The organism is Erythrobacter sp. MTPC3, from assembly GCF_042854385.1.
Taxonomy (GTDB): domain Bacteria; phylum Pseudomonadota; class Alphaproteobacteria; order Sphingomonadales; family Sphingomonadaceae; genus Erythrobacter.
Genome location: NZ_BTGP01000008.1, coordinates 1 through 56092 on the forward strand (window position 1 = coordinate 1; position 56092 = coordinate 56092).

Consider the following 56092-nt stretch of genomic DNA (forward strand, 5'->3'; position numbering starts at 1 on the left):
CAGAGTCTGGGGCTGAACCTCGCAAATATCTTCAACACCATATCCAGTGCACTGAGCCTATAGGGTCGGAGCCGCCACGCGCCGTTCCGCGTTCGCTTCGCAAACGCTTCATTCGTCACGTGGCGTCGTCAGACGGGTTCCGCTTTGCGGACCCGCTGGCCGGAGTTACAGCCTCTCGCTTCTAGCTTGTCGTTTGCTAGCGCAAACGCCTGCGCTAGGCGCGGGGCTTTACTCCTCCCCCATCCGCAGCGCAGCAATAAACGCCTCCTGCGGGATGCTCACATTGCCGTATTCGCGCATTTTCGCTTTCCCCTTTTTCTGCTTTTCCAGCAGTTTCTTCTTCCGGGAAATATCGCCGCCGTAACATTTCGCGGTCACGTCCTTGCGCATGGCGGCAATCGTCTCGCGGGCGATGATTTTGCCGCCGATGGCGGCTTGCACGGGGATTTTGAACAGGTGGCGCGGGATCAGGTCTTTCAGCCGTTCGCACATGCCGCGTCCGCGCTCTTCGGCGACGCTGGCGTGGACGATCAGCGACAGGGCATCGACCGGCTCGTTATTTACAAGGATGTTCATCTTCACCAGATCGCCTTCGCGCAGGCCGATCTGTTCGTAGTCGAAGCTGGCATAGCCGCGGCTGATGCTTTTCAGGCGGTCATAGAAATCGAACACCACTTCGTTCAGCGGCAGCTCGTACGTCACCTGCGCGCGGCCGCCGACATAGGTGAGGTCGGTCTGCACCCCGCGCCGGTCCTGACACAGTTTCAGGATCGCGCCGAGATATTCGTCCGGGGTGTAAATCACCGCTTTGATCCACGGTTCCTCAATCGCGTCGATGCGGTTGATATCCGGCCAGTCGGCGGGGTTGTGGATCATGATCTCCTTCGCATCCTCGGTCTTCGACTTGCTGAGTTGCAGGCGGTAGACGACAGATGGCGCGGTGGTGATCAGGTCGAGGTCGTATTCGCGGCTGAGGCGTTCCTGAATGATCTCAAGGTGCAGCAGGCCAAGGAACCCTGCCCGAAAGCCAAAGCCCAATGCGGCAGAGCTTTCCATCTCGAAAGAGAACGATGCGTCGTTGAGGCGCAGCTTCCCGATGCTTTCGCGCAGCTTTTCAAAATCGGCAGCGTCCACGGGGAACAGGCCGCAGAACACGACCGGTTGCACTTCCTTGTACCCGGCCAGCGCCTCTGTCGCGCCGTTCTTTACCGTGGTGATGGTGTCACCGACGCGGGCCTGCTCAACCTCTTTGATCTGGGCGGTGATAAACCCGATCTCGCCGGGGCCAAGCTCTGACAGGTCGACGCGTTTCGGGGTGAAGCAGCCCACCCGGTCAACCAGGTGCTGTGTGCCGCCCTGCATGAATTTGATGTTTTGCCCCTTGCCCAGCACGCCTTCGATCACGCGGACAAGGATAACCACGCCGAGATACGGGTCGTACCAGCTATCCACCAGGCTGGCTTTCAGCGGTTTGTCCCGCTCACCTTTGGGCGGGGGAATGCGGGCGACGACAGCCTCCAGCACGTCTTCGATGCCGATGCCGGTTTTGGCTGATGTCATCACGGCGTCGGATGCGTCGAGGCCGATAACCTCTTCGATCTCTTCGCGCACGCGTTCGGGCTCGGCGGCGGGCAGATCGACCTTGTTGATGACGCAGACGATTTCGTGGTCATGCTCAATCGACTGGTAAACGTTGGCGAGCGTTTGCGCCTCAACGCCCTGCGCCGCGTCAACGACGAGCAGCGCGCCTTCACACGCGGCGAGGCTGCGGGAGACTTCGTAGGCGAAATCGACGTGGCCGGGGGTGTCCATCAGGTTGAGCTGGTAGGTCTCGCCATCCTTCGCCTTGTAATTAAGGCGGACGGTCTGGGCCTTGATCGTGATACCGCGTTCACGCTCGATATCCATGCTGTCGAGCACCTGCGCGGACATCTCACGCGCGGTCAGCCCGCCGGTGAACTGGATCAGCCGGTCGGCGAGTGTCGATTTGCCGTGATCGATGTGGGCAATTATGCTGAAATTGCGAATTTTGGAAAGGTCAGTCATGCATCCGCGCATTTAGCGAGCCGTGCGCGGTATGTCATTCGCGAAAATCGCAACAGTCGTTTTGAACATGCGCTCATCGCATGTCAGGCAGGTTCGTTCATTGCCTCTGGCGCGTAGCCAAATTGCGGGACGCTGGCTCCGCCGCCAAGCAGGCCGCCTTCCATCGCCTTGTAACTCCCCGGTGCCAGCGCTGCCAGCGGGGCGCCTGCCGATGCGAGCGCATAGGGCGAGACGCGGGAACGGGTGCATAGCCCGCCGGAACCATCGTCGATCAGCGATTGTTCGAATTCCAGCCCCTGCGTATCCAGGTTGCTGCGGATAACCGTTGCCACGGCAAGCTGCCCACCGCCCAGATCGACCACGAATTGGGTGCCTTTCGGCACATCGGCCAGCCCCTGTATAAGAGCGCCCGATTTCGACAGGTTGCGCAGGGTCACCTCGTAAGAATGGTCGTCATGGATGACGTGGATCTTGCGATAGACCGTCCGCCGCCGCGCGCGTTTCAGACGGTCACAGCTGGGATCGATTTGCCAATTATCACCCAGCAATTCGGATTCGACCGTTTCGCGTGTGACAGGATCGGAGAATATCGGCCCTTCAACCTGTTTCACTCCGCAATCGAGCAGCGATGCAAGCAATGCGTTGGACTCGATACCGTTCGCAATCGTCGCCATGTCGAGCGCATCGGACAGTGCGACAATTGCCCGGATCAGGCCAAGTTCGCGGCTGTCATGGCGATCAGCCTCGGCAATGAGTTTCTCATCGATCTTGATCGAATCAAAAGGCGCGCGGCGCAGATAGGACAGCGAGGAATAGCCGCTGCCGAATTCGTCCAGTGTCAGGCGCACGCCCATCTTGAAAAGCTGCGCAAGTGTGCGGTCGACCACTGTGGTATCACCGAAAAACACCGCTTCGCTGATTTCCAGCTCTAGCCTGCTTGCAGGCATCTCCGCGTTTTTCAAAGCCTCTTTCACGTCATCGACAAAGTCAGAGGAACTGAACAACGGAACTGGCACGTTCACGGCAACGCGGATTGATTCAGGCCAGAATGCCGCATGGCTGCACGCCTGCGAAATTGCCCAGCGACCGACCTCGTTCACCTGGCTCGACCCGTCGAGGATGGCGGCGAACTCTTCCTCGTCTATTTCGCCTCGCTGTTCGTGGTTCCAGCAGATGTGCGCCTCAAGCGTCTGAACACACCGTGTTTGCGCATCCACGATCGGCTCGTACTTTAAGAATAGCTGTTTGCCTTCAACTGCCGCGCCCAAATCGGCTTCGAGACGGCGGCGGAATATCGCTTCATTCTGAAGATCGCCCGAATAAAACCGGTACTGCCCGCGCCCGCCTTTTTTGGCCGCATAGAGCGCAAGGTCGGCAGAACGGACCACCTCCTCGCGCGTCACGCCGTCATGCGGCGCAATCGCAATTCCGACCGAACAGCCGATGACACAGCGCCCTTCATCCAGCGAATAAGGCTGTTTCAGCATCGTGATGATCTTCATCGCGATCTCGCCCAGATCACCGCGATCGTCGAGATCCGGGATCATGATCTGGAATTCATCACCGCCCAGCCGGCCAATTTCAGAATCACGATCGACCGAGCGTTTAAGCCGGATCGCCACCTGTTTCAGCAGTTCATCGCCAGCGGCGTGGCCCAGCGTGTCATTTACCTGTTTGAACTTGTCGAGATCCAACATCATCACAGCGCAATTGCGCTTCGCCGCTTTGAAGGCAGTAAGGGTAGTCTCAATTTGGTGCGCCATACGGTGGCGGTTTGAAAGACCGGTCAGGGAATCATACTTTGCGAGCCGTGCGGTTTCTGCCTCGCGGTAATATTCCTCGGTGATGTCAGCGCCGGTCCCGCGGAAGCCCTGAAATCGGCCTTTCTGATCAAAGACCGGCTGCCCGGACAGTCGCAGCACCGTGCCTTGTGGGCGTTTGGATGCGTGAACGGCAACGCCGGAGAACGCTTTGTGCGCGCTGATCATAAGCGAAAGCGAAGTCGTGCGCCCCTGCCCTTCGATAGGCGTGAATACTGCCGGAATCTGATGGCCCAAAAGCTCTTCGAGGGAAACTTCAAGGCGGTCGGCAATTGCGCGGCTCAGGTAAGTCAGGTTGCCCTCCGCATCGCAGGCCCAAAACCAGCCGAGGCCGGATTGCTCAAGATCATCGAGCATCGCCAGCTTTTCGCCGTCGGACAACGCGGATGTGGCCCCACTACGGCGCACGCCGAGTAGACTTCCGCTCTTCGATGACAAGAGACCCTTTAGGGACACCTGTTCACTTCCTTCCGCAAATTGCCATCCAAACTTTTTGGACCTGTCCGAGACGTAAACCCGGTTGGTTATTATTTCGCTAATTCAGAGGCTAAATTTGTGAATTCGCCCCGTGATTTGTTCGGCTGCGATTATGGCATTCGGGAGGAAAAATCGTTATGCCGGTGACCAGCTTTTCCACCTAACCGCGTATTTGCGTTCAATCGACAGACAAAGTGGCCAGATCGACTTCAAGAAACGCCTTTTTAGCCTTGCTCATCCCGCCCGTAATCGCGGCCACGTCTTCATCTTTGAGTGCCTGGAGCTTTCTGCCCACAGCTTCGATCTGATACGGCGAGACGCGGTGCCGGGTGCACAATCCATCCGCGCCGTCGCTGATCAAGGGTGTTTCAAACTCCAGTCCCTGACTGATCCCTTCGGAACGGCGCACGGATGCAACAGCCAATTGTCCGCCGCCCAGATCAAGCACGACTTCGGTGCCGACTGGTACCTCGAGCAAACCTTCGATCTTTGCCCCGGTTTTTGACAGGTTGCGCAGGAACACCTGATACCGGCTGTCATCATGGATCAGCCCGATTTTGCGAAATTCGGTCCGCCGGTCCGATCGGTATTTCTCAGGTCCAAGTGGCTCGAACACCAGCTCGCCGCTATCCATCCTCTCGGTGATGAAACTGGCCGGCTGGGCACGCGAGAACAGCGCACCCTGAATATGCGAGGCACCCTGTGCGGTGATGGCTTTCAGCTCGTCTTTCGTCTCAACGCCTTCGGCGACGGTCTGCATGTTCAGCGCGCTCGCCAAGCTGACGACGGCCGCCACGATTGCGCCGTTATTGTTGCCCTCTTCGCTGCATCCGCGCACAAAGCTCTGGTCGATTTTGATCTTGTCGAACGGTGCATCGCGCAGATAGCTGAGCGAAGAATACCCTGTGCCGAAATCATCCAGCGCCAACCTTACGCCGACCTGTTTAAGCTCGCGAAAGATGCGCAAAGCCCGTTCCATGTCGCCGACGAACACGCTTTCGGTGATTTCCAGTTCGATACGCGAAGGCTGCACGCCCGATTTTTTGAGCGCGCGTTTGACGATTTCGATCAGGTTGTCCGATGCGAATTGCACAGCGGAGACGTTGATTGCTGCACCGATTCCTTCTGGCCAGCGGGTGACCTGATTGCAGACCTCGAAAATCGCCCATTCGCCAAGCTCGCGAATGATTCCCACTTCTTCGGCGACCGGAATGAAATCTGCAGGCGACACCATTCCGCGCTCAGGGTGCTTCCAGCGCATCAATGCTTCGACGCAAACTACTTTGTGTCCATCCGCAGTGACAATCGGCTGGTAATGCATTTCCAGCTCTTCCTTGATCAAGGCGTCACGCAAATCTTCCTCGATCTGATGGCGGTGGCTGGCCTGATCGCGCAAATCGCTTGAGTAGAAACGGAAACGGCCACGTCCGCCGCCTTTTGCTGCGTACAGAGCAAGGTCGGCTGCTTTTACCAGCTCTTCGCTCTCAATCCCGTCGAACGGGGCGATCGCCATACCGACTGAACACCCGATCACGGCGCGCATACCGTTGATCGAATAGGGCTGCGACAGCATCTGGATCGCGCGCTCGGCGATACCGCTCAGGTCTTGCCGGTCTTCGATATCAGGCAGGATGACCTGGAATTCGTCTCCGCCGATACGGCCTATTTCACCGCAATCACCGATAATCCGTTTGAGCCGGGCTGCGACCTGTTTGAGCAGTTCATCACCGGCAGGATGGCCCATCGTGTCATTGACCTGTTTGAACCGGTCAAGATCGAGCAGCATGATCGCGCAGCTGCGTTTCGCAGCCTTGAACGATATTAGCATTGATGAGAGTTTACGACTGATACGGTGCCGGTTCGAAAGCCCGGTGAGCGAATCGTAGCGAGAAAGCTTTTCCGCGTCGCGCTGACTGGCAATGCTCGCGGTTACGTCACGGGCGATCCCGTGATAGCCGCTGAATTGCTCTGTTTCTCCGATGCGCGGAGAGCCGGATATTTCCCACCAATATGTCCGGTCGCCGTTCTCGATCTTGACGACTGTCGGCCGCAGGGAATTGCGCGCGGCGAGCTGGAATTTCAGGGTCCGCTGAGGAGAGACGCCTTCGTAATCGTCGTCTTTGAAAAAGTCAGATAGCTGTTTGCCGATAAGATCTTCTTTTTCCGGCATCACACGCTCGATGGCCGGTTCAGACAAATAAATCAGGCGTCCGGCGCCGTCACTCGCCCAGAACCAGCCCAGGTCGGATTTTTCCAGACTATCAAGCAACGCTGCGCGCCGCGCAACGTCAGATGACTGGATCGGGGCGAGCGGCGTTTCTTCACCGCCAGCCTTCGCAATTTTCGTCGCCCCACCCGAAAAGCGCTTCAACAACCGGCCCATTAAGTTTCCTTAGTCTTTTTTGTTCTTTCTACACCGCCTTTGCCAGCAACTGATTGAGGAATGGCTAATAGGGATTAACCCTTAGCCGGGCCTGCCGGAAACCGATGCGCGCGCTTGAAACTTTTTAGGGCAACGGGCATGTGAATGCCGACAAGCGCAAAAAATGCGCTAAGCAAAAGGGGATGAGATGTCAGAAGGCACCGTGAAGCTTGAGAATGAGGCGGCTCAATCGACCACTGCGTTGGGCCCGCTTATCGGAGTGGCGCGGGAGGATTTCGTCAGCGCGATCGCTTTGCTGCTCCGCGAAACGGCCTCTGACCCCAACAGGCTGATGCGCCACGCCCGCTCCATGAGCGAGGACATGGTCAAGATCATGACTGGCAAGAGCGAACTGGCGCCTGATCCCAAGGACAAACGGTTCAAAGATCCGGCGTGGCAATACAACCCGTTTTTCCGTGCCGGTGCGCAGTATTATCTCGCGGTCCAGAAAGGGATGCGAAACTGGCTGGAAGATTTGGAGCTTGACGATCTGGAGCGCAACCGCGCCAATTTCATCGCCAATATCATTCTCGACGGACTGGCACCGACCAACACGCTCGCCGGCAATCCCATCGCGCAAAAACAGGTCATCAATTCAGGCGGCCTGTCGCTGATCAAAGGGCTGCAAAACGCCTATAACGACATCGTCCATAACAAAGGCATGGTCAGCCAGGTCGACAAGCGCCCATTCAAACTTGGCGAGAATATCGCCACGTCCAAAGGCTCCGTCATCCACCGCACCGAAATGTATGAGTTGGTGCAATACGAGCCGACGACGGACGAAGTGTACGAAGTCCCGCAGCTCACGATCCCGCCGCAGATCAACAAGATGTATATCAACGATCTGTCGCCGGAAAAATCGATCATCAAATGGCAGGTCGATAACGGGATGCAGACTTTCGTCATTTCGTGGCGCAATCCATCGAAGGAACAGGGCCACTGGGACATGGCGGATTACATCGCCAGCTGCGAAGAGGCGCTGGACGTCGTCTCGCAGGTCAGCGGTTCCAAAAAGGTCAATGTTTCGGCGGGCTGTTCAGGCGGGCAGACAGCATCGGTGCTGGCATCGAAACTGGCGGCAACCGGCAATGACATCTTAGGCACGCTTACCCTGATGGTGTGCGTTCTTCACCCCAAACAGACCGATATCGAAGCGGGCTCGCTTGTCAGCGAAAACGGGATGAAGATCGCCCGTCAACGTGCTGATAAAGCGGGGATTATCAAGGCGGACGATCTGGCCCGCGGATTTGCATGGCTGCGTCCGAATGACCTCATTTGGAATTACGTCATCAACAATTACCTGCTCGGCATGGACCCGCCCGCCTTCGACGTTCTTTACTGGAACGCGGATGCGACCAATCTGTCGGCCAGCCTGATGGGCGATTTCCTGACGCTTTTTGAAACGCTCGCCTTCACCAAGAAGGGTGAGGTCGAGATGGCTGATCACATGGTCGATTTGTCGAAAGTGACGGCCGATCTGTTCATCCTTGGCGGTGTGACCGACCACATTACACCGTGGAAAGCGACCTATCGCTCCACCAATCTGTTCGGATCAAAAGACGTGACCTATGTGCTGAGCCAGTCGGGGCATATGCAGGCGATCCTGAACCCGCCCGGCAATCCCAAGGCGAAGTATTTCATTCAGAAGAAAAAGGGCAAACTTCCGCCCACAGCTGACGAATGGCTTCAGGGGACTGAGGAAGTCGCCGGCAGCTGGTGGCCGTATTGGATGGAATGGATCCAGAAACGTTCGGGCGACAAACAACCCGCGTCAAAAAAGCTGGGAAGCACCAAATACAAACCGCTCGATCCTGCGCCCGGACTCTACGTGGTTGAAGAAGTCTGATACAGGCTGCGGCGTAACAAACGCTTTACAGCTTATGGGAGGCAGCACCGTAAGGGATCTACGATGCTGCCTCCCACCCGTATCAAGTGCGGGTCGAAAGGACCGAATTCTTTGTCTGACGTGATGAAAAACGCCGAAGTTTCCATGCAGCAGGTGGGCGGTCGGACGCTACGGACTGCGACGTGGCGGCTGGATAAACCGTCCGATCACCCGCCCGTTTTGTTCTTCAACGGCATCGGTGCAAATATCGAAGCCGTTGCGCCGCTGGCCGATGCCTTGCCTGAGCGCGGCTTCATCATGTTCGACATGCCGGGAGTAGGCGAATCGCCTGACCCGGTGGTGCCGTATACGCCCTTCACCATCAGTTGGACCGCAGCGCAATTGCTGGACAAGCTAGGGGTAGACGAGGTTGATGTGATGGGGATCAGCTGGGGCGGAGGAATCGCGCAGCATTTCACCATGCAGCATCCGGGCCGCACGCGCAGGCTTGTCCTGATTGCGACCAGTGCCGGTATGCTGATGATGCCCGGCAGTCCAAAGGCTCTCACGAAAATGGCCAATCCGCGCCGCTATGTCGATGCGGATTACATGATCAAGAATTTCGAGACGCTCTACGGCGAAGGTCTGGGCAAATCGAGCGGCAAGAAAGGGCATATGTCCCTGCTGAAACCGCCCTCCCCGCGCGGATACATGTATCAGCTTCTGTGTATGCTTGGCTGGACCAGCGCCCCTGCGCTGCCGTTTCTGCTCCGCAAGAAAACGCTCATCATGATGGGTGATGACGATGCAATTGTGCCGCTGGCCAATGGCAAGTTCCTGTCGATGCTTATCCCGGACAGCGAAATGATCGTGATGGAAGGCGGCGGACACCTGTTCCTGCTGAGCCATAAAGAGCAGAGCGTCGCCGCCATCCGGGAATTTCTGGACTCGCCGCACACCTCTGCAGAAGCGGGCGAAGCAAAAGCTGCCTAATCCCTTATTGGGATAAAGCGGGAATGTCGTGATCGGTCACGATGCTATCGCTGAGTAAGTTGGCATCCTGCTTGAGGTAATTGGTGGTCGTATTCACAGCCACAGCGCCGGTTTCCGGCAGCGCCGCAACCGTGTCCCCGCCCAAAACGTTCTTCATCCACGCCGCATTATCAGTACCCGGCTTCGCCTTCTAAATACCGTTCATAAACGGTACCATCCGCTCGATCGGCAAGGATCGCCGCGATTCCGCCAGATTGATCCGTTTCGATGGCGATTTCCAGCGCGGCAGCCGCCAGCATCTGTTTGAATATTTCCGCATCCTGCACAGTTTCACATTACGCGCGCAGATACCGGTCCCGCACAAACCCGCCGGTCCAGCTCTGGACACTCTCCATCGAATGTGAAACCTTTGCAGGTGGAGAAGGAGAAAGACGCGATGGCACAGTTTGACCTCATCATCAGGGGCGGCACGATCGTCGACGGCACCGGAGCGCCGCGCTTTACCGGCGATGTCGCGGTGAAGGACGGGCTGATCGCGCAGGTTGGCGATGTGCGCGGCGATGCGGCAGAAGAAATTGACGCCGCGGGCAAGATTGTCGCGCCGGGCTTTGTCGATATTCACACCCATTATGACGGCCAGGCCACGTGGGACCAGGAAATGGCGCCGTCTAGCTGGCACGGCGTCACGACGGTCGTAATGGGTAATTGCGGTGTCGGATTCGCTCCGGCGAGACCTGACCGCCACGAATGGCTCATCAGCCTGATGGAGGGGGTGGAGGATATTCCCGGTACCGCCCTTGCCGAAGGGATCACGTGGGATTGGGAGACATTCCCCGAATATCTCGACGCGCTGGAAAAACTGCCGCGCGCGGTCGATGTCGGTACGCATGTGCCACACGGCGCAGTGCGCGCTTACGTGCTCGAAGACCGCGAACAGCCCGGCGCAGTCCCCACCGACGATGATATCGAGAAAATGTGCGCCATCGTCGAAGAAGGCGTGCGCGCAGGCGCGCTTGGCTTTTCCACGTCTCGCACGGTGCTGCACAAATCGGTGGACGGCGAACTGGTGCCTGGCACCACGGCCACGCCAGAGGAACTGGTGGCAATCGGGAAGGCAATGGGACGCGCCAAAAACGCAGGCGGCCACGCGGTGTTCGAAATGGCCAGCGATCTAAAGCGTGAGTGGAACGAGTTTGAGTGGATGGGAAGACTCAGCCGCGAAGCGGGCATCCCTGTCACTTTCGCCGCGCTTGAATCCATTGCGAAGGAAATGCCGCTTAAAGAGCAGATAGAGACCATGCGCGCTCAGAACGACAACGGCGCCAATATCGTTGCGCAGATCGCGCTGCGCGGGAATGGCATCATCATGGCGTGGCAGGGGACGGTGAACCCGTTTGCCTTTCGCCCGAGCTGGCAGACAATCGCGGACCTTCCGTGGGAACAGCAAAAGTCAAAACTGCTCGACCCTGCGTTCAAGACGCAGCTTTTGTCGGAGGCCAACGATTATTCGGAAGCGCCGATGGATATTATAGGCGTTATCATGGTCATCACTCAGGGTTGGGCGCTGCAATATGAAATGGACCCCGATTTCGATTACGAGCCGGATGAGACCGCGAGCGTGAATACCCGTGCGAGAGCCGCCGGGATTGATCCGCAGGAATACGCCTATGATATGCTGTGCAGGGATGATGCGACCGGCTTCATCTACCTTCCGATCCTGAATTATGCAGACGGCAATCTGGATTTCCTTCACCCTCTTCAGCACGCCCACGATACGGTCAATTCCCTGTCCGATGGCGGCGCGCATTGCGGGACGATTTGCGATGCGGCCTCGCCCACATTCATGCTGGAACACTGGGTAAAATCGCGCAGTCGCGGTGACCGGATTACGCTGGAGAACGCGATCCGCCGCCAATGCCGCGACACCGCTGTGCTGTATGGATTGGAAGATCGCGGTGTGATCGCACGCGGCTATCTCGCGGATATCAACGTCATCGATATGGACGCGATCAAGCTGGGCCGCCCGTGGATGGCTTTCGACTTGCCCGCAGGGGGCAAGCGTCTGCTGCAAAAGGCGGACGGTTATGTGTGCACGATCAAGAATGGCACCGTCACGTTCCGCGGCGGCACATGGACCGGTGCAGCGCCGGGTGGGCTAATCAGAGGACCGCAGCGCGCTGAACTGGCCGAAGCGGCGGAATAACGCCAGCTTCGGCCAAAATCCTTACGGTTCGATCACGATTCCCTTCGACGGATCGACGGCCCCGCTCAACATTTCGAGATAGGTGTCGCGCGCTGCTTCCAATCCTGAATGCTTGACGATTTCCACGGTGCCTGCAGCATCGCCTAAGAATTCGTGCCATGCCTTGCCCATCAGTTTGCCGCCTTCGGCTGGGCCGTGTTCCTTGAAGAAACCAACCGCGTGATCAGGCGCAAAGAACAATGTGGGTTTGGGTCCGGGCAGGCCGCGATCATCGGTCATGCCGCCGCTGCCGCGTTCCTCAATGTGAGTGGCCCCGACAAGGCATGAATATTTCAGCATGTCCTCGTAATGTTCATGCAGCTTCGCAAGAAGGCCCGCATTGCCCGCAAAATCGACCGAAACCGTCTCGGCAATCGGCAACACGCCGACCTCGCGATATGTTGTGACCTTGTCGTATAGACCGGTGCTTTCAACGAAATCGATGTTGCCTTCCGATGTCAGGCCGACCCGTTTGATTTCCGGCGAATTGTGTTTTGCGACGCTGGCGAGGCCCATCGCCGTTTTCGAAGAGGCGCTGGTCAGGGTCACCTGATCGGCTTCGAACCAGTTTTCCCTGCGCATGAAATATTCAATCAGAAAGCCCGTCTTGAACAGCGGGCCAAAAATCATGCGCTCCGCCTCGCGCGATGGATCATGTTCAGGGTCGGCATTTAGCCGAGCGTACTGATTGTAAATGGGGCTCATGGGCTGGCGATAATCGGTCCCGTCCATGAAACTTGCCGCAGAAATGCTGTCCGGTCGAACGTCGAGATGCGTAGCCATGGGCAAGTAGCCATAGACCCGTTCGCCCACGGCGATGTCGGCGCACTTGCTCTCGATAACCTTGGCATGGCCCCACATGGGCACAATGCCTAGGCCATCGGGCGCGGGGAAGAAATTCCAGTATCCAAAGCCGTCGCCAACCACCGCATAGGTGATGTTGTTTGCCGTGACGGAGAAGCTTTCGATCTCCAGCCGGACTGCACCATCGGCAAGTTCGCCCTGCTCTACATGCACTAGATCGGAGTGGGTGAGTTCATCTTTGCGGACGTGGACTTGTTGGATTGTCATTATGCGTGCTCTCCTGATTTGCGAGCACTCCTAACCGATCACGGCTCGCTTTCCCACCGTGTTGCAGCGATTGAGGGACGCTTTTCGCATCGCGAAAGCCAGGCCGAAAGATGGTCGCACTGTGCAATGCCCATTTCGCCCTGCGGGGTAAGCTGCAATCCGCGCAGCACCGGATACAGAAAAACGTCGGCCAGCGTGAAACCGGCCGTGGTCCACGCTCCGTCATCCGCCAATTGCGCCTCGACATAGCCGAGCGTGAGGCTGATTTGCGGCAACGCCCTGTCGATTGCTTCTGTATCCAGCGGAAATCCGCCGATCCTGTGCATGATCCACGGCATCACCAACCCGTTTTCAAACAGGGGGAACAGGTAATTGTTGGCGAGCGCGATCCATTTGTCGCTGACGGCCAAGCTTGCCGGATCATCCGGCTGCAAGGCACCGTCATTGTGAGCATTATCGATATAGTGCGCGATTGCGACGCTCTCGATCAGCTCCAGTCCGTCAATTTCAACGACAGGGACCTTGCCAAACGGATGACGGTTCGCAGGCGAGCGCGCCGCAGTCGCGATAGTTTCGTGGGTTAGCCCGGCCTCTTCACACGCAATCTGAACGATGCGCGTGTAGGTTGAGGTGACTGTGCCGAATATCCGAACCTGCGCGCTCATGCCGCGCAGCCGGACCGCGTCACACCCGCATCGGCATCAACACGTAAAGCGCCGGCGAATCTTCGTCTTTGCGGATCAGCGTCGGCGCGCCAGCATCGGCAAGGTGCAATTCCACCTCGTCGCTGTCGATCTGGTCAAGAATATCCTTGAGGTAATTGGCGTTAAACCCGATCTCGAACCCCTCAGATTGATAGCTAGCCATCAGTTCTTCGGTTGCCGTGCCGTTGTCGGGCGAAGTCACGGACAGAGTGACTTTGTCGGTATCCAGCCCCATTTTCACAGCGCGAGTTTTTTCTGTCGCGATGGTCGCCACGCGGTCTACGCCCTGGAAGAACAGCTTTGGATCAACTTTCAGCAGTTTGTCATTTCCGGTTGGGATGACGCGGCTGTAATCGGGGAAAGTGCCGTCGATCAGCTTGCTGGTGAGGACAACGCCGCCTTCCCCGCTCAGGGTAAAGCGGATTTTGCTGGCGGAAAGATCGACTTGAACATTGCCGTCCATCGCCTCTTCCAGAAGTTTGCGCAGCTCTGCCACCGCTTTGCGCGGGACAATCACATCGGGCATCCCGTCGGCTCCGTCGGGCCGCGCTAGCGTGAACCGGGCTAGGCGGTGCCCATCGGTCGCAGCAGCTTTCAGGACAGGCGTGTCATCATCGGTGACGTGGAGGAAAATACCGTTGAGATAATACCGCGTCTCCTCGGTAGAGATCGCAAACCGCGTGCGGTCGATCATCTCGGCAAGGGTGCGCGCTGGCAGTTCGAACGATGTTGGCAGGTCGCCTTCGACAATCACCGGGAAGTCATCGCGCGGCAGCGTTGGCAATTTGAACCGGCTGCGGCCCGCTTTCACTTCCATCCGGTTATCGGCGGTTTCGAGGCTGACCTGGCTACCATCGGGCAGTTTGCGGGCGATATCGAACAGAAGGTGCGCGGAAACAGTGATCGCGCCGGGTCTTTCGACCGAAGCTGCGCTCATGGTTTCGACGACCTGCAAATCGAGATCCGTCGCCATCACTTTGACACTGCCACCGTCGCTGGCATCAATCAGCACGTTCGACAAAATCGGAATGGTGTTGCGGCGCTCAACCACAGATTGAACGTGTGAGAGACAACGCAGGAGAGTTGCGCGTTCGATCGTAGCTTTCATCGCTTACCTATCGCTCTTGTCTGTGGCCGCATGAAAACGCGCACACGGCCTAGTGTTTGGCAAACGAGAGTCGGAATCGCTCCCGCAGCGCCGGTTCTGTTGGAAAAACCTTAGCGTGGTGGTGTATCCGGGCAAGCCGTGAGTGTGCCTGTGGCGGATTCCTTTGGGGATAAGGGCGCGCTGTAAAGTTTTAAGGCTAGCTAAGCATCGCCATGCCGCCGTTTACATGCAGCGTCTGTCCGGTGACGTACCCTGCTTCACGGCTGGCGAGGAATGCACATGCAGCGCCAACATCATCGCTCTCGCCCATTTTGCCCGCCGGGATTTTCGCGTTGATCGCAGCGGTCTGTTTTTCATCGAGCGCGGCTGTCATCGCTGTGCGGATAAAGCCGGGTGCGACGCAGTTGGCCGTGATGCCCCGGCTCGCGACTTCCTGAGCGAAACTTTTTGTCATGCCGGTAAGGCCCGCTTTGGCAGCGGTGTAATTCATTTGGCCCGGATTGCCGGTCGTGCCGACGACGCTGGTAATGTTGATGATCCGGCCAAAACGCGCTTTCATCATTGGGCGCGCGCTGGCCCGCATCAGGCGAAATGCAGCCTCGAGATTGATGCGCACGACATCGTCCCACTCATCATCTTTCATCCGCATGGCAAGATTGTCACGCGTGATGCCTGCATTGTTCACGAGGATATCGATCCCGCCCAGTGTATCGAGCGTTGCCGGGATCAGTTCCTCCACCTGTGTGGTGTCGGAAAGATTGCACGTGATCTCTACGTGATCGCCCGTTTCAGGCGAACCTGCTTCGGAGATAAGCTGTTCGCGAAACACGCGCAGCTTCTCACCATTCGACCCCGAAAGCGCGATGCGCGCGCCCTGTTTTGCGAGCGCCATCGCAATCGCCGAACCGATCCCGCCGCTTGCGCCGGTGACCAGTGCGTTCATACCGCTTAAAGAGAACATTATCCGATTTCCTTTGCGAATGTTTCGAGGTCTTCCATCGTAATGAGGCTGGCCGTCTGCGCCCCTTTATCGATGCGGCCGATCATCGGCGCGAGCACTTTGCCGCCGAGTTCGACGAACTGTTCAATACCGTCTGCGCGCATCGCCAGCACGCTTTCGCGCCAACGAACGCGCCCGGTCACCTGCTCGACCAGCAGCGCGCGCTCCTCATCGGGATCGGACACCTTGGCGGCGGTGACGTTGGCAAACAGCGGCAGGCTCATCGTGCCGGGCGGCGTTGCCGCTAGCGCCTCTGCCATGCGATCGGCGGCGGGCTGCATCAGGGAACAGTGAAACGGGGCGGATACCGGAAGCAATATGCCGCGTTTGATACCGTGATCCTTAACCATTGCGGCTGCGCGCTCAACAGCGCCTTTGTGGCCGGAAATTACCACCTGCGTCGGGTCATTGTCATTGGCAATTTCGCAGACTTCTCCGTCAGCTGCCGCTGCGGCCAATGCAGAGGCTTTCTCCACATCTGCACCGAGAAGAGCCGCCATCGCGCCCTCGCCCACAGGCACTGCGGCCTGCATGGCCTGCCCGCGCAATTTGAGCAGCTTTGCAGTGTCGGAAAGGCCAAACGCGCCCACTGCGCAAAGGGCGGTGTATTCGCCCAGAGAATGACCCGCGACGCACGATCCCTTGTCCGCCAGCGACACGCCAAACTCGGTTTCAAGCACGCGCAGTGTCGCGATGGCATTGGCCATGATTGCCGGCTGCGCGTTCTCGGTCAGGGTCAATTGGTCTTCGGGTCCGCCGCGCATGATCGCGGAAAGTTTCTGCGAAAGCGCCTCGTCCACTTCTTCGAAAACGGCGCGGGCCGCAGGGCTGGCTTCGGACAGTTCGCTGCCCATCCCGACTTTCTGGCTGCCTTGTCCGGGGAAAACGAATGCGCGCATCAATAAACTCCTTGTCAGGCCGCGCGGTTACGAAGCCTTGGGCGGACTCGCAAGCCCGAACGGCACTACCCTGTTGGCAGATGTGTGGCCGATCTGTGCGCGCCCCAGATAGGGAACCCCGGCACGGTCGCACCAGAAACGCGCGATTTCCTCTTCGGTCTGCCCGAACTCGACATAGTTTTCCGGCACATCCGTCACTGAGCCAAGCCGCAGCCCGGCAATCCGCGGCAGCGCGCCTGCCAGATGGAAGAACATCCGGTCGATGGCGTAAAGGTGTTCACTGACCTCTTCGACCATGACGACGTGACCGGACAAATCAGGCATTAACGGCGTATTGGACAACATCGCCAAGGTAATGAGATTGAACGCAGCGGCAGGCGTTTTCCCGTCGAGCGATGGCTCCAGACCGCTATTGTCGCCGTTGAGCCAGCGCAGGACACGGCGCACCGCTTCCCTCCCCCGTTCCGACCGCGCACTGACCGGCATGGAACCGTGCGCGCACTGACCGATGTCATTGCGATAAAGCGCAGCCAGCAGATAACCGCAGTCTGAAAACCCGATATACGTCTTCGCCCGGGCCGCCTCATTCATGCGCGCGATTGCCGCCTCGGCTATGCGGTTCGATCCGTATCCCCCCTTTGCAAACCACACCGCATCGAACGCCGGATCATTGGCGCAATCGAGCAAAGCTGTAAGCCGCGTCAGGTCCTTCCCGGCAAAGTGCCCTTCGCGCATAAAGCACTGTTCGTGAAACGTGACCGATGTGCCGGGAAACTCATCGGCGACCAGCTGTTCCAAAGCCTTGGCATGGTCGCGAGTGATCGGCGTAGCGGGAGCACAAATGGCGATATTCGTCATGTGACACACCTATGTCGCTTGTCAGCCCGACTGCAAGCCAATAACCTGATTCGTATGGAAGATGAGATTGAGCGGCCGCCCCTCGATGGACGGCCATTTTTCTTTTGCGGTATTGGTGGATCGGGAATGCTGCCGCTCGCCCAGATCGCGCACGGCAAGGGTCACGAGGTGGCCGGGTCCGACCGCAGCCGGGATCAGGGGCGCACGCCTGAGAAATTCGCGTGGCTGGAGAAAAACGGATTTGATCTTTATCCGCAGGACGGCAGTGGGATAAATTCCGCCGACCAGATCCTGATCGCGTCTGCTGCGGTGGAAGACACCATTCCCGAAGTTGCCAAGGCTAAAGAGCTTGGCTGCCAGCGCATGAGCCGCGCGGAACTGCTTTCGGCTTTGTTCAACGAAGCGGGCTATTCGCTCGCCGTGGGCGGAACCTCTGGAAAATCCACGGTCACCGGCATGATTGCATGGATACTAAGCTGCGGGAATTACGATCCCACGGTCATGAACGGCGCGGTGATGAAAAACTACGCCGATGCCGATAACCCGTTTGCAAGTGCCCGCGTTGGCGAAACGAGCCTGTTTGTCAGTGAGGTAGATGAAAGCGACGGATCAATCGCGCTTTACCGCCCGACCATCGGCGTCCTTCTGAACGTCAGCCTTGATCACAAGAGCATGGAAGAGTTGCGCGTCCTATTCGGCAATTATCTCGCTAGTTCTGGCTGCGGCGTGGTGAATTTCGACAATGATCAGGCGCGCAGCCTTGCCGATAGAGCGCAGCAACTGATCAGTTTTGGCATCAATTCAAGCGACGCCGATATTTCGATTGAGTCGGGCACGATCGAGCATGACGCATTCAGCATCAGCGCCGCCGTAATCGATCGCAAAGCGCGCGAGGTCGCGCCGCTCGTGCTGCCGATGCCGGGAATGCACAACCTGTCCAATGCGCTTGCCGCGATTGCTGCTGCCAATGCGGCCGGTATCGGCGTGGCAAAGGCAGCGTATGCACTAAAGTCCTTCAAAGGGCTTGCCCGCCGATACGATGTGGTCGGCACCACGGGCAGCGGCGTGACGGTGATCGACGATTTCGGCCACAACCCGGAAAAGTGCGCCGCGACGCTGCGGACACTGAAATCCTCGCTTGGCCGCGTCATCGCGTTCTTCCAGCCGCACGGTTACGGCCCGCTGCGGCAGATGGGAGACGAACTCGCTGAAACGTTCGCGCGGGAACTGGACCCCGATGACATTACGATCATGTGCGACCCGGTCTATTATGGCGGCACTGTCGACCGCAGCGATGGGAGCGAGCGGATTGTCGGCCTGATCCGCGACCATGGCGGCACCGCCGAACATATCGCGAAAAGGCAGGATTGCGGAAAGCGGATCGCGCAAATCGCGAAAGACGGTGACCGCATCGTTATCATGGGCGCGCGCGACGATACGCTCAGCGAATTTGCCCGCTCAATCTATGACAGCCTCTCGTGAGCCTGTTCGACCGCGCCAAACGTCACGCTTGGCTGATGGCCATATCCACCATGCTCGCCATCCTGTTCGTGCTGGCGGTCGACATGATCTATGGCCATTCCACGATCGCATTCGCGGTCGCAATCATCGGGCTGATTTGGCTGAACATGCCGATGCTGCGCTTCAATTGCCCGCGCTGCGGCTACAACATATTCTTCAGAGGGATCGTCGTGATCCCGTGGCCCAGACGCGAGTGCGGCAAATGCGGGCTGGAACTGGATGACACGAAAAACGCCTGATCGTGCCGCTTTCCCAGCAAATGTGCTGATGGAGCGCGCGGCTCGCTGGCTTTAGACTTTCATGAGGAGAGCCAGCCCATGTCATTCGCCGCGTGTTCATACCCCCGCGATTTTTCGATGGATACACTGCTGCGGGTCAACGCCGCGCAGTATGCCGACCGCGAGGCAGCGGTCGATGGAACGCAGCGGCTGACCTACGCGGCTCTGGATGAGCGCGTTGAACGATTGGCGCACTGGCTGCTGAAACAGGGCATCTCGCCCGGCGACCGCGCCGCTATCTTGCTGACCGACGGCACGCCCTATCTGACCGTGCTGCTCGCCTGCGGAAGGATCGGCGCCATCGCTGTGCTTCTCAACTGGCGGCTCGCCCCTGCCGAAATCGGGTGGATCGCGAAGAATGCCGAACCGGCTATGACTTTCGTGAACCCGCGCTTCTCCGCCTTGCTGGCAGAGGCGGAGGCGGGAGCCATCATCGAAGTGGATGAGGGCCACGATCCGCAGGGCCAGTTCGAGAGTATCGTCGCCGCTGAGCAACCAAGGCAGACCCTGCCCGACCTGCTCCCCGAACGCCCGCTTTACATGATGTATACCAGCGGGACGACCGGCAAACCGAAAGGGTGTCTGCAAGCGGGCAGTGCGGTAGCGTCCTCGGCCATGGGATTTTGCGTCCGGCGCGGTTTCACGCACACCGAGCGGCTGCTTTCGATCAATCCGATGTTTCATGTGGTCGGCATGCAGCAGGTTGCCGCGATGCTCGCCTGCGGAGGGACCACCGTGTTCGCGGGCCGCGATGATGACAGCGCCGCGGTGCTTGACCTGATCCACCGCGAGGCGTGCACGACCACCAGCGCGTTTCCGCAGATCAGTTTCCAATGGTTCGCCATGGAAGCGGTGCGCGGCGGCATGATGCCGCTGACCAATTATACAGGCGGCGCGGGCATGGGCCGCCCGCAAATATACGAGACGTTTGAAACAGCGTGGGATTGCCGCGTCACCGGCGGGTATGGCCAGACCGAAGTTTGCGGCTTTGCCACATTCATCGATTACGCTGATATGTGCAAAAACCCCCGGTCAATCGGCTGGCCGATGCCGCATGTCGAAATGACCATCCTCGATCCAAACGGCAACCAGTTACCGCTCGGCGAAGAGGGCGAAATCTGCCTGCGCGGCCCGTCAGTCATGCTGGGATATTGGCGAAACGAGGAAGCGAGCGAGGCAGCTTTGGGCCACGGCTGGCTGCGCACGGGCGACCTCGGCACGATGGATGATCGCGGGCTTGGCTATTTGCTTGGCCGCGCAAAAGAACTGATCAAAACCGGCGGCGAGAATGTCTACCCGGCTGAAGTTGATGCGGTGTTCGCCGAGATGCCCGAGGTCGCCGATGCAGGCTGCGCAGGCGTGCCGGACAAGCAATGGGGTGAAGCGGTTAAGGCGTTCGTCGTTCTAAAACCTGGCGAGCAGCTCTCACGAGAGGAAATTGCCGCGCGATTCAAAGCCAGCATCGCCGGATACAAGCGGCCCCGCTATATCGAATTTGTCGATCAATTGCCGCGTGATCCGCTGGGCAAACTGTTGCGGCGCGAACTGTCCGCACGGCCAGTGACGCCCGATCAGGCCGCCTAAGACGCCTCCAGCGCCTTTCGCCCTTCTTCTTCGCGGGCAAAAGCGCGCATATATCCTTCGCGGGCCGTCATCCGCTCTCGATAAACTTTCAGAGAATGCGGCACGCGATCATCCAGCCCGACATTCTGGGCGAGAACAAGCGCGTAGGCGATGCAGATGTCAGCGACCGTAAATCGGTCTGCGCACAGGTAATCGCGTCCATCGAGACGTTGCTCAACCTTGATCAGCCGTTTTTCAAACCACTTGGCATAGGCCTCTCCCGCCTCGCCCCAGCCCTTCTCTTTTTCGAAGATTGCGAAGCGCATATAGACCGTCTGCGGAAAAGTGATCGTCGCGTCCGCATGATAGGTGAAGTCGCAATACTCGGCATAATCCCGCTCACCGGGCGCCACGGCCAGATCGGTAAAGCCGCTGCGCGTAGCGAGGTAATGCGCGATGGCGCAGCTTTCCGTGAGGCGCGATTCCCCGTCGATTAGCAACGGCACCGTGCCGAGCGGATTGATCTCCATATATTCCGGCGCAAGGTAGCGCGGCGGAAATGGCAGGATTTTGAGGTCGACATCAACGCCCGCCTCCTCCGCCGCCCATGTTGCGCGCAGCCCGCGTGAGCGCGCGCAGGTGTAGAGGGTGGGACGCCCTGCCATTGTCTCAATGCGCCCCTGCGGTTTCTTCTTCATGGCCGACCTTCAAAACCTTGTGCAATACGAAAGCGATAACCGCGCCAATGGCCAATCCGAGAATCGCTGACATGGCGGCATAGGTAGCCCAGCCAAGGATGCCGGAAAGTGCACCCGTCGCGCCTTGTACGGCGTATTCGGCCCCGTGGGCGATGTCATAAAACAGATCGAAGCCAAGCTCATGCGTGCCGTGGACGATAATGCCGCCGCCAACCCAAAGCATGGCAAAGGTCCCGATGAACGAGAGCGCGACGAGCAATTTGGGCACGAAGTTTACCAGCGCCTTGCCAAATTTGCGCTTTGCCGCGCTTCCCGTCTTGCTCATCGCGAGGCCGATATCGTCCAGCTTTACGATGATCGCGACCGAGCCGTAGACCACGACGGTCACGGCAATCGCCACGATGGCGAGCGCGATGCCGCGTTCCCACCAGACCGAAAGATCAATCTCGTTCAGCGTGATTGCCATGATTTCAGCCGAGAGGATTAGATCGGTGCGCACGGCGCCTGCAATACGCTGTTTTTCAAACTCGACAGGATCGACAATGACATCATCGACCGTCTTGCCGTGCTTTTCCGCGCCCAGTTTCTCGAGCACTTTTTCGGCGCCTTCGTAACACAGAAACAGCCCGCCCAGCATCAGGATGAATATGATGAGGCTGGGCAAAAACTCCGATAGCAGGATCGCTCCGGGCAGCAGGATCACCAACTTATTAAACAGGCTGCCTTTGGTGATGGACCAGATTATCGGCAACTCGCGCGCCGGGGACAGGCCGGTAACATAGCTGGGCGTGACAGCCGCATCGTCAATCACCACTCCTGCGGTTTTCGATCCTGCCCTGCCCGCAGCGGCAGCAATATCATCGGCCGATGCGGCGGCGGTGCGCGCGATGACGGCAACGTCATCCAGCAGCGCGACTAATCCTGAAGGCAATGCAATTCCCCTGCTATACTATCATTGCTAAACTGCCGCCTGCCCGCACCGTTCCCCGCTGACAAGCCTTGCATTCATCCCCAAAACCGCTATGTGCGCGCATCCGCTTAATCCGGCCTCGGCCATTGGCGGGTAAGAAGAAAGCCGGAGGGGCCCCGTCATCCGGACGGACAAGCCAGCGATCGGCAGCAATTGAAAGGAACGCGAGATGGCTCTGTATGAGCATGTCTTTCTCGCGCGTCAGGACCTCTCGCAGGCCCAGGTAGACGCGTTGGCGGCCACGGCGACCGAAATCGTCGAAGCGAATGAAGGCAAGGTCACCAAGACCGAAACCTGGGGCCTCAAAACCCTCGCTTACAAAATCGACCGCAACCGCAAAGCGCATTTCGTGATGCTCAACATCGATGCCCCGGGCACCGTTGTCCAGGAACTCGAGCGCCAGACCCGCATCAACGAAGACGTCATCCGCTACATGACCATCCGCGTCGAAGAGCACGAAGATGGCCCGAGCGTCATGATGCGCAAGAACGAGCGCGATCGTAAGCGCCGCAGTGACCGAGAGGACCATGACTGATGGCACGCCCATTTTTCCGCCGCCGCAAGTCTTGCCCGTTTTCGGGTAAGGACGCCCCCAAGATCGATTACAAAGACGTGCGCCTGCTTCAGGGCTTCATGTCCGAGCGTGGCAAGATCGTGCCTTCGCGCATCACCGCCGTTTCTGCAAAGAAGCAGCGTGAGCTGGCGAAAGCGATCAAGCGTTCGCGTCAGATCGGCCTTCTGCCGTACATCGTTAAGTAAGAGGAGAACGAACAATGGATATCATTCTCCTCGAACGTATCGAGAAGCTCGGCACGATCGGTGACGTTGTCACTGTGAAGGACGGCTACGCCCGCAACTTCCTTCTCCCGCAGAAGAAAGCCCTGCGCGCCAACGAAGCGAACAAAAAGGTCTTCGAAGCCAACCGTGAACGTCTTGAAAAAGAAAACGCCGAGCGCCGCGGTGAAGCTGAAAAAGCTGGTGAGAAGGTTGCAGGGGCTGAGGTTATCCTCATCCGTGCAGCATCGAACGCCGGTCAGCTTTATGGTTCGGTCAATGTCCGCGACATGGTCGCTGGCCTGGCCGCACAGGGCCATGACATTGACAAAAAACAAGTCATCATGGGCGCGCCGATCAAGACGATCGGCATGCACGATGTGACCGTTGCCCTGCACCCAGAGGTGCACATGACTGTCAAAGCCAACGTCGCCCGTAGTGACGACGAAGCAGAGCTTCAGTCGCAGGGTGTCGACGTGCTCGCGCAGCTGTTTGAAGAAGAGCAGAAGGAAATCGAGGAACAGGCCGACGCAAACCGTGTCGATCCGTCGCTCGAGCCGGGTGAAATCCCCGCCGAACTGCTCGAAGACGGCGTAGCGACACCGGAAGGCACGACCGAGACAGAAGCTCTCATCGAAGCCACCGATCACAAGACAGACGACGACGCGTAAGCGGCTTCGTTTTCAGACACGAAAGGGGCGCGGGGTCGAAAGACTGCCGCGCCCTTTTTGTAACAGGGACATCAAGTTGAAATACGCGTTCCTTTGAAACCCATAACAACAAACGCTAGGCAGACTTATATGAAACCAATCGCCACCATCCTGAATGAATTGCAGCAGAATTACAGCGAAGCGGTGAAGACCCTGCGCGAAGATGTCATCGCCTTTGGCCGCGACGGCGCCGTGCCGCCGCAGCGCCGCCGCGAAGATGGCAGCTACGCCTATCCGCAGCTGACCTTGCATTATTCAGGAGTTGGCGAGCCGCAGGACCGCAGCCGCGCGTTCGGCCGACTGGAGATGCCCGGCACCTACACCACCACCGTCACCCGCCCCGATCTATTCGGCGACTATCTGGCCGAGCAGCTGGAGCTGATTTCAGCCGAATATGACATTGAGGTCGAAGTCGGCCGCTCGCGGCAGGAAATCCCCTTCCCCTATGTCCTCGACGGAGAGGCAGGCGCTGCAATGGTTGGCATTGCCCCTCAGGATATCGCCCAGCATTTCCCGTCAACGGACCTTTCGCTGATCGGCGACGAGCTGGCCGACGGGATCGAGTTCGACGAAAACGAAGACATGCCGCTATCGCTGTTTGACGGACTGCGGACCGATTACTCGCTGGCTCGTCTGGCGCACTATACCGGCACACGCGTCGAGGATTTTCAGGACTTCATCCTGTTCACCAACTATCACCGCTATGTCGATGAATTCGTGAACTGGGGCGCGCAGCAGATTGGGACCAGCGGATATACCGGCCTGACCGGCGCAGGCGGACTGCAGATCTCCAGCAGCGCCGAGAACGCGCAGGAACAGCTTAACGACACCGCGTGGCGGCGGCACCAGATGCCCGCCTATCACCTGATGCGCGAGGACGGGAAAGGCATCACGCTAGTGAATATCGGCGTGGGCCCCTCCAATGCGAAGACGATTTGCGATCACCTTGCGGTGCTGCGCCCTCATGCCTGGATGATGATCGGCCATTGCGGCGGAGTGCGCTCAAGCCAGAAAATCGGCGATTTCGTGCTCGCCCACGCCTATTTGCGCGACGATCACGTGCTCGACGCGGTGCTCCCACCAGAGATCCCGATCCCCCCGATTGCCGAGGTTCAGCTCGCGCTTGCAAGCGCAGCCGAGGACATCTCCGGCGCGCAGGGCGCAAACATCAAACAGCGTATGCGCACCGGCACGGTCGTCACCACCGATGACCGCAATTGGGAGCTGCATTATTCCAGCTCCGCCCGCCGCTTCTCCCACAGCCGCGCGATTGCGGTGGAAATGGAGAGCGCCACGATTGCCGCGCAGGGATACCGTTTCCGCGTCCCGTATGGCACTTTGCTTTGCGTCTCCGACAAACCACTGCACGGCGAGATCAAGCTGCCGGGCCAGGCGAACAAGTTTTACGAAGAGGCTATCGCTGCCCACCTGCAAATCGGTCTGGAGGCTTGCAAACGCCTGCGCGATGAAGGCGACCGCCTGCATTCACGCAAACTGCGGGCCTTCAACGAACCGCCGTTCAGGTAAGGTCCGAAATTGGGGTGGAAAGCGGTCATCACAGCGGTTCAGCCAAATTGCGCTTCCACTGGGTCTAAGTGGTGAAACCGGTCCTCTTCAGAGACTTTATCAGAAGCCGATTGTAGGAATGCCAGCGTCCGCTCTTCCAAGAGAAGCTGAGCTACGTCTCGACGCACCTCTCTATTTACCGCTTCCCAGAATGAACCTTGGACCTCTCCAAGCTTACGCATGTTCTTCGATTGAGCATTGATGAAACCGGCCATATTGAGCGCAGCGTTCGCCGCAGTGGAGGTGCGCCAGCGTTCGATAACTGGTGCAATCTCTTCACCCAAGGTCGCGATGCCGCAAAACCAATCAGCAGCATCAGAGGGCCAAGCGTCGGGATGCCTCTCGATCATTGCATCAAATGCCGCATTGAAGACATGCAGAACAGCTGATTGCTGATTGGCAGGCCAAGTCCGCCAAGCTCCCATATTTAGCTTGCCAGCTATAACGGGCGGCTCAGTTCCGAGCCACTCGGGCTCTGTAACTGCCAGATCAAATATACGGGGCAGAAAATGGCGGTAATCGCGGTAGTTACCAACGGTAGTGATTGCCCAGCCAGAGTACGGTCCGATCTGCTCGCCAGCCAAGTTCTGCAAAAGCGCAGACGTTAGGGCCTGAAGGATCTCGTTCCCATCGCGCAGAGGCGAAGTTTCCAACGTGCGAGGGCAGTGTACGTCTGCAAAAACTTGATAGCTCTGTTCGAGGGCATTCCGGAGCATATCTTCAGCGTTTGACATTCCCTAATCTTAGCGGAAGGGCGAATGTCCGCAAAGGGTCGACAGCCGACATTCTTCACAACAATCATCCCTTCCCCTTCGTCTTGGTATTTCCCTTCGCCGCGTTGGTTTCGATGAAGGTGATGATCTGACCGGCGATATCCTTGCCCGTCGCGTTTTCGATACCTTCCAGACCGGGCGAGGAATTGACCTCCATGATTACCGGACCGTGGTTGCTCCGCAGCAGATCGACGCCGCAGACGTTCAGGCCCATGTGCTTTGCCGCGCGCACCGCAGTGGAGCGTTCCTCCGGCGTGATCTTGATCAACTGCGCACTTCCGCCGCGGTGCAGGTTCGACCGGAACTCACCTTCTGCGCCCTGACGTTTCATAGCGGCGACAACTTTTCCCCCGACGACCAGGCAGCGAATGTCTGACCCGCCGGCTTCCTTGATAAATTCCTGCACCATGATGTTCACGTTCGCGCCGCGGAATGCCTCGATAATCGAAGCCCCGCCTTTCAGCGTTTCGGCCAGCACCACGCCGATGCCTTGCGTGCCTTCCAACAGCTTGATCACGACGGGCGGACCGTTGACGGCCTTGATAATTTCCTCGGCCTGCTTTGGGTCGTTCGCATAGGCGGTCAGCGGCAGGCCGAGGCCATATTTCGCCATGATCTGTGTCGAGCGCAATTTATCCCGGCTGCGGCCGATCGCGACGCTTTCATTCAGCGGCCAGACCCCGCTCATTTCAAACTGCCGCAGCACCGCAAGCCCGTAATTTGTGATCGACGCACCGATACGCGGAATGACCGCATCATATCCGGTCAATGTTTCACCGCGATACGTCACAGTAGGACGATGGCTGGCGATATTCACCGTGCAGCGCAGTGTGTTGAGAATATCGAATTCGTGACCACGCGCCTCGGCTACCTCTTTCAGCCGCTGGTGCGAATAGAGGTTCGGGTTGCGGGCGAGCATTGCAATTTTCATCGGTGTTCCGTTTTCTCGAACCGAAGTCCGGATAAGTGATCGCCGCTGCGGGGCGAAGGGATCATGCGCGCGATTGCAGCCACGAAAGCCCGCTATCAACCACAAACCGCCTGCGCAGCGCGGTGCGGCCTATCAGGATGGGAAATTGCATGACGGAACGGTCGGCAAGGCTCAATTCCGCTCTGAATTCGGTTGTGCCAATGCGTAGCGGCGTTTTGATGACAAAACGTTGCTGCGTCTCTCCGTTTGAGCTGGTGATGCCCCGGCGGTCAACTTGCACCGCTTCGCAGGTATGCGCCTCACCGTCCCAGTCGACGGAGAACCGGACAAAAGGTTTACCGTCACGCTCAAACTGTTCGATCACATGGCCGTGCAGCGAGGATGTCCGTGCGCCTGTGTCGATCTTCGCCGGGATACGCTCCAGGCCCAGTTTCGGAAGATCGACAAGCTCGCGCCAGCCAACTGCAGGAAGCATCGTGTTCAAGGTAGAATCGCCAAACCATCACCGCCTTCGCCAACTTCGAACCGGCGCAGGACCGTGCCCGCGGCATAATCTACCTCGGCAACGGTGTTGCTGGCAGTTTCTGCGACGTAGATGCGTTCTCCGTCATCGGACCACAAAATGGTGACCTGAAACCGTTCCTGCGCCTCGTTCGGACCGGACACCGCGATCTGCCGAACAGCTTTCGCCGTGTCGAGGTCAATCACGGTCAGGCCCCCATCCATCAAATCCGAAGTGACTGCCACGTCCCCTTGCGGGCGAATGGCAAGGCGCAGCGGAAATGCGCCTGTCTGGACTGTGCTGCGCACCTCCATCGTCACCGGATCAAGCTCAAACGCTTGGTTCGATCCGCGCGCCGACACCCAAAGGGCGCTGCCGTCAGGAGAGAGCGCGATGCCTTCCGGTTCCTCTCCGACGGTCACCGATAAAGGTGCATCAGTGCCGGTAAGGTCGATTTTTGTGACCGTTTTGGAGCTTAGATCGGTTGTCCACGCCGTCCGTTCATCCGGGGCCACGGTGACCATGTGGCTGCCATCCTTGCCAGTTGGATATTCGGTAAGCTGCGGCGTTTGGGCGGTCGGATCATCAATGCGGAACACCGATTGCCTGCCCTCCGCACTGGCATAGAGGTTTCCACTGGGCATCCAGACGATGCCATGCGGTCTCGCATTCGCACCCAGATCGACCGAGCGCACCCGCTCAAGCGTGCTCGTGCGAAATACATCGATGCTCGTCCCGCCATAACAGGCGAGCGCGACGTATTGACCATCGGGCGATGTCGCGAGTTCGTGCGGATTGGTGCAGCTATCCAGTTCAAGCACTTGTTCGCCGCTCTCCAGATCGATCTTGGAAAGCGTATTGCCGCGCTTGTTCGCCACGAACAGCGTGGGGCTGGCGCCTTCCCCGGGCGTTACCGCCGCGCCGCTCGCAAAGGCATCGCCGCCCTGCCCGCACGCTGCGAGGACCGCAAACAGGGGCAGAGCGGCAAAGCGCGTCATCATTACCAGCCTTCTTCCTGGCCGGCGTTCTGTTCGTCGAGCCATTCCTTGAGCGGGGCGAAATATTCGACCAACGCTGCGCCTGACATCTGACGCTCTCCGGTGAACGCCTCCAGCGCATCGGGCCACGGCTTGGACGCGCCCATTTCGAGCATGGCGTTCAGGTTCTGCCCGACCTCTTCGTTGCCGTAGAATGAGCAGCGATGCAGCGGCCCTTCCCATCCGGCGGTGTCACAGGCGGCCTTGTAAAACTGGAATTGCAGCAGCCGCGCAAGGAAGTACCGCGTGTAGCTGACATTGCCGGGCACGTGATACTTTGCACCCGGATCGAATCCGTCAGCGGGACGATCCACCGGTGGGACAATGCCCTGATACTCCTCGCGAATTTCGGTCCATGCGGTGTTGTAATCCTCCGGTGCGACAGAGCCATCGAACAAGCTCCAGCGATACCGGTCGATCAGAAGGCCAAACGGGAGGAAAGCCACTTTGTCCATCGCCTGACGCAGCAACAGACCGATGTCCTTGTCCGCGCTCGGAACCTGCTCAGGCTCCAACATGTCGATCTGCACGAGGTAATCGGGCGTAATCGACAGCGCGATCATATCGCCGATCGCTTCGTGAAAACCATCATTCGCGCCGGTCAGATACAGGAAATCCTGATTGTTATAGGCGCGCTGATAATAGTTGTGGCCCAGCTCATGGTGGATCGTGATGAAATCGTCGGCGTTCTGCTTGATGCACATCTTGATCCGCAGATCATCGACGTTGTCGAGGTTCCACGCGCTGGCATGGCATACAACTTCGCGGTCTTGCGGCTTGGTAAACTGGCTGCGCTCCCAGAATGTATCGGGCAGCGGTTCAAAACCCAGCGAGGAGAAGAAATCTTCGCCGACGCGCGTCATTTCGACCGCGTCCAGATCTTTCTGTTCGATCAGATCGGTAAGGTCATAGCCAATATCCCCGGCACCCTCAGGCGCGACGAGAGGGTAGATGTTGCCCCATTCCTGCGCCCACATATTGCCAAGCAGGTCAGCACGGATCGGACCGGTCGCCGGCTGCACGTCATCTCCGTGCTTTTCATTCAGCTTGCGGCGGACATAGGTGTGCAGCGCGACATAAAGCGGTTTCACCTCTTGCCACATGCGTTCCGTATCGGCTGCGAATTCTTCCGGCGTCATGTCATAGCCGGAACGCCACATCGTGCCGAGATTGTCGAAACCAAGCTCCTTTGCGCCTTCGTTGGCGATGCCGATCATCTTGGTATAATCTTCACGCATCGGCGCGCCGACATTGTCGTGCCAGCTGGTCCACATTTCAGCGAGTTCTGCAGGCGAGCGGTCAAGATTGCCCATTTCGGCCTCGATATCGGAGCCGCTGATCTCTTCGCCGTTCAAGGTGCCGCGGCCCTGCCCGTAAGCGGCGCCCAATGCTGTCGCGAGACCGGAAAGCTCCTCTGCCGCACCATCACGTGACGGCGCAGGCATGGAGATGCCATTGCGCATCATATCGAGCTTGCGAGCGACTTCGGGGTCAAGGCCGTCGATCGCTGCATATGTCGCGGCTTCATTGGCGAACCGTACCGACATCAGCGTACCCTGTGCGCCGTACCGGGCGGCAAGAGTATTGCTGTCGTAATTGATGTTGGTCGCCTGAAGCCACCAGACATGCGCCGCATTGCTGGAAAACTCCGCCATCTCAGCCTCGGCAGCCGCGACGAAATCAGCGGCCCCCTGCGGTGTCATCGGGAATTCGGTTTCGCCCATTCCTTTCGCGTGTTCAGCGCCCGCGTGACCATCAGCGAGCGCAGGGGTGGACGCGAGAGAAACTGCCAGAGCGGCGAAAGACGTAGTGAGCACACGGCGATTGAAAATCATGGGTTTGCGATCCTGATTAATTGACTGGCCTTATCGAACGACAGGCCCGATGAAACGACTGGAATTTGATGACTAGCTGACTGAACCTGTGGCTGCGCTGAATCAAGCCTCGTTCGCGCGAAGCCGTTTTAATCGTTCAGAAAACGCACGATTTTCTCGCCCAGCTCAGGCTTGGTCGCGCTATCGAGATGGCCGCCGGGAACCTCTTGGTAAATCGCGCCAGCAATTCGCGCGGCGAGGTCTTCAGCCGACCCGTTATCGTCGTCCTTCTCTCCGCACAGGATGAGCGTCGGGATCGAAATTTCAGAAAGCGTCGCCGGGTCTAGATCCTCGAATGCATCCAGCAATAGCCGCGCGGCTACCCGGTCTACGCCCTGTGATTTCAGGAATTGACGCGAAAGGAAGGCGGGATCGCCCCGCTCTATGGTGTCGAATTCGTCGATCACGCGTTTGAAGAAACCGGCCCGCTGCTGCCAGTTGGTCAGACCCGCCATGCCCATACCGCATGCGATCAGGCGGCGCGGATGGAGGATATTCGTGGCGCAGGCATGGATAGCCGTTCGCGCACCCAGCGAAAACCCGACGAGGTCATAATCGCCATCGCCTAGCCCGAGATAATCGACAAACGCCGCAACGTCGCGGATCAGCACGCCCGGCGGATACGCCTCTGGTTCGCGCGGAGAGGCGCTGTCTCCGTGCACTCGGAAATCGAGCATGACCGCCTCAAATTCTGCAGCGGCCAATTTTGCTGCGTGGCCCCATTTCGTCCAATTCATTTCGGCGCTGGAAAATAGACCATGCAGCAGAATGACCGGGCGTCCCTCCCCCACGCGGTGGACTGCCAGCGCCGTGCCATCGAAAGACTTGAAATTCGAGGTGCTTACATCGCTCATCTAAGGATCTCTTTCCATTGATCGGGGCTGGCCGGCTGGCGATCCCATTGCGGCACGCCTTGCGGCAAGACAACCCAGTCCTGTTTGCTGCATGTCCAGATATGCGCCGCTGGCTGCAAATCACCCGCGCAATCCAGGGAGCCGCCCTTTATCGTGACCATGCCCGGCCTGCTTGCGCCATCATGGTAGACGCGGCTGCCGCAGCGCAGGCAAAAATGGCAACGCGTCACCGCGCCGCTATCGGCAAGTCGCTCCCATGATCCAAGTTCGCCGGTAACAGAAAAATCGCTCGCGGCGACGGGGACGGAGATGCCAAACGCGCTGGCGGATTGTTTCTGACATTCGCGGCAATGGCATGCGTAAGAGGCAAGTTCGCGCGCCGAGATCGAATACCTCACTGCCCCGCACTGGCAGCCGCCGGTGAAAGGATGCGAGGCGCCTTCCATCAATCCTGCGGCCGTGGCTTGGTTCGCCGCTCCTGCGCAGCTTCGATGGCGTCCTCACGTTCGCTCAGCAGCACATCCTCCATATCAAGCTGATACGCATCGAGCTGCGGCAGCTCGACTTTCGTGCTTTTTATGACCGAGAGGGTTTCGGCCGAGACGATGATATGCCGCGCGGACGTGTCGCTATCCCAGTAAAGAACGGCGATCTGATCACGATCTGGGCCGGCCTCTATCCGGTCGATATACGGAACGCCTTGCGCGATCCGCTTTTGATCGAGCGTCTCCAGATTGCCAACCACCAGATCCGAAACGCCTTTCAAATACATGTCGCGCGTGGCCAGGCGCGCAACATAGGCAAATGATTTTTGCTCTGATGCGGTCTGGTTTGCTTCGGCGTTAAGGGCGGGTACGCCGCGTTTGACAGTCTGAAACCAGATGACCCGCCGATTGTCTCCGGCAACTTTGCGCTGTTTGCCCGTTACCGCACTGACCAGAGTGAGGTCGGATGCCTGGTCATAATACAGATTATCAAGGGCCTGATTATCCGAATATTCGTAGACGACGACTGCGCCGTTCTCGGTCTCGATCTCGTCCCCGGAGAAATCCTCGTCGAGCGTGTCTCTCAACGATCCGAAATCTTCTTTTTCGATAAGCGACTGCCGTTCGAAATTGGCACCGATTTCCTGTGCGATCCAGAAGACCAGCGCAATGCCCGCGACCAGAAATACACCGGCCAGCGCGCGGTTTAGCGTGAGCACGCCCCCCTTGCCTCCGCTCATCGCGGCTGCAGCCCTTTCTGCTTCATCCGCCAAAGCGCCATCTCGATCCGGTCCTGCCCGAAAAATGGCTCGTTTTCGAACACCAGCGTCGGCACGCCCCAATGACCCGAAGCCTCCAGCGCAGATTGATTGGCCGCGATTTCTTCATCGAGCGTGTCTGGCTCTGCGGACACTTCTGCATCCAGTTCCGCAAGGTCCAGCCCGGCTTTTGCAGCGGCCTGTGCCAAGTGATCGCCTTCGTGCCAATTTTGCGCGCCGCCCCAGATTAGCGATGCTGCCTCATGCGCAAACACCAATCCCTTGCCCCGGCGCGCGGCGGCCTGACCCAGCCGGGTGATCCGTTTGATGTAAGGCTGTTCCGGCGCGATTTCGCGCGTGGTCATGTCCTGAATGATCGGATCGGGGGCCGGTGGACCAAACGCGATGCCGTGAAACTGCGCGACCCGCACCATGTCCCGCATGGTGTAGCCGATCCAGTTCGGATGGTTGCGCTCGAAAAAATCTGGCTGGCGCACTGCCAGCGGATAGACCGGCTTCAGAGCGATTTCGAGGTCGTATTGCTCTGCCATCGACCGGTATCTGCCCACGGACAGATAGGAATAAGGCGAACGGAAGCTGAAATAGAGCTCTGCTGAATATGTCATGACCGGCAGCCTAGCGCGACTTAATCGCAAAGCCAGCCCGCAAAAAGCACTACCGGAAAAAACACTGCGTCCCGGCATACAGGCTGGAGACCGCATCATCGGCGATAAATCCGCCAATTCGGTCCCCGATCGCAAATTCCTCGCCCAGCGTGCTGTCTTCGATGGGAGAATAGCCGCGCTCACCCTCGATCTCGGCTCGCGGATCGCCAACGTTGATCTCATTGGTCAGCTCCAACTTTTCACTGGGCTCATCCCAATACCAGCCGACCAGACTGCCATTCTGGAAGTTGACCGTCAGTCCATCAGGGAACTTTGCAAAGTCCATCGCGCCTGCGCCGCACTCGCCCAATTCTCCGGTTTCGCTCGCATCACCCAGAGTGCGGGCAAGCGCCGCCTCAACTTCGGTCTGTCCGGCAGCGAAGTAAAACGCGTCGGTGCCAGCTGTGATGCCGTCCGCGCGCAGCAGAACCTCGTCCTCCGCCACATCAGGCAGACCCGGTTTCAATCGGGCCTGCTCGGCAGGGCTAGGCACAGTTCCGCTGTCACAAGCGGCCAGAGCAAAAATGCAAAGCGCGAGGGCAACTGAACGCATCTTGATCAACCTTTTTTAAGGTGGCGGCGGCCCAGCAGCTCGGCGATCTGCACCGCGTTCAATGCCGCACCTTTGCGCAAATTGTCAGAGACACACCACAGGGCCAGTCCGTTATCAACCGTGGGATCATCACGCACGCGGCTGATATAGGTTGCACTGTCTCCGGCGCATTCGACCGGAGTGACATATCCCTCGTCCTCGCGTTTATCGACCAGCATGATGCCGGGCGCCTCACGCAAGATATCCTGTGCCTGTTTTGCGGAAAGCTCGTTTTCAAATTCGATATTGATCGCCTCTGCATGGCCCACGAACACCGGAACGCGGACGCAGGTCGCTGACAGCTTTACCTTGGGATCGAGGATCTTCTTGGTTTCGACCACCATCTTCCATTCTTCCTTGGTCGATCCATCGTCAAGGAACACGTCGATATGCGGGATCACGTTGAACGCGATCTGCTTGGTAAACGTGGCCGGTTCAACAGGATCGCCCACAAAGATCGCGCGGCTTTGTTCAAACAGTTCGTCCATGCCCGCTTTGCCTGCGCCCGAGACAGACTGATAGGTGGAGACAACTACCCGTTTGATCGTTGCGGCATCGTGAAGCGGTTTGAGCGCGACGACGAGCTGCGCGGTCGAGCAATTGGGGTTGGCAATGATGTTGCGCTTTGAATAGCCGTCAATCGCATCCGGGTTCACCTCTGGCACGATCAGGGGGACGTCCGGCTCCATCCGGTAAAGCGAAGAATTGTCGATCACGACGCAGCCTGCTGCCGCCGCTTTGGGCGCGTATTCCTTTGCCGGGCCGCTGCCAGCTGCGAACAGCGCGATGTCCCAGCCGCTCCAGTCGAAATGTTCGATATTTTTGCATTTGAGCATCTTTCCCGTGTCGCCGAATTCGACCTCGGATCCGTGGCTGCGACCGCTCGCGACCGCTGCGACTTCCTCGATCGGAAATTCGCGCTCTGCAAGGATCTGCATCATTTCACGCCCGACATTGCCGGTCGCACCTACGACTGCCACCCGATAACCCAAATCACATACTCCGATTGAAACTGATTGCAGCCCCCGCTGCCGCTATTATCAGGACATGGCAAGGGGAATGAGAATGCAGCGCGATACACACAGCTGGAGCAAGAAAGCTACGTATTTTGACTTTCAGGGGCATCAAATTGCCTATTGGACCAGTGAGAATACGAATGCGGATCCCGATGCGAGCCCGCTGCTGCTGGTCCACGGCTTCCCTACCTGTTCGTGGGACTGGATTGCGGTGTGGGACGCGCTCAGGCGCGACCATAGCCTGATCGCGTGCGATATGCTGGGTTTCGGACTGTCGGACAAGCCGCGATCTGGTTATTCGATCCATCGCCAAACCGACCTGCAAGAGGCTTTGCTGGGCGAGCTGGGCATCGATAAGTTTGACGCGCTGGTGCACGATTACGGGGTCTCTGTGGGGCAGGAAATGCTCGCCCGCCAGCAAAAGGGCAGCGGCTTTGCCGGACTGGGTCAGATGGTTTTCCTGAACGGCGGCATCTTTCCCGACCAGCATCGCCAGCGACCGATCCAGAAACTGGGCACTTCGCCGCTGGGCTTCCTCGTCAGGCTGCTGATGAACCGCGAAAGGTTCGGCAAGAGCTTTTCAGAAGTGTTTGCGCCAGACACGCAGCCTTCCCAGCAGGAGCTGGACGAGTTCTGGGAGTTCATCAGCTACAACGGCGGCAACCGCATTACGCACAAGCTGCTGCATTACATCGCAGACCGTGTTGAACACAAAAACCGCTGGGAAGCGGCACTGATAAGGGCGCAGGACAAGATCGGCCTGATCAACGGCGCGCTCGATCCTGTTTCCGGCAAGCACGCCTATGACAAATGGCGCAGCACCGTGCCGCGTGCGCGCCATCACCTGATCGAGAACGCGGGTCACTATCCCCAAGTCGAAGCGCCCGGCGAAGTGTCCGCCAAGGCGCTTCAATGGCTTGCCGAATAGATCACTCCGGCGGGGTTACGCCGTTTGCTTCCAAAAACCGGAACATCGTGTTCCACAGATGCGGGGAGATATTCTCGCCTGCAACGCGGTGCGTATATCCGGGATACAGCATCATATCGAACTGCACGTTCCCTTCCTGAAGGACGCTGATCAGTTCGGAAGAGTTTTCAAACACGACATTATCGTCCGCCATGCCGTGGATCAGGAGCAATGGATCGCTGATCTTGGTCGCATCGGGGATGGCACTTGCCGCTTCGTATGCTTCGGGCACTTTGCGAGGGTCGCCCATGAACCGTTCGGTGTAGTGGGTATCGTAAAGCTCCCACTTGGTCACCGGCGCACCCGAAATGCCCGCCGCATACAGCCCCGGATCGGCCTGCATCTGTTTCAGCGTCATGTATCCGCCATATGACCAGCCATAAAGCGCGATCTTTTCGCCATCGACATAGGGCAGCGTTTTAAGGAATTCGGCGCCCTTGCGCTGATCGTCAACCTCGACCCCGCCCATCGCGCGGTAAAGCGGCTGTTCAAACGCAACACCCCTGTTGGCCGATCCGCGATTGTCCAGCTCAAACCAGATGTAGCCCGCATCGACGACGGCCTGTTGCAACGCGCCGTCCCAGCCCCGCGTGACGACCTGCGGCCCCGGCCCGGAATAATGGTAATAGAACACCGGATAGGTCTTACCTGGCTCGATCGGCGGTGTGACCATCTTGTAATAGAGGTCTGTTTCGCCATCCGCCGCTTTGATCGTGCCGAATTCCGCCGGGCGGTGACTGGCGAGATAGGGCGTATAGGGATGATCGGCATCCAGCGCGTTTTCCTCAACCCAGGTCTGGATCGCTCCCCCTTCAAGATCGGCGAGGTAGGTCTGCGGCGGCTGGTCCTGTTTTGATCGCGTAACCATCAGCGACCTGCCCTTTGTATCCATGACGCCGCTGGTCTGCCAACCGCCGTCGGTGACCCGCACGATGCTGTCCATACCGGCATCCAGCTCAATCTGGTAAATCTGCTGGGCAAGCACATCTTCGAAAGTGCCCGAGAAATAAACGTACCCGTCTTCCTCGTTCACACCGACAAGGCGTGTGGCAACCCAATCCCCTTTGGTAAGCTGGGTCCATTCACCGTCGGCAAAGCGGTAGAAATGGCCATAGCCGTCGCGCTCCGACCACCACAGCAGGCTGCCATCTTTCAGGAAACGGTAGTTGTCGCTCAGATTGATCCAGTAATCTTCGCGCGCAGCATTTTCAGTGAACCAGATCACGCTTTCGCCCGTTGTCGGGTCTACGCGCAACATGTCGAGCACGGTCTGGTCGCGGTTCTGTCGCTGGACATACAGGAAATCGTCCGGGCCCCAATTGACGCGGGCGATATAGATATCGGTGTCTTCACCCAGATCGACCTTCACACGGTTACCGCCGTCTGGGTCCATCACGAACAGTTCGACAATCGCGTTGTCGGACCCCGCAACCGGATATCGCTGATCGAACACCTTTGTGCCGGTCGCGCCGATGGCAGCGCGCGTTACGATGCCGACACCGCTTTCATCGGTGCGCTGAACCGCGATGCGCAGATCGTTCGGCTCCCACCAGTATCCGGTGAGCCTGCCCATTTCCTCCTGCGCGACAAACTCTGCCTCGCCCCAGCGGATGGTATCGCCCTCTTTCGGGGTGATCGGAACCGGCTCCGATCCTGTTTCGCCGACCCACAGCTGCCGGTCCCGCACGAAGGAGACATAGCCGCCCTTGCTCGACAGTTTCGGGTTGAGTTCGCTTTCCTCGGTATCGGTGAGGCGCTGAACGTCGCCGTCGAGCTTCGCGAAATAAAGATCACCATCGAGCGGTACCAACACGCCGGAACCGTCGCTGGCCCATTGGTAGCTGATGATGCCTTTCAGGTTGCCGACCCGTGCGCGTTCACGCTGCATCTTTTCATCTTCGGACAGTTCGCGGCCCGAGCCCAGCGCCTCGCTATCGACCAGCATCCGCCACTCGCCGCTCGCCACATCAAAGCCCCACAGGTCATACCGGTCGCGGTCATCTTCGCGGTTGCGCAGCAGCGTCAGATAACGGCCATCGGGGGAAAGCTTCGCCTGACGGGGCGCCGGTCCGTTGAGCGATGGCGATGCAAAAACCCTCTCGAATGTCAGTTTTGCCTCTTCGGTCATCATGTGATCGTCCGCACTGGCATGGACGGCAGGAACAGACAGCGCAGCGGCAGCAGCGGCAAGCAGGGATGAACGCATTTCAAAGGTAGCCTCTCAACTCGGATGAATTGAGTGCCTCACTCGCAATCGCGGGCGCAATTGGCAAGAGCGCAACGAAAAAGGGCGGCTCCCGCAGGAACCGCCCTTTTTAATTCGTCTGTGCGAGACTTACGCCTGCGCTGCCATTGGAAGGCTTACGCCTTCGGGGCATTCTCACGGCGTTCCGCGATACGCGCACGCTTACCGGTGCGGCCACGCAGATAGTAAAGCTTCGCGCGGCGCACGACACCGCGACGCACGACGGTGATGCTGTCGACGATTGGAGCATAAAGCGGGAATACACGCTCGACACCTTCGCCGAAGCTCATTTTGCGCACAGTGAAATTGCTGTTGATGCTGCGGTTTGACCGGGCAATGACAACGCCTTCAAAGTTCTGGATGCGCTCGCGTGAGCCTTCTGTCACCTTCACGCCGACGCGGACGGTATCGCCTGCGCGAAATTCTGGAATATCTTTGGTCACCTTGCCGATTTCTTCGGCTTCGATTTGCTGGATCAGGTTCACTGGTCCGTATCCTTATCTTTTCGCCGCGCGCCAGAGGCAGACTGGTCCCGAACGCCACTATAGCATTCCCAAAGGTCCGGCCTGCGTAACCTAGTGTCGGTTTCAGCCTGCAGCTTTCGCCAAGCGTCCACCTTCGCATGATCCCCAGATCGCAGCACTTCGGGGATCGTGCGCCCTTCCCATGTTTGAGGTCGGGTATATTGCGGATATTCGAGAAGCCCGTCTTCGAAGCTTTCCTCGGTTCCGCTAGAAGCCGCGCCCATTACGCCGGGAAGCAGCCGAATGCAAGCATCAAGTATGGCAATCGCCGCCGTTTCACCTCCGGAAAGGACGATGTCCGCAAGGCTAACCTGCTCGATTCTTGGGCGCGCCTCAAACAGGCGTTCGTCAAAGCCTTCGAACCGTCCGCAAAGGAGCGTGACGCCGGGGCCGCCCGCGATAGCGCGGATGCGGTCCTGAGTGATCGGTTTCCCGCGCGGTGTCATGGCGAGGATGGGGGCATCCCGCTGCTGGGAAATGGCATGATCGACCGCCGCGCCGAGAATGTCGGCCTTAAGCACCATGCCCGCCCCGCCGCCTGCGGGCGTATCATCCACGGTGCGGTGTTTGTCGGCGGCAAAGTCGCGCATCTGTATAGTGTCGCAAGACCAATCGCCGCGGGCGAGCGCCTTGCCCGCCAGCGAAGTGCCGAGCGGGCCGGGAAACATCTCAGGGTAGAGGGTTAGGATGGTAGCGGCGAAGGTCATGGTTCGATCCATTCGCCGCGTTCAAGCACATTTGCAACATGTGCTAGTGTCAGACGCTCAAGCTGAGGCTTTCTGGGAAAAGCCGTTTCGCGCCACGGAAGCCTCAGCAAATCCCACAGGGCAGCAAATGGAGCCAAAATTGAAACGCCTTCATTTAGGCAAACAAACCTGTCCCATGGCCATTCACATACCCATTCGCCATAACGATTAGCGAGCAGTTCAGCAAAATCATCAACGTCATCGCCAATGATTTTCAAGTCCTGGTCAAGTGCGCTGGTCAGCGTCGCTTCGCCAATTCCGAATTCTTCTCGCGCAACCCAAAGGACAAAATCTTGCGCGGTCACGATATCGGAAGGCGGCTCACTGCGAGTTGAAAAGAACCCCATTCTTCGCCTTAATATCCACATTGAGCTCAAACACATCGGGCCGCGAATAATGGCCGTCGGTATCAAGGCTCGCCAGCCCGCCGCCGATCTCGCTCAAGTCCAGTTCCGCGTGCAAAATCTCTTCGCCCTCGCCCGCTTGGGCTAGAACACGCGCATCTGGGGCAATGATCATCGAACCGCCTCGGTTCAGATGCTCGCCTTCGATAGCGTTGAACAGCGCCAGGGCATCGCTGTTGCCACCAACCCGTTCCAAGCCATCAAACAAATCATCGCGGTGCTGCACCAGCCCTGCTGCGAGCACAAAACATCGCCCCTCCATCGCATAATGGCGCGATGCCAGCGCGTATTCCTCGCGCACGGTCGGCCAAGCGGCAACATGCACGCTCTCGCCCAGATTGTGCATCGCTGCGCGCGCCAAGGGCATCCAGTGCTCCCAGCAGATGAGGTTACCCGCGCTGCCCCATTCGGCGCTGTGCACGCCCAGCGTTGATCCATCGCCGCGCATCCAGATCAGCCGCTCGCCATGGGTGGGCACCAGTTTGCGGTGGTCCAGCGGTGCCTCACCGGGGCGAAACAGCAATTGGTTGTTGTAGACGCTCTGCCGCACCCGCTCATGCGCGCCGATAGAGATGCAAGCGCCGCTTTCATCGCACATTTCCTGCAAAGGCAGCAGCCGCTCATCATTCGCGACGATGGCGTGTTCCAGCATAATCGCGTGGAGCGCCTTGGTCCCCGGATGATCCCACAGCGCCGCGCCTGGAGCCTCATCCAGCCACAGCGGATAGCCGCCAAGGAAAGTCTCGCCGAATGCGACGAACCTAGCGCCGCCCTCGATGGCCTCACGCGAAAGGCGGACAGCTTTCTCGATGCCGCCCGCAAAATCGAGCGGAATCGGAGCAGCTTGGCAGATCGCGACGGGGAGCTTGGTCATTCAAAGACCTCGAAGCTGGAAAATCGTTGGCGATCAAGCGCCCTTGAGACCAGAAAAGCAAACGGCCATCCCAGCAAAGCCATCAAGGCGCCAAACAAAAACGTCGCTGCCGCATCTTGAATCGGACTTACCGAAGAATCTCCTGCACCACTTTCCGCGAAGAAAATAAGGCCCAAGACTGGGACGATCAGGGTAAATCCGAGAGTGAGCAGAGCCCCCGCAACCCGCCATGATCTCGCCATTTCAGGAAACCAGATCGTGAGAATAGCGGCTGCCCCGGACGAGGCAAAAGCGGTAAAAATGATGAGGAAGTATGACCCGATGAGCAGCTCTATTTCCATAGAAAATCCCTGTACACGCTTAGCCTAATCCTCTGCGAAATCGGCCGCGATCACAAGCCTTGTCGCATCCCATTCTTTAACGGCCTCAGCCGTCATCGGGACCATAAAGGTTTTCATGCCTTTTTCAGGCACCGGGTCTTTTTCAATTTCGATAATGTCGCTGGCGCCGAAGTTTTCGACCGCGATAACTCTGCCAACGGTGTCGCCGGTATCGGTCATGGCGGTCAGGCCGATCAGGTCGGCGTGATAATATTCGCCCTCTTCCAGAGCGGGCAAATCATCGCGCGATGACGTCAGAACAGTGCCGCGCAGTTTCTCCGCATCGTTCCGGCTCGTGCACTCGGCAAAGCGCGCCACCGCGCCGCCTTTGTTGTCGGAGCGGATTTTCTTTAGCGTCAGGACCGCGCCCGTATCGCGCGCGATAAATTCGCTGTGTGCGGAGAGCGCCTCGACGCCCTCCCCGAACAATTTGAGGCGAACCTCGCCAGAAACACCATGCGCGCCGGTAATCGCGGCAAGTTCCAGGACCCGGCGCGCATCGTGTGTTTCTGCCATTGGAAAGGCTTACTCAGCCTTTTCTTCGGCTGGACCGCCTTCGGCAGCCTGTTCGGCCATCGCGGTCTTCTCTTCGTCCGATGCGTCTGCCGGAGTGGAATCTTCAACTGCATCAGCAACCGCTTCGGCGGTCTCTTCGGTTTTGACCGAGCCGGTGGCTTCGTTTTCGGTCGCTTCGGCTGCGGTTTCTTCTTCAGCCGGAGCAGCGGCTGCTGCCTTGGCTTCTTCTTCGGCGGCCTTCTTCGCTTCTTCGGCTTCCTTCAGCTTTTCAGCCTTTTCTTCAGCGCGCTCGGTCGCTTTTTCGCCCGGCTTACCCTTGTTCGGGTTGTTGCGTGCGTCACGCTCCATGATGCCGGCGGCGTCGAAGAAACGCAGGACGCGGTCCGACGGCTTGGCGCCGACGCCGATCCAGTAACGCGCACGATCTTCGTCGAGCTTTACGCGGTTCTCGTCATCTTTGGCGAGCAGCGGGTTATAGGTGCCGATCTGCTCAAGATACTTGCCGTCGCGCGGGCTGCGCGAATCAGACACGACGATGCGATAGTAAGGACGCTTCTTTGCGCCACCGCGCGAAAGCCGGATTGCTACTGCCATTTGAAATTACCTTTCGAGTTTAAATATCTGAATTCATGTAGTTTGTTAAAATCATTTCTTGGGGCCGGGTCCGCCGAGGCCGGGGAGACCGCCCGGCATTCCGCCGCCCATGCCTCCACCTGGCCCGCCCAGTCCGGGCATTCCGCCACCGGGTCCGCCCATACCGCCGCCGCCGAACATGGCCGCGAGGCCTTTCAGCCCGCCCATCTTCTTGATCTGCTTCATCGCGCGGCCCATTTCCTGATGCATTTTCAGCAATTTGTTCACTGTCTGCACATCGGTCCCGCTGCCAGCCGCCACGCGCTTCTTGCGCTTGGCATTCATCACACCGGGATGCGCGCGTTCCTTGGGCGTCATGGAACCGATGATCGCGTCCATGTGGACCAGCACCTTGTCGTCCATATTCGACGCAGCCATTGCCGCTTTCGCCTTTTTCATGCCTGGCATCATGCCTGCCAGCATTCCAAGACCGCCCATGTTCTGCATCTGCTTTAACTGCATACGCAGGTCGTTGAGGTCGAATTTGCCCTTCTCGAAATTCTTCGCGAGCTGCTCGGCCTCATCTTCCTTGATCGTCGCAGCCGCTTTTTCGACGAGGCTGACAACGTCGCCCATGCCGAGGATGCGGTCAGCAACGCTGCCGGGGCGGAATGTCTCAATCGCGTCGAGTTTCTCGCCCGTACCGGCAAACTTGATCGGCTTGCCGGTGACAGCGCGCATCGAAAGCGCCGCACCGCCGCGCGCATCGCCGTCCATTCGGGTGAGCACCACGCCTGTAAGCGGCACTTCGCTGGTGAAACTTTGCGCGACATTGACCGCGTCCTGACCTGTCAGGCTGTCGACTACCAACAACACTTCGGTCGGGGCGGAAACGCCGGATACAGCCTTCATCTCGGCCATCAGCGCTTCATCGACATGCAGGCGGCCTGCCGTATCGAGGAGCAGGACATCGAAGTTTTGCAGCTTCGCCGATTCCATCGCGCGCCGCGCAATGTCGACCGGCTGCTGGCCCGCCACGATTGGCAATGTCGCGATATCGACCTGCTCGCCCAGCACCGCCAGCTGCTCCTGTGCGGCTGGCCGGTTTACGTCGAGCGATGCCATCATAGCTTTCTTGCCATGCTTCTCGCGGATCAGCTTACCCAGCTTTGCAGTGGTCGTCGTTTTACCGGAGCCCTGCAGTCCGACCATCATGATGACGACCGGCGGTTTGGCCTCAAGGATCAACCCTTCGGTCTCGTGCCCGCCCAGCGTCTCGACCAGCTCGTCATGGACGATCTTGACGACTTGCTGGCCGGGACTGACGGCCCTCAGGACTTCCTGACCGACAGCTTTTTCGGTGACCGCGTCAATAAACCGGCGCGCGACCGGGAGGGCCACGTCAGCTTCGAGCAGCGCGATCCGCACTTCGCGCATGGCGTCGCGCACGTCTTGTTCTTTAAGAGCGCCGCGGCCCTTGAGCTTGTCAAAGACACCGCCAAGGCGGTCGGACAGACTGTCAAACATCGTCTCTAACTCCCTCATGCCGAACGTGGCACAGTCTAAACGCGAAAAACGCCGGCGAACGAAACCTCGTTGGCCAGCGTGCGGAGTTTCCCCAGGAAAACCCGACTTGAATATGGTTCGGTGGTGGAGCCTAGCGGGATCGAACCGCTGACCTCAACACTGCCAGTGTTGCGCTCTCCCAGCTGAGCTAAGGCCCCATTTCACCGATGTGTGACCCCGTCAAAGATAGGACCAGTGCCCTGCTCTCGCAAGGGAGCGCCCCGATAAGGCTGCTCCCCGCGAAAGGCAAGAATTAATTGTCGTGATCGTCGTCGTCGCCTTTGCCCTTGGACACGCCAAGGTCATCGTCGCCGCCAAGGTCAACATCGTTATCGGGCGAATCTTCTTCGTCATCGATATTCTCGATGTCTTTCAGTTCATCATCCTCGTCATCGGCCAGATCGCTGTCCGCTTCGCCCTCTTTCTTCTTCTTTTCGGGGTCGTCGAACGGGATCGGCTGCTTGGATTTCAGAACCGGCTCCGGCGACCATTCCTCACCGCATTCGATGCAGGTTACGGGATCGTCTTTGCCGAGGTCGTAAAAGCGTTCCCCGCATTTGGGGCAGGAACGCTTGGTGCCCCATTCTGGCTTAGCCATTCTCACTAAATCCTTAGTCTTGCCCGCTCTGGATGGCGGACGCCTGATTTTGCATATTATCGGGACCGGAAACTTCCGGAATCAAGATCGCGGCGCGCCTTGCCAGATGCACGGGGCACTGTCAAAGCAGCGCGTCTTGATCGCCGACCTAATCACGGACCATCGCAATTGCCAGCCCATACCTTTCAATTCTCGAAACCGCTGACCGGGACGATCCGCGTTCCGGGCGATAAATCCATCAGCCACAGGGCGCTGATGTTTGCGTCTCTGGCGCTGGGTGAGAGCACGATCGAGGGGTTGCTCGAAGGGGAGGATGTGCTCGCAACTGCTGCTGCGATGCGGCAGCTGGGCGCCCAGATTGAACGCGGCAATGATGGCACATGGCGGGTATACGGCGCAGGCGTCGGCAGCCTGCTGGAGCCGAAACGGGCGCTCGACATGGGCAATTCCGGCACATCTACTCGGCTGCTTATGGGCCTGCTGGCGAGCAACGGTTTTTCAGCGACATTCACCGGCGATGCGAGCCTTTCAGGCCGCCCGATGAACCGCGTGATCGAACCGCTTTCGCAAATGGGCGCGAGCTTTGAAGCATCTGCTGGCGGCACCCTGCCTCTGATGCTGCGCGGGGCGCTTCCCGCCGTTCCGATCACCTACCGCCTTCCCGTCGCAAGCGCGCAGGTCAAAAGCGCCGTCCTGCTCGCAGGATTGAACACACCCGGCATCACCCGTGTGATCGAGCCTGTCGCGACCCGCGATCACACAGAGCGAATGCTTACCGGCTTTGGCGCGACCGTCGAAATAGGCGAGGAGGACGGCGAGCGCCTGATCTCGATCCACGGTGAAGCTGACCTCAAACCTCAGCATGTCGAAGTGCCCGGCGATCCTTCTTCGGCAGCGTTTTTCATGGTCGCCGCGCTGATCGTGCCAGGCAGCGATATCACTATCGAGAATGTCGGCATGAACGCCACGCGGGCCGGGATCGTCCATGCCCTGCGCCAGATGGGCGGCTCCATCGAAGAGTTGAACACGCGCGAAGTTGGCGGGGAACCCGTTGCCGATTTGCGGGTCCGGCATTCCGCCCTTGAAGGGGCCGATATCGACCCGGCAATGGCGCCCAGCATGATCGACGAGTTTCCGGTCCTGTTCGTGGCCGCCGTGCTCGCCAAAGGAACCACGCGGACGCACGGGCTTGAAGAATTGCGGGTCAAGGAAAGCGACCGGATTTCGGTCATGGCAAAGGCGCTCACACTCGCCGGTGCCCGCGTCGAAGAGGAAGAGGACGGGCTGACAATCCACGGCACTGGCGGCGAACCTTTGGCCGGAACGCCGGAAAATGCCGCGGTCGAAACGAGGCTGGATCACCGCATCGCAATGAGCATGGCGGTTGCCGGTCTGGCGAGCCGCGACGGCGTTTCAATCGATGACACCGCGCCGATTGCCACCAGCTTTCCAACCTTTTTGGGTTTGCTCGAAACTGCGGCACAGGCATGATCGGCGGGCCATCATTGGGAACCGTGAATGCCGCGCCTTAAACCTGTCACCCCCTTGCGAAAGCGTCTGCTGGCCGCAGTGATCATCGTGGTGTTTGCGATCGGATCGGTCTTGTTCCGTAATAATGGCAACTTCGATCTCGCCAGCTTTGGCCTTAACCTGATCCTTGGCAGTATCGGATTTTTGTTTTTGCATCACCGCTGGAAAAAGCGCGAGGCCCGCACCATCACCCCTGAAAAAGCACGGGACATATTTTCATGATCATCGCCGTCGACGGTCCGACAGCATCGGGCAAAGGCACCATCGCGCAGAAACTGGGCGCGCATTTCGGCATCCCGCACCTCGATACAGGGCTGCTATACAGGGCCGTTGGCTATCAGGTGCAATTGAATGATGGAGATCCCGACAGTGAGGGTGACGCGGTGGCCGCCTGCGGTTTTGCCGATGACCTGCTGGCCGATCCCGCCCTGCGCAGCGAAGGCACCGGAAGCCTGGCGAGCCGGGTTTCCGTGCATCCCGCGGTGCGCAGCGCCCTGTTTGAACGCCAACGCAGCTTTGCCACCCAAACCGGCGGCGCGGTGCTCGACGGACGTGATATCGGCACCATCATTGCGCCCGATGCCGACGTAAAACTGTTCATCACCGCCAGTGTTCAAGCGCGCGCGCGGCGACGCTGGCTTGAAATGACGGGACGCGGCGTGGATGTACAACTCGCCGATGTCGAAGCCGACATTGCAAAGCGCGACGCCCGCGACATAAACCGAGCCGATGCCCCGCTGAAAGCCGCTCCCGAAGCTTTGGTGATCGACACAACCAGTTTTGACCGAGAACAGGCGTTTGAAACGGTGCTGGACGCGGTGAAGACCGCGCTGGCTTTAGACTGATTGCGGCGATTGAGCGGGCTAAGTCCGCTTTCCTACTCTGCGTCAGGGTGGGATATGCCGCGGCATGTTTTCGGCACGCAAACCTGCATATTCTCTTAAGGCTAAGGGTGCATTGCATCACGCCGATATTCTGTTTCAGGACCGTGTAACATGCGGTCCATGTCTCATCACGAAGCTGCGGAATGCGGCGAGATTCCCCGAAATTCCTTGCCTACACGCCGCGATTGGACTAGGCGCGCGTCCGTTCTCACAATCGATCTGGTTGACGGAACCTTCGCATGCGCATTCGGCCTTGCGGAGACATACGGCCTCTTGCCCCGTTAGCCGCCGCAATGGTGCGTCGGAGACGGTGAAAGACCCCGGAAAAACCGGTGGCCGGTAGCAAACTGAAATAACAGGAATTTCTCCTCTATGGCGACCTCGCCCAACCCAACGCGCGACGATTTCGAAGCGCTTCTTAACGAACAACTCGGCGGTGCAGAAGACGGCGGCTTTGAAGGCCGCGTCGTAAAAGGCACCGTTACCTCGATCGAAGCCGGCATGGCCGTGATCGACGTTGGCCTAAAATCCGAAGGCCGCATCAACCTCAAAGAATTCGCCCGCGGCGAAGACGATCACGGCCTTAGCGTCGGCGACGAAGTCGAAGTGTATGTCGACCGCGTCGAAAACGCCGATGGCGAAGCGATGCTCAGCCGCGACCGCGCCCGCCGCGAAGCCGCCTGGGACAAGCTTGAAAACGAATTTGGCGAAAGCGCCCGCGTCGAAGGCCGCATCTTTGGCCGCGTCAAGGGCGGCTTCACTGTCGACCTCGACGGCGCTGTGGCATTCCTGCCCGGCTCGCAGGTCGATATCCGCCCCGTGCGCGACGTTACCCCTCTGATGGACATGCCGCAGCCGTTCCAGATCCTGAAGATGGATCGCCGCCGCGGCAACATCGTGGTTTCGCGCCGTGCCGTCCTCGAAGAGACACGCGCAGAACAGCGCAGCGAGCTGATCGACAAGCTGGCCGAAGGTCAGGTCATCGAAGGCGTAGTCAAGAACATCACCGATTACGGTGCATTCGTTGACCTCGGCGGTATCGACGGCCTGCTGCACGTCACCGACATGAGCTACAAGCGGGTCAACCACCCGAGCGAAATCATCGAAATCGGTCAGACTGTCACCGTGCAGATCGTGCGTATCAACGCCGATACGCAGCGCATCAGCCTCGGCATGAAACAGCTCGAAAGCGATCCGTGGGACGGCGTCTCCGCCAAGTACCCGATGGGTGCGAAGCTGACCGGTACCGTAACCAACATCACCGAATATGGTGCGTTCGTCGAATTGGAGCCGGGCATCGAAGGTCTGGTCCACGTCAGCGAAATGAGCTGGACCAAAAAGAACGTCCACCCGGGCAAGATCGTTTCGACCTCACAGGAAGTCGACGTCATGGTCCTCGAAGTCGACAGTGAAAAGCGTCGCATTTCGCTCGGCCTGAAGCAGGCCCAGCGCAATCCGTGGGACGAGTTTGCAGAGAAGTTCCCGGTCGGCGCGGAAGTCACCGGCGAAGTCAAGAACGCAACCGAATTCGGTCTGTTCATTGGTCTCGACGGCGATGTCGATGGCATGGTCCACATGTCGGATATCGCATGGGGCATCTCGGGCGAAGACGCACTGGCGCTCCACCGCAAGGGTGAAGAAGTCAAAGCCGTCGTTCTCGACGTCGATGTTGATAAAGAACGCATCAGTCTCGGCATGAAGCAGCTGGAAAAAGGCGCTCCATCGGCAGACGGCGCAGACACCAGCAGCCTTCGCAAGGGCTCGACCGTCACTGTCACCGTCCTCGAAGTCCGCGATGGCGGCCTCGAAGTGCAGGTTGGCGACGACGGCGCGACCGGCTTCATCAAGCGCAGCGACCTCGGCCGCGACCGCGACGAGCAACGCTCCGACCGTTTCCAGGTTGGCAGCAAAGTTGACGCGATGGTCACCGGTTTCGACCGTTCGAAAAAACCGAACTTCTCGATCAAGGCGCGTCAGATTGCCGAAGAGAAAGAAGCAGTGCAGCAGTTCGGTTCGTCCGACAGCGGCGCGTCGCTCGGCGACATCCTGGGCGAAGCTCTCAAGAAGGGCGACGAATAAGCCGAAGGTTTTTGAGCCTTCAGCCGCACCGCGACAAAGCGGAGCGGTAGGGTAACGGGAAAGGCCCGTTTGCAGCGATGCAGGCGGGCCTTTTCTGTTGGCCGTGACGTGTTACAATCGCGCCCATGACCATACACATCCATCAGTTCCCCTGCCTGTCCGACAATTACGGCTTCCTCGTTCACAACTCTGTCACGGGGGAGACCGCTGCTATCGATACGCCCGATGCGCAGGAGTATCTGAAACAGGCCGAGGCCAAAGGTTGGACGATCACGCATATCTGGAACACGCATTGGCACCCCGACCATGCGGGCGGAAACAATGCGATTGTCGAGGCGACCGGCGCACGGGTGCTTGCTCCCGCCGAGGTCGAAAAGCTGTCGCCCATCGACCGCGTCGTCAGTCATGGCGACACTGTGAATCTGGGCGAGCATACGGCGCAGGTCATTGACGTATCAGGACACACGAACGGACACATTGCGTATCACATCATCGAAGAAGGCGTCGCATTCGTCGGTGATGCGGTCTTCGCGCTCGGCTGCGGGCGCATGTTTGAAGGTGAACCGGAGCAGTTCTGGAACAGTCTTGAACGGATCAAGCGTATTTCCACCGCAACCACGCTCTACTGCGCGCACGAATACACGCAGGCAAACGCGAAATTCGCGCTCCACGCCGATCCCGACAACGAAGCGTTGCAAGAGTATGCCGAGGAAATAGACGCAAAGCGGGCTCGCGGTGAGGCAACGGTCCCAACTGTGCTGTCACGCGAGCTGGCAACCAATCCGTTCCTACGGGCGGACGACCCGGCGATGATGGCCCGATGGGGCGGGAGCGCGCCGCACGAGACATTCGCCGCGTTGCGAGAGGCGAAAGACAATTTCTAAATCAATGCAGGCACTGCGTGTCGAGCGCCTGAGCGATGATCTGAGCGGCGTGCAGTTGATCGACTTGCCAGTTCCTCAAAGGGCGACTGGAGACGTTCTCGTGCGGGTCAAGGCAGCCTCACTCAACTATCCCGACCTGCTCATGACGCAGGGCAAATATCAGTTCAAACCGCCCCTGCCCTTCACCAGCGGCCTCGAAATGGCGGGCGAGGTGATTGAGGCGGACGCAGGTAGTGCATTCGAGCCGGGCGACCGCGTTATGGGTGGTCAAAAAACGGGTGCGTTTGCCGAATTGGCAAGCGTTCCTGAAACATCGCTTTCATCAGTGCCCGGCAAAGTAAGTTTGCCATCAGCGGCTGCGATGGGCGCGGCATATTCGACCGCATATACCGGCCTGGTCGAGCTATGCGCGGTCAAGCCGGGCCAGAGGGTGTTAATCCACGGCGCGAGCGGGGGAGTGGGTCTTGCCGCAGTAGACCTAGCCAAGGCGATGGGAGCGCGGGTCATCGCGGCGACCGGCAGAGAGGAGAAGCGCGGCAGGATAGCGTCGCTCTATGCACCCGATGCTGTTATTCACGCTGTAGGGCGCTTTCGTGAACAGGTTTCTGAAATAACCGGCGGTGCGCTGGCGGACATCGTGTTCGATCCGGTTGGCGGAGATATCTTCGATGAAAGCACACGCTGCGTCGCGTTTGGCGGCAAGCTGGTTGTGGTCGGCTTTACCGGGGGAAGGATCGCAGATGTCGCAACCAACATTCCCTTGATAAAGGGGTTCTCCATCCTTGGCCTTAGGGCGGGCGAATACGCGCGGCGTTTTCCCGAGCGCGGGGCGGCGATCAGCGCCGCGATCGCGCAGCTTGCAACCGATGGCAAAATCACGCCTGCAATTGATCGCACTCTGCCGCTTAGCCGGTGGCGCGAGGGGTTTGAGGCAATGTCAAACCGCCAATTGGTGGGCAAAGTCGTGTTCGAACCTGGCAGCTGATACAGGAAGGGCGGCCAATGCAGGCCGCCCTCTTCATTGTCAGAATATCGCAGCTATCCGCCTTAAAGCGCGGCGATCACTTCATCGGCCAGCTTTGCGTCATCTTCGCTGGTGTGGCGATCGGCGATCAAAGCGCCAGAAGCTGCCGCAGCCGCCTCCACCGCTTTCGCTTTGACACCGGCAATGGCTTCACGTTCTGCTGCCGAGATCTTGTCTTCGGCCATGCGCTCACGGCGGGCGATCATCGCTTCGCTATCGGCCTCGGCTTTTTCCAAGATGGCGTCGGCCTCGCGCTGAGCGCCTTCCATCATCTTTTCCGCATCAGCTTCGGCGCCAGCGATCTTGGCTGCATATTCGTCGCGGAGCTTTTCTGCTTCGGCGCGCAAGTCCTTGGCTTCATCAAGCTGCTTCTTGATTTCGGCAATTTTGGAATCGAGGCCGCCAGTCACAATACCGGGAACCTTCTTCCACAGCATCACACCGATAAGCACGAGCATCGCGAGCGAAACCCACGCATAGCTATCGAGACCCAGAGCAGACGGCTCGGCATAACTGCCGGCGGCGTCGCTGGTGAATGCCTCTGCAGGCTCTGCTTCGAAAAGTTCGGGTGTATCTGCGCCGGGATTAGCCATTGGCGAGAGCCTTTTTCACAGCGGACCGTGCGGTCCGTTTGTCCACTTTGGCACCCGCTAGGCGGGCCAGAATGTCCTGAGTTGCTTCAGCAGCCACGCTTTCGACTTCCGTCATGGCGTCGATACGGGCCGCTTCGATACGGGCTTCAGCCTCAGCTAGCTGGGCATCCAGCCGTTCTTGCGACTTGGCCAGCTTCGTTTCGGTTTTGGTAGCGGCCTTGATCTTTGCATCCGCGATCAGTGACTGTGCCGCCGCGCGGTTTTCATTCTCACGCACACGCCACGCATCTTCCTGCTCATCCGCTGCGTCTCGTGCACCTTGAGCAGCGGCAAGATCGTCAGCAATCTGCTTGTCGCGCAATTCGACGGTCTCCATTACCTTGGGCACCATACCGCGACCGATAAGGAAGAATGTGATGCCAAAGAAGATCAACGTCCAGAAAATCTGGCTGGACGCGAATTCCGCTAGCTGAGCTATTTGTGGCATGAGCCGGATCCGAAAATGAGAACAGGTTGAGGATCAGCGGGCTGGCACACGCATTCGCAGGCCAGCCCGAAAGATCGAAATCGTTTAAACGACGAAGATCAGGATCATCGCAACGACGAACGCCAGCAGGCCGAGAAGTTCGGCTGCGGCGAAGCCGATGAACAGACGGCCCTGCTGGCCGTCTGCGGCGCCCGGATTGCGCAGCGCGCTTTCGAGGAACGAACCGAAGACGTTACCAACGCCGATGGCTGCCATACCGGCACCGATTGCTGCGAGGCCTGCGCCTACGAGCTTGGCTGCTTCTGCTTCCATTATAAAAACTCCTTGAAAATCAAAACTGTGTGAATGGAAAGGGATAGATTAGTGAAGGTGCTCGGCGTCATTGATATACAGCGACGTCAAAAGCGCGAAAACGTAAGCCTGAATGCCAGCGACCAGAATTTCGAGCGCGCTGATAGCGATCATCAGGGCAAAGCTGGGCACACCGACAAGCAGTCCGATACCCGCGCCTGCATTCGTCCCGTCGATTACGAAGGTCGAAAGCACTTTCAGCAGGACGTGTCCCGCCATCATCGCGACGAACAGTCGCAGGGCGAGGCTGAACGGCCGGATGAGGAACGAGAAAAATTCAATCAGCGCAATCGGCAGGATCATCGGCACCGGGGTGCCATGCGGCACAAACAGCGAGAAGAATTTAAAGCCATGCTTCCAGAAACCAACGATCAGCACGATGGAAAAGCTGATTACAGCCAGAACACCGGTGACGGTAAAGTGACTGGTGAAGGTGAAGGGATGCAGGCCGAAAATACCGATTGGCAGCAGGCCGAGCAGGTTCGCGAAGAGGATGAACATGAACAGGCTGAAGATGTAAGGCGTGTATTTGCGCCCCTCTTTGCCGACATTCGCTTCAAGCATGTCGTCAATAAAGCCGGTGAAGCTTTCGACTGCCATCTGCCAGCGGCCCGGCACCAGCTCGCGCTTCATACCGCCAGCCACGAAGGCCCATAGCAGAAAGACCGTGATGGCCATCCACAACGCAGAATTTGTAAAAGCGATGTTGAAACCTTCAGCAAGGTCCCAGTTGTCAGAGCCGAAAAGCGGTTCAAGTTGGAACTGCTTCATCGGATCGACTTTGCCCTGATCGGCTGCCACTGTCTGTCGGTCCCTAATACCTTATGCGAAACGCGCCCTTTTTATCGATCCTCATCCGGATCGTCAGGACGCGCATTCGCCGCTCGAATAATGTTCCTGAAGGCGACGCCTATTCCGAAGAACAGGCCAGCCAACAGACCCCATGGCATGGTCCCGACGAGCGCATCGAACGCCCAACCGATGATCAAACCTCCGAAAATCCCACCCAGCAGGTCCGCAAGCACCCGGTTGCCGCTGCGATAATTCGCATCGGCTCCTTTGACCTTTGGCCGGTTGCGTTCGTCTTCCCGCTCGCGAGCAGCTTTGAGCCGCGCCTCGAGCGCGTCGATCCGCGCATCCTCAGCTATGGATTCTCGTGCGGGCTTTTCGTCGCTCATGCCTGCTTCCAATTAGGGGTTGCGAGGCACACGCATTGAAGTGCCCGCCAAGGGCGTGGCCCCCTTAGAAGGGGGGCATAACCGAGTCAACCATAGCGCGTGTGTATTTGGCGCAAGAATTGGTGCGAAATTGCTTCTCAGGCTCGCGATCTGCTTTTGCCCCTACGGACAGCGCGGATCGCGAACAGGCGGCGCACTCGTGCGTGTCTGCCAGGTTCCATCAGGAGCCTGATATTTTTCGCCGGGGACTGTGCGGGCAATCGCCTGGCAACCGGCAGTCAGGGCGTATTCTTCCACAGTGGCGTTGTTCTCGCTCGCCTTGCTGGAATAGACCGCCTTGCGTTTGATGTTGATGTCGTTGACCAACCGGCGAAGCTGGGGTGTGGCGTTACCGACAATGCCGAGATAGCCGTCCACCTTCTCCCCGATCGAGCCATCGGCACGCGCCGCAGCGTAAGCAGGGTCGCGCTGCGCCTGAGCCGGGGCGGCAAAAGCGCCTGCGGCAACCGCGCTAGCCGCGATTGTCAGGGCAAGTTTGCAAAGCGTGTTCATTGTCTTCAACCTCTCGAAATGATCGCTGTCTGCGGATCAGAATATGTCCGCATTCTCCTCGATCGTATTGGCCGCGTCTTCGGCCAACTGGTAAACTACGTCGGCCCGGATATTGATATTTAGCTCGATGACAATCGGTTCATCGGGCGCAGAAACATTGACGCAACCAATCAGCGCCGATGTTCCGGTCATTATCAATCCGGCCCTGACCATCATTCGCTGCCTCCCCCATCCATTGCGCTTGCAACGCATAGTTGTGGCAGGACCGCGGATTCCGGTCAATTTCGCGTCTGTCATGGCGTATTGTCGCTTTCTACAGGTTGAACAGGCAATTCATTATCATTGCGCGCATCGGGAACCGGTGCAGCGTCAGGTTCCCGGTCCGGTTCTGAACCGAGCGGAGCGCGGCGGATCAGGCGGCCGTCCTCAACCTCGAAGATGCCGCGATCAACCGCGTCTCCCCATGCAGAAGGATCGGTCAATCCGCGCGCGATCAGCGCCAATTGCGTGAAGGATTCCGACCGCACGTTGATGTTGAAGCGGATCGGGAGGTTGGCGAGCCTGCGGGTGATGAAATTCCGGCTGGCCCCTTCACCCTGGCGCACGCCATCGATCTGGAATTTCGTGATGATCTCACCCGCCACGTTTCCGTCCAGTGCAATGCTCATCTGCCGATAATCGAGCGAACGCAGCGACTGAAACGCATAATTGCTGATCGCGCCGAGGTCTTCGTAGGTCAGTTCGCCGATATAGGACACGTTACCGCCGGGTGGCCGTGACAAAAGCAGCCCGCCGGTGATCACGCCATTGCCATCATCATCGAAGGAGATCGGCACCGTTCCATCAAACGTACCTGCTGCACCGATATTGCTAAGCTCCATCTGCGCAACGAATGTGGCTGCATCGAGTGCGATGATCTCGAACACATAATTCTGTGATCCGGGCGTGCCGTATGTGATCGTGACGGGGCGAAGAATAAGGGTGCCGCCCATGAACGGCCAGCGCGCATCCTCTAGCGCGATAAGCTCTCCGTCCGTCATCGAGAATTGCACCGACCCGCCCAGCACCTCAATACCCGGGTTAACCGCGCCAATTTCGATCAGCTGGCCTGGCGCCGTTGTCAGGCCGAGAAGGTCGGTGAACTCAACCGTTCCCGAAACATCGTCGAGCGGCCCGAATGCCGCCGCCAGATCAAGCCCGTCTGTGCCAAAAGTGCCTGTGCTCGTAACGTCAGAGCCCTGCCATTCAATCAGGCCCTCCCCGCTGACGGTGCCGTCTGCAAAGGCGATCACACCTTTCGCCAGATAGGTCAGGTCTTCTGGCGCAAGCTGATCGTCGAATACGACGCCTGGCACATCTAGCACCGCCTGTCCGGCGCCATTGCCAAGGTCATGATCGACTGTGACTTTGGTGATCAGCCGGTTCGATGCGGGGTTCAGCAAGTCGGCGCGGGCAGCAATTTCACCGCCGCTCAGGGTCATGTGGGCATTTCGGGCAACCAACGGCTCAAACCGCTCTTCGCCGTCGATCCGTTCGGTAAGGACAAACGTTGCGCCGTCCACCACTAATGTTTCGTCGCGGTAGGCCCATCCGCCCGCAAGATCGGTCAGATCGAGCGGGACGAGGTCAAGCTGTGCGGAGCCTCCGGCGATTGTGCCTGCCAGATCGCCGGACAGGCCGCCTTCGACGCTTTGCGCGGTCAAGTGAACCGCATTACCCTCCTCACCGATGACAGCATTGACGTCAGCCAACGCGAAGCCCCCAGGGTAGGAGAAAGAAGCACTTTCTGCGCGTAGGTTTGCCGGCGCATCTGCCAGTTCACCGGTAAGAGCGAAACTGCGTGTTTCCGCCGAAATCGAAAGCGCATCGTCATATCTTATTATAGCGCCGCCGCGCTGCGGGCACAGGGCAAGCGCATTGGCTTGAAGCTCCAGCTGCGCAAAGGTCAGCGCGCCAAATTGCACTTGAGTGCACCGCTCGCCCAAGCGGAAACCGCCAGCCTCGCTCCAAGAGCCTGCCATTGGAAGCACGAGATCGCGGACAGACCCACCCGGCAACGCGCCGCTGGCAAATACCGAGCCTGCGAATGTCATCCGTCCCGAACC

At 58.7% G+C, this 56092-nt stretch carries 59 protein-coding genes and 1 tRNA gene (1 of these 60 cut by a window edge); 17 read left to right on the forward strand and 43 right to left on the reverse strand.

The window, feature by feature from the left end; translation table 11 throughout:
• Positions 1-228 precede the first annotated feature (228 nt).
• The 3 genes from lepA to ACGHU1_RS11495 all read right to left on the reverse strand — a co-directional run bounded on the left by lepA (position 229) and on the right by ACGHU1_RS11495 (position 6726).
• A complete protein-coding gene (gene lepA / locus ACGHU1_RS11485; RefSeq protein ID WP_390587054.1) occupies positions 229-2046 on the reverse strand; it encodes a translation elongation factor 4 in 1818 nt (605 codons plus the stop codon).
• 83 nt (positions 2047-2129) lie between these two features.
• Positions 2130-4247: an EAL domain-containing protein gene (locus ACGHU1_RS11490; RefSeq protein WP_390587056.1), complete on the reverse strand. Its 2118-nt coding sequence runs from the start codon at positions 4245-4247 to the stop codon at positions 2130-2132.
• A gap of 274 nt (positions 4248-4521) precedes the next feature.
• Positions 4522-6726: a putative bifunctional diguanylate cyclase/phosphodiesterase gene (locus tag ACGHU1_RS11495; RefSeq protein WP_390587057.1), complete on the reverse strand. Its 2205-nt coding sequence runs from the start codon at positions 6724-6726 to the stop codon at positions 4522-4524.
• A 187-nt stretch (positions 6727-6913) separates the two neighbouring features.
• On the opposite strand from ACGHU1_RS11495, the gene ACGHU1_RS11500 reads away from it, so the two are divergent.
• Entirely contained in the window at positions 6914-8611 is a 1698-nt protein-coding gene (locus ACGHU1_RS11500; RefSeq protein WP_390587059.1) for an alpha/beta fold hydrolase, read from the forward strand.
• 63 nt (positions 8612-8674) lie between these two features.
• Complete coding sequence (locus ACGHU1_RS11505; RefSeq protein ID WP_390587061.1) at positions 8675-9583, forward strand: alpha/beta fold hydrolase; 909 nt, start codon at positions 8675-8677, stop codon at positions 9581-9583.
• Between the two features lie 4 nt (positions 9584-9587).
• Here the strand turns inward: ACGHU1_RS11505 and ACGHU1_RS11510 are convergent, their stop codons facing one another.
• Both ACGHU1_RS11510 and ACGHU1_RS11515 read right to left on the reverse strand, forming a co-directional pair.
• The gene (locus ACGHU1_RS11510) at positions 9588-9740 is read right to left on the reverse strand and encodes a hypothetical protein (RefSeq protein ID WP_390587063.1); all 153 of its coding nucleotides are present in this window, start codon (positions 9738-9740) and stop codon (positions 9588-9590) included.
• A 13-nt stretch (positions 9741-9753) separates the two neighbouring features.
• Positions 9754-9882 carry a hypothetical protein gene (locus ACGHU1_RS11515; RefSeq protein WP_390587064.1) on the reverse strand — a complete coding sequence of 43 codons (129 nt, stop codon included), beginning with the start codon at positions 9880-9882 and terminating at the stop codon, positions 9754-9756.
• 137 nt (positions 9883-10019) lie between these two features.
• Here ACGHU1_RS11515 and ACGHU1_RS11520 point away from each other — a divergent pair, with 137 nt between their 5' ends.
• Entirely contained in the window at positions 10020-11786 is a 1767-nt protein-coding gene (locus tag ACGHU1_RS11520; RefSeq protein WP_390587065.1) for an amidohydrolase family protein, read from the forward strand.
• 21 nt (positions 11787-11807) lie between these two features.
• Here ACGHU1_RS11520 and ACGHU1_RS11525 read toward each other — a convergent pair whose 3' ends face one another.
• From ACGHU1_RS11525 to ACGHU1_RS11550, 6 genes are all read right to left on the reverse strand, one after another.
• Positions 11808-12896, reverse strand: a complete 1089-nt coding sequence (locus ACGHU1_RS11525) for a DUF2855 family protein (protein ID WP_390587067.1) — start codon at positions 12894-12896, stop codon at positions 11808-11810.
• A 38-nt stretch (positions 12897-12934) separates the two neighbouring features.
• A complete protein-coding gene (locus ACGHU1_RS11530; protein ID WP_390587069.1) occupies positions 12935-13561 on the reverse strand; it encodes a glutathione S-transferase family protein in 627 nt (208 codons plus the stop codon).
• A gap of 19 nt (positions 13562-13580) precedes the next feature.
• Positions 13581-14708 carry a DNA polymerase III subunit beta gene (dnaN, locus tag ACGHU1_RS11535; protein WP_390587070.1) on the reverse strand — a complete coding sequence of 376 codons (1128 nt, stop codon included), beginning with the start codon at positions 14706-14708 and terminating at the stop codon, positions 13581-13583.
• 196 nt (positions 14709-14904) lie between these two features.
• Positions 14905-15669 carry a 3-oxoacyl-[acyl-carrier-protein] reductase gene (gene fabG, locus ACGHU1_RS11540; protein WP_390587071.1) on the reverse strand — a complete coding sequence of 255 codons (765 nt, stop codon included), beginning with the start codon at positions 15667-15669 and terminating at the stop codon, positions 14905-14907.
• Positions 15669-16607 carry an ACP S-malonyltransferase gene (gene fabD, locus ACGHU1_RS11545; protein WP_390587073.1) on the reverse strand — a complete coding sequence of 313 codons (939 nt, stop codon included), beginning with the start codon at positions 16605-16607 and terminating at the stop codon, positions 15669-15671. The genes fabG and fabD overlap by 1 nt, the downstream gene beginning before the upstream one ends.
• Before the next feature lie 27 nt (positions 16608-16634).
• Positions 16635-17465: an LD-carboxypeptidase gene (locus ACGHU1_RS11550; protein WP_390587074.1), complete on the reverse strand. Its 831-nt coding sequence runs from the start codon at positions 17463-17465 to the stop codon at positions 16635-16637.
• A gap of 54 nt (positions 17466-17519) precedes the next feature.
• Between ACGHU1_RS11550 and ACGHU1_RS11555 the strand changes: the two genes are divergently transcribed.
• From ACGHU1_RS11555 to ACGHU1_RS11565, 3 genes are all read left to right on the forward strand, one after another.
• Positions 17520-18947: a Mur ligase family protein gene (locus tag ACGHU1_RS11555; protein ID WP_390587076.1), complete on the forward strand. Its 1428-nt coding sequence runs from the start codon at positions 17520-17522 to the stop codon at positions 18945-18947.
• The gene (locus ACGHU1_RS11560; protein ID WP_390587078.1) at positions 18944-19225 is read left to right on the forward strand and encodes a hypothetical protein; all 282 of its coding nucleotides are present in this window, start codon (positions 18944-18946) and stop codon (positions 19223-19225) included. Before ACGHU1_RS11555 ends, ACGHU1_RS11560 begins: the two co-directional genes overlap by 4 nt.
• A 117-nt stretch (positions 19226-19342) precedes the next feature.
• Positions 19343-20848, forward strand: a complete 1506-nt coding sequence (locus ACGHU1_RS11565) for a class I adenylate-forming enzyme family protein (RefSeq protein ID WP_390587080.1) — start codon at positions 19343-19345, stop codon at positions 20846-20848.
• On the opposite strand, the gene ACGHU1_RS11570 is transcribed toward ACGHU1_RS11565, so the two are convergent.
• Positions 20845-21525, reverse strand: coding sequence for a glutathione S-transferase family protein (locus tag ACGHU1_RS11570; RefSeq protein WP_390587082.1), 681 nt, complete (start codon positions 21523-21525; stop codon positions 20845-20847). The two genes, ACGHU1_RS11565 and ACGHU1_RS11570, sit on opposite strands and share 4 nt — an antisense overlap.
• Positions 21497-22456, reverse strand: coding sequence for a DUF808 domain-containing protein (locus ACGHU1_RS11575; RefSeq protein WP_390587084.1), 960 nt, complete (start codon positions 22454-22456; stop codon positions 21497-21499). Before ACGHU1_RS11575 ends, ACGHU1_RS11570 begins: the two co-directional genes overlap by 29 nt.
• A gap of 208 nt (positions 22457-22664) precedes the next feature.
• Here ACGHU1_RS11575 and rpsF point away from each other — a divergent pair, with 208 nt between their 5' ends.
• From rpsF to ACGHU1_RS11595, 4 genes are all read left to right on the forward strand, one after another.
• Positions 22665-23030, forward strand: coding sequence for a 30S ribosomal protein S6 (gene rpsF, locus ACGHU1_RS11580; protein WP_390587086.1), 366 nt, complete (start codon positions 22665-22667; stop codon positions 23028-23030).
• Positions 23030-23254: a 30S ribosomal protein S18 gene (gene rpsR / locus ACGHU1_RS11585; RefSeq protein ID WP_390587088.1), complete on the forward strand. Its 225-nt coding sequence runs from the start codon at positions 23030-23032 to the stop codon at positions 23252-23254. The genes rpsF and rpsR overlap by 1 nt, the downstream gene beginning before the upstream one ends.
• Positions 23255-23268: 14 nt before the next feature.
• Positions 23269-23940: a 50S ribosomal protein L9 gene (gene rplI, locus ACGHU1_RS11590; RefSeq protein WP_390587090.1), complete on the forward strand. Its 672-nt coding sequence runs from the start codon at positions 23269-23271 to the stop codon at positions 23938-23940.
• 102 nt (positions 23941-24042) lie between these two features.
• On the forward strand, positions 24043-25506 hold the full coding sequence (locus tag ACGHU1_RS11595) for an AMP nucleosidase (RefSeq protein WP_390587396.1): 1464 nt from the start codon (positions 24043-24045) through the stop codon (positions 25504-25506).
• Between the two features lie 38 nt (positions 25507-25544).
• Here ACGHU1_RS11595 and ACGHU1_RS11600 read toward each other — a convergent pair whose 3' ends face one another.
• From ACGHU1_RS11600 to ACGHU1_RS11650, 11 genes are all read right to left on the reverse strand, one after another.
• Entirely contained in the window at positions 25545-26279 is a 735-nt protein-coding gene (locus ACGHU1_RS11600; RefSeq protein WP_390587092.1) for a hypothetical protein, read from the reverse strand.
• 64 nt (positions 26280-26343) lie between these two features.
• The gene (gene rimK, locus ACGHU1_RS11605) at positions 26344-27249 is read right to left on the reverse strand and encodes a 30S ribosomal protein S6--L-glutamate ligase (RefSeq protein ID WP_390587094.1); all 906 of its coding nucleotides are present in this window, start codon (positions 27247-27249) and stop codon (positions 26344-26346) included.
• A gap of 61 nt (positions 27250-27310) precedes the next feature.
• Positions 27311-27724 carry an ATP-dependent zinc protease gene (locus ACGHU1_RS11610; RefSeq protein ID WP_390587398.1) on the reverse strand — a complete coding sequence of 138 codons (414 nt, stop codon included), beginning with the start codon at positions 27722-27724 and terminating at the stop codon, positions 27311-27313.
• A 5-nt stretch (positions 27725-27729) separates the two neighbouring features.
• Positions 27730-28752, reverse strand: a complete 1023-nt coding sequence (locus tag ACGHU1_RS11615) for a beta-propeller fold lactonase family protein (RefSeq protein WP_390587096.1) — start codon at positions 28750-28752, stop codon at positions 27730-27732.
• Entirely contained in the window at positions 28752-30623 is a 1872-nt protein-coding gene (locus ACGHU1_RS11620) for a M2 family metallopeptidase (RefSeq protein ID WP_390587097.1), read from the reverse strand. The genes ACGHU1_RS11615 and ACGHU1_RS11620 overlap by 1 nt, the downstream gene beginning before the upstream one ends.
• 128 nt (positions 30624-30751) lie before the next feature.
• Entirely contained in the window at positions 30752-31516 is a 765-nt protein-coding gene (locus ACGHU1_RS11625; protein WP_390587099.1) for an alpha/beta fold hydrolase, read from the reverse strand.
• Positions 31513-31914, reverse strand: a complete 402-nt coding sequence (locus ACGHU1_RS11630) for a GFA family protein (RefSeq protein ID WP_390587101.1) — start codon at positions 31912-31914, stop codon at positions 31513-31515. The genes ACGHU1_RS11625 and ACGHU1_RS11630 overlap by 4 nt, the downstream gene beginning before the upstream one ends.
• A 47-nt stretch (positions 31915-31961) precedes the next feature.
• A complete protein-coding gene (locus tag ACGHU1_RS11635; protein ID WP_390587103.1) occupies positions 31962-32741 on the reverse strand; it encodes a hypothetical protein in 780 nt (259 codons plus the stop codon).
• Positions 32738-33385 carry a 2-hydroxychromene-2-carboxylate isomerase gene (locus ACGHU1_RS11640; protein ID WP_390587104.1) on the reverse strand — a complete coding sequence of 216 codons (648 nt, stop codon included), beginning with the start codon at positions 33383-33385 and terminating at the stop codon, positions 32738-32740. Before ACGHU1_RS11640 ends, ACGHU1_RS11635 begins: the two co-directional genes overlap by 4 nt.
• Positions 33386-33434: 49 nt before the next feature.
• Positions 33435-33977 (reverse strand): aspartate-semialdehyde dehydrogenase, encoded by a 543-nt coding sequence (locus tag ACGHU1_RS11645; protein ID WP_390587106.1) that lies wholly within the window; start codon positions 33975-33977, stop codon positions 33435-33437.
• 5 nt (positions 33978-33982) lie between these two features.
• Entirely contained in the window at positions 33983-35008 is a 1026-nt protein-coding gene (locus ACGHU1_RS11650; RefSeq protein WP_390587108.1) for an aspartate-semialdehyde dehydrogenase, read from the reverse strand.
• A 73-nt stretch (positions 35009-35081) separates the two neighbouring features.
• On the opposite strand from ACGHU1_RS11650, the gene ACGHU1_RS11655 reads away from it, so the two are divergent.
• Positions 35082-35960, forward strand: a complete 879-nt coding sequence (locus ACGHU1_RS11655; RefSeq protein ID WP_390587109.1) for an alpha/beta fold hydrolase — start codon at positions 35082-35084, stop codon at positions 35958-35960.
• A 1-nt stretch (position 35961) separates the two neighbouring features.
• Here the strand turns inward: ACGHU1_RS11655 and ACGHU1_RS11660 are convergent, their stop codons facing one another.
• From ACGHU1_RS11660 to ACGHU1_RS11710, 11 genes are all read right to left on the reverse strand, one after another.
• Positions 35962-38205, reverse strand: coding sequence for a DPP IV N-terminal domain-containing protein (locus tag ACGHU1_RS11660; RefSeq protein WP_390587111.1), 2244 nt, complete (start codon positions 38203-38205; stop codon positions 35962-35964).
• Positions 38206-38360: 155 nt separating this feature from the next.
• Positions 38361-38729, reverse strand: coding sequence for a 50S ribosomal protein L19 (gene rplS, locus ACGHU1_RS11665; protein WP_390587113.1), 369 nt, complete (start codon positions 38727-38729; stop codon positions 38361-38363).
• Positions 38726-39475 (reverse strand): tRNA (guanosine(37)-N1)-methyltransferase TrmD, encoded by a 750-nt coding sequence (gene trmD, locus ACGHU1_RS11670; protein ID WP_390587115.1) that lies wholly within the window; start codon positions 39473-39475, stop codon positions 38726-38728. Before trmD ends, rplS begins: the two co-directional genes overlap by 4 nt.
• Entirely contained in the window at positions 39472-39819 is a 348-nt protein-coding gene (locus ACGHU1_RS11675; protein WP_390587117.1) for a hypothetical protein, read from the reverse strand. The genes trmD and ACGHU1_RS11675 overlap by 4 nt, the downstream gene beginning before the upstream one ends.
• 16 nt (positions 39820-39835) lie before the next feature.
• The gene (locus ACGHU1_RS11680; protein WP_390587119.1) at positions 39836-40792 is read right to left on the reverse strand and encodes a carbon-nitrogen hydrolase family protein; all 957 of its coding nucleotides are present in this window, start codon (positions 40790-40792) and stop codon (positions 39836-39838) included.
• On the reverse strand, positions 40789-41133 hold the full coding sequence (locus ACGHU1_RS11685; protein WP_390587120.1) for a hypothetical protein: 345 nt from the start codon (positions 41131-41133) through the stop codon (positions 40789-40791). The genes ACGHU1_RS11680 and ACGHU1_RS11685 overlap by 4 nt, the downstream gene beginning before the upstream one ends.
• Positions 41134-41157: 24 nt before the next feature.
• Positions 41158-41688: a ribosome maturation factor RimM gene (gene rimM, locus ACGHU1_RS11690; RefSeq protein WP_390587122.1), complete on the reverse strand. Its 531-nt coding sequence runs from the start codon at positions 41686-41688 to the stop codon at positions 41158-41160.
• A gap of 9 nt (positions 41689-41697) precedes the next feature.
• Positions 41698-42282: a 30S ribosomal protein S16 gene (gene rpsP, locus ACGHU1_RS11695; RefSeq protein WP_390587123.1), complete on the reverse strand. Its 585-nt coding sequence runs from the start codon at positions 42280-42282 to the stop codon at positions 41698-41700.
• A 51-nt stretch (positions 42283-42333) separates the two neighbouring features.
• Positions 42334-43788, reverse strand: a complete 1455-nt coding sequence (gene ffh / locus ACGHU1_RS11700) for a signal recognition particle protein (RefSeq protein ID WP_390587124.1) — start codon at positions 43786-43788, stop codon at positions 42334-42336.
• Positions 43789-43909: 121 nt separating this feature from the next.
• A tRNA-Ala gene (locus tag ACGHU1_RS11705) sits at positions 43910-43985 on the reverse strand.
• A gap of 95 nt (positions 43986-44080) precedes the next feature.
• Positions 44081-44425, reverse strand: coding sequence for a TIGR02300 family protein (locus ACGHU1_RS11710; protein ID WP_390587126.1), 345 nt, complete (start codon positions 44423-44425; stop codon positions 44081-44083).
• Positions 44426-44593: 168 nt separating this feature from the next.
• On the opposite strand from ACGHU1_RS11710, the gene aroA reads away from it, so the two are divergent.
• The 6 genes from aroA to ACGHU1_RS11740 all read left to right on the forward strand — a co-directional run bounded on the left by aroA (position 44594) and on the right by ACGHU1_RS11740 (position 50787).
• Complete coding sequence (aroA, locus tag ACGHU1_RS11715) at positions 44594-45916, forward strand: 3-phosphoshikimate 1-carboxyvinyltransferase (protein WP_390587127.1); 1323 nt, start codon at positions 44594-44596, stop codon at positions 45914-45916.
• A 27-nt stretch (positions 45917-45943) separates the two neighbouring features.
• Positions 45944-46177, forward strand: a complete 234-nt coding sequence (locus ACGHU1_RS11720) for a hypothetical protein (RefSeq protein ID WP_390587129.1) — start codon at positions 45944-45946, stop codon at positions 46175-46177.
• Entirely contained in the window at positions 46174-46800 is a 627-nt protein-coding gene (cmk, locus tag ACGHU1_RS11725; protein ID WP_390587131.1) for a (d)CMP kinase, read from the forward strand. Before ACGHU1_RS11720 ends, cmk begins: the two co-directional genes overlap by 4 nt.
• 411 nt (positions 46801-47211) lie before the next feature.
• On the forward strand, positions 47212-48918 hold the full coding sequence (gene rpsA, locus ACGHU1_RS11730; protein WP_390587132.1) for a 30S ribosomal protein S1: 1707 nt from the start codon (positions 47212-47214) through the stop codon (positions 48916-48918).
• A gap of 125 nt (positions 48919-49043) precedes the next feature.
• Complete coding sequence (gene gloB / locus ACGHU1_RS11735) at positions 49044-49802, forward strand: hydroxyacylglutathione hydrolase (RefSeq protein ID WP_390587134.1); 759 nt, start codon at positions 49044-49046, stop codon at positions 49800-49802.
• A gap of 4 nt (positions 49803-49806) precedes the next feature.
• Complete coding sequence (locus ACGHU1_RS11740) at positions 49807-50787, forward strand: NADPH:quinone oxidoreductase family protein (RefSeq protein ID WP_390587136.1); 981 nt, start codon at positions 49807-49809, stop codon at positions 50785-50787.
• Between the two features lie 62 nt (positions 50788-50849).
• On the opposite strand, the gene ACGHU1_RS11745 is transcribed toward ACGHU1_RS11740, so the two are convergent.
• The 8 genes from ACGHU1_RS11745 to ACGHU1_RS11780 form a co-directional block, all read right to left on the reverse strand.
• Positions 50850-51419, reverse strand: coding sequence for a hypothetical protein (locus tag ACGHU1_RS11745; protein WP_390587138.1), 570 nt, complete (start codon positions 51417-51419; stop codon positions 50850-50852).
• A complete protein-coding gene (locus ACGHU1_RS11750) occupies positions 51412-51906 on the reverse strand; it encodes an ATPase (protein WP_390587140.1) in 495 nt (164 codons plus the stop codon). The genes ACGHU1_RS11745 and ACGHU1_RS11750 overlap by 8 nt, the downstream gene beginning before the upstream one ends.
• Before the next feature lie 84 nt (positions 51907-51990).
• Entirely contained in the window at positions 51991-52218 is a 228-nt protein-coding gene (locus tag ACGHU1_RS11755) for a F0F1 ATP synthase subunit C (protein ID WP_390587141.1), read from the reverse strand.
• A 48-nt stretch (positions 52219-52266) separates the two neighbouring features.
• Positions 52267-53028 (reverse strand): F0F1 ATP synthase subunit A, encoded by a 762-nt coding sequence (locus tag ACGHU1_RS11760; RefSeq protein WP_390587400.1) that lies wholly within the window; start codon positions 53026-53028, stop codon positions 52267-52269.
• A 71-nt stretch (positions 53029-53099) separates the two neighbouring features.
• Positions 53100-53435 carry an AtpZ/AtpI family protein gene (locus ACGHU1_RS11765; protein ID WP_390587143.1) on the reverse strand — a complete coding sequence of 112 codons (336 nt, stop codon included), beginning with the start codon at positions 53433-53435 and terminating at the stop codon, positions 53100-53102.
• Positions 53436-53597: 162 nt separating this feature from the next.
• On the reverse strand, positions 53598-53987 hold the full coding sequence (locus tag ACGHU1_RS11770; protein ID WP_390587145.1) for a YdbL family protein: 390 nt from the start codon (positions 53985-53987) through the stop codon (positions 53598-53600).
• A 36-nt stretch (positions 53988-54023) separates the two neighbouring features.
• Complete coding sequence (locus tag ACGHU1_RS11775) at positions 54024-54179, reverse strand: YnbE family lipoprotein (RefSeq protein ID WP_390587147.1); 156 nt, start codon at positions 54177-54179, stop codon at positions 54024-54026.
• A 101-nt stretch (positions 54180-54280) separates the two neighbouring features.
• A protein-coding gene (locus ACGHU1_RS11780) for a YdbH domain-containing protein (protein ID WP_390587149.1) crosses the window boundary here: on the reverse strand, positions 54281-56092 show its 3' portion. The gene runs 1434 nt beyond the window's last position; only the last 1812 of its 3246 coding nucleotides appear in the window; its start codon lies beyond the right edge, outside the window; the stop codon is at positions 54281-54283.

Coding starts and splice junctions, on each gene's coding strand:
- lepA (WP_390587054.1), bottom strand. CDS start 2,046: ATGACTGACCTTTCCAAAATTCGCAATTTCAGCATAATTGCCCACATC.
- ACGHU1_RS11495 (WP_390587057.1), bottom strand. CDS start 6,726: ATGGGCCGGTTGTTGAAGCGCTTTTCGGGTGGGGCGACGAAAATTGCG.
- ACGHU1_RS11500 (WP_390587059.1), top strand. CDS start 6,914: ATGTCAGAAGGCACCGTGAAGCTTGAGAATGAGGCGGCTCAATCGACC.
- ACGHU1_RS11505 (WP_390587061.1), top strand. CDS start 8,675: ATGCTGCCTCCCACCCGTATCAAGTGCGGGTCGAAAGGACCGAATTCT.
- ACGHU1_RS11510 (WP_390587063.1), bottom strand. CDS start 9,740: ATGAAGAACGTTTTGGGCGGGGACACGGTTGCGGCGCTGCCGGAAACC.
- ACGHU1_RS11515 (WP_390587064.1), bottom strand. CDS start 9,882: ATGCTGGCGGCTGCCGCGCTGGAAATCGCCATCGAAACGGATCAATCT.
- ACGHU1_RS11520 (WP_390587065.1), top strand. CDS start 10,020: ATGGCACAGTTTGACCTCATCATCAGGGGCGGCACGATCGTCGACGGC.
- ACGHU1_RS11525 (WP_390587067.1), bottom strand. CDS start 12,896: ATGACAATCCAACAAGTCCACGTCCGCAAAGATGAACTCACCCACTCC.
- ACGHU1_RS11530 (WP_390587069.1), bottom strand. CDS start 13,561: ATGAGCGCGCAGGTTCGGATATTCGGCACAGTCACCTCAACCTACACG.
- dnaN (WP_390587070.1), bottom strand. CDS start 14,708: ATGAAAGCTACGATCGAACGCGCAACTCTCCTGCGTTGTCTCTCACAC.
- fabG (WP_390587071.1), bottom strand. CDS start 15,669: ATGTTCTCTTTAAGCGGTATGAACGCACTGGTCACCGGCGCAAGCGGC.
- fabD (WP_390587073.1), bottom strand. CDS start 16,607: ATGCGCGCATTCGTTTTCCCCGGACAAGGCAGCCAGAAAGTCGGGATG.
- ACGHU1_RS11550 (WP_390587074.1), bottom strand. CDS start 17,465: ATGACGAATATCGCCATTTGTGCTCCCGCTACGCCGATCACTCGCGAC.
- ACGHU1_RS11555 (WP_390587076.1), top strand. CDS start 17,520: ATGGAAGATGAGATTGAGCGGCCGCCCCTCGATGGACGGCCATTTTTC.
- ACGHU1_RS11565 (WP_390587080.1), top strand. CDS start 19,343: ATGGATACACTGCTGCGGGTCAACGCCGCGCAGTATGCCGACCGCGAG.
- ACGHU1_RS11570 (WP_390587082.1), bottom strand. CDS start 21,525: ATGAAGAAGAAACCGCAGGGGCGCATTGAGACAATGGCAGGGCGTCCC.
- rpsF (WP_390587086.1), top strand. CDS start 22,665: ATGGCTCTGTATGAGCATGTCTTTCTCGCGCGTCAGGACCTCTCGCAG.
- rpsR (WP_390587088.1), top strand. CDS start 23,030: ATGGCACGCCCATTTTTCCGCCGCCGCAAGTCTTGCCCGTTTTCGGGT.
- rplI (WP_390587090.1), top strand. CDS start 23,269: ATGGATATCATTCTCCTCGAACGTATCGAGAAGCTCGGCACGATCGGT.
- ACGHU1_RS11600 (WP_390587092.1), bottom strand. CDS start 26,279: ATGTCAAACGCTGAAGATATGCTCCGGAATGCCCTCGAACAGAGCTAT.
- rimK (WP_390587094.1), bottom strand. CDS start 27,249: ATGAAAATTGCAATGCTCGCCCGCAACCCGAACCTCTATTCGCACCAG.
- ACGHU1_RS11610 (WP_390587398.1), bottom strand. CDS start 27,724: ATGCTTCCTGCAGTTGGCTGGCGCGAGCTTGTCGATCTTCCGAAACTG.
- ACGHU1_RS11615 (WP_390587096.1), bottom strand. CDS start 28,752: ATGATGACGCGCTTTGCCGCTCTGCCCCTGTTTGCGGTCCTCGCAGCG.
- ACGHU1_RS11620 (WP_390587097.1), bottom strand. CDS start 30,623: ATGATTTTCAATCGCCGTGTGCTCACTACGTCTTTCGCCGCTCTGGCA.
- ACGHU1_RS11625 (WP_390587099.1), bottom strand. CDS start 31,516: ATGAGCGATGTAAGCACCTCGAATTTCAAGTCTTTCGATGGCACGGCG.
- ACGHU1_RS11635 (WP_390587103.1), bottom strand. CDS start 32,741: ATGAGCGGAGGCAAGGGGGGCGTGCTCACGCTAAACCGCGCGCTGGCC.
- ACGHU1_RS11640 (WP_390587104.1), bottom strand. CDS start 33,385: ATGACATATTCAGCAGAGCTCTATTTCAGCTTCCGTTCGCCTTATTCC.
- ACGHU1_RS11645 (WP_390587106.1), bottom strand. CDS start 33,977: ATGCGTTCAGTTGCCCTCGCGCTTTGCATTTTTGCTCTGGCCGCTTGT.
- ACGHU1_RS11655 (WP_390587109.1), top strand. CDS start 35,082: ATGCAGCGCGATACACACAGCTGGAGCAAGAAAGCTACGTATTTTGAC.
- ACGHU1_RS11660 (WP_390587111.1), bottom strand. CDS start 38,205: ATGCGTTCATCCCTGCTTGCCGCTGCTGCCGCTGCGCTGTCTGTTCCT.
- trmD (WP_390587115.1), bottom strand. CDS start 39,475: ATGACCTTCGCCGCTACCATCCTAACCCTCTACCCTGAGATGTTTCCC.
- ACGHU1_RS11680 (WP_390587119.1), bottom strand. CDS start 40,792: ATGACCAAGCTCCCCGTCGCGATCTGCCAAGCTGCTCCGATTCCGCTC.
- ACGHU1_RS11685 (WP_390587120.1), bottom strand. CDS start 41,133: ATGGAAATAGAGCTGCTCATCGGGTCATACTTCCTCATCATTTTTACC.
- rimM (WP_390587122.1), bottom strand. CDS start 41,688: ATGGCAGAAACACACGATGCGCGCCGGGTCCTGGAACTTGCCGCGATT.
- rpsP (WP_390587123.1), bottom strand. CDS start 42,282: ATGGCAGTAGCAATCCGGCTTTCGCGCGGTGGCGCAAAGAAGCGTCCT.
- ffh (WP_390587124.1), bottom strand. CDS start 43,788: ATGTTTGACAGTCTGTCCGACCGCCTTGGCGGTGTCTTTGACAAGCTC.
- ACGHU1_RS11710 (WP_390587126.1), bottom strand. CDS start 44,425: ATGGCTAAGCCAGAATGGGGCACCAAGCGTTCCTGCCCCAAATGCGGG.
- ACGHU1_RS11720 (WP_390587129.1), top strand. CDS start 45,944: ATGCCGCGCCTTAAACCTGTCACCCCCTTGCGAAAGCGTCTGCTGGCC.
- cmk (WP_390587131.1), top strand. CDS start 46,174: ATGATCATCGCCGTCGACGGTCCGACAGCATCGGGCAAAGGCACCATC.
- rpsA (WP_390587132.1), top strand. CDS start 47,212: ATGGCGACCTCGCCCAACCCAACGCGCGACGATTTCGAAGCGCTTCTT.
- gloB (WP_390587134.1), top strand. CDS start 49,044: ATGACCATACACATCCATCAGTTCCCCTGCCTGTCCGACAATTACGGC.
- ACGHU1_RS11740 (WP_390587136.1), top strand. CDS start 49,807: ATGCAGGCACTGCGTGTCGAGCGCCTGAGCGATGATCTGAGCGGCGTG.
- ACGHU1_RS11745 (WP_390587138.1), bottom strand. CDS start 51,419: ATGGCTAATCCCGGCGCAGATACACCCGAACTTTTCGAAGCAGAGCCT.
- ACGHU1_RS11750 (WP_390587140.1), bottom strand. CDS start 51,906: ATGCCACAAATAGCTCAGCTAGCGGAATTCGCGTCCAGCCAGATTTTC.
- ACGHU1_RS11755 (WP_390587141.1), bottom strand. CDS start 52,218: ATGGAAGCAGAAGCAGCCAAGCTCGTAGGCGCAGGCCTCGCAGCAATC.
- ACGHU1_RS11760 (WP_390587400.1), bottom strand. CDS start 53,028: ATGAAGCAGTTCCAACTTGAACCGCTTTTCGGCTCTGACAACTGGGAC.
- ACGHU1_RS11765 (WP_390587143.1), bottom strand. CDS start 53,435: ATGAGCGACGAAAAGCCCGCACGAGAATCCATAGCTGAGGATGCGCGG.
- ACGHU1_RS11770 (WP_390587145.1), bottom strand. CDS start 53,987: ATGAACACGCTTTGCAAACTTGCCCTGACAATCGCGGCTAGCGCGGTT.
- ACGHU1_RS11775 (WP_390587147.1), bottom strand. CDS start 54,179: ATGACCGGAACATCGGCGCTGATTGGTTGCGTCAATGTTTCTGCGCCC.